Source organism: Micromonospora sp. NPDC007271, assembly GCF_040634005.1.
Taxonomy (GTDB): domain Bacteria; phylum Actinomycetota; class Actinomycetes; order Mycobacteriales; family Micromonosporaceae; genus Micromonospora.
This window is the reverse complement of the sequence record NZ_JBEYER010000050.1, coordinates 1-56580: the sequence shown is the minus strand read 5'-3', so window position 1 is coordinate 56580 and position 56580 is coordinate 1. Positions and strand designations below refer to the sequence as shown.

Below are 56580 nucleotides of genomic sequence, written 5' to 3'. Positions count from 1 at the left end.
GCACAGATGCTGGAGACGCTGTCGGAGGACTTCGTCCGCACCGCCCGGGCGAAGGTGATGATTCGCTCGCTGGCGCTCACTCATTCCGCCACCTCGCTCCGCTCGGCGTCGCCATGAGGCTCACCAGCGCTGTGCTCGCTCATGCCGCCACCTCGTTCAACGCGTCCCCGGCAAGGCTACGGAGCCGGGCCAGGGCCCGGGACTGGGCCATCCGCACGGCGGCCGGGGACATCCCGACGATCGCCCCCACCTCTTCGGCCGACAGGCCCACCGCGACCCGCAGCAGGACGATCTCCCGCTGCACGTCGGGCAGCCGGTTCAGCAACGCCGACAGCCGGCGCGCGAGGTCGGTCGCGACCGCTTGCGCCTCCGGCCCGGGGGCCCCGTCGGGCTCCTCCAGCGGGGTGTCGGTCGGGGTGACGGCGGAATCCCGGATGGCGGCGCGTTGGGCGTCGGCCACCTTGTGCGCGGCGATGCCGTACACGAACGCGGCGAACGGGACTCCCTGGTCCTGGTACCGCGGCAGGGCCCGCAGGACGGCCAGGCACACCTCCTGGGCGACGTCGTCGGCCGTGGTGTACGCCCCGCCGACCCGGCCGAGCCGCCCGCGGCAGTAGCGGACCAGGCCCGGGCGTACGTCGGTGAGCAGCTCCGCCATCGCGGCCCGGTCACCGCGGGCGGCCCGACGGACCAGCTCTGGACTGACTGCTCGAATCATGGGGTTGTGAGGCACCTTCGTTACCGACGAGTTAACGGCACGGTACTGAAGGCGGCCGGTTTCCGCACCTCCCATCGTAGGTAGGGAGTGACGCCGGACGAAGCCGAAATGTTTCTGTTGCGACCCGGGCCCGCCTCGCGATGTCTCTGTCAGGACAGGTGACGGGAGGGGTCGATGGGCGTCGAGGTGGCCGTGCGGGGACTGACGAAGTCCTTCGGTGGCCAGCCTGTCTGGTCGGACGTCACCCTGACCCTGCCGGCGGGCGAGATATCCGTCCTGCTGGGACCGTCCGGCACGGGCAAGTCGGTGTTCCTCAAGACCCTGGTCGGCCTGCTGCGGCCGGATCGGGGCGACATCTGGATCGAGGGGCGGAACCTGCCCCGGCTGTCGGAACGGGCGCTGTACGAGGTGCGCAAGCTGTTCGGCGTGCTGTTCCAGGACGGCGCCCTGTTCGGCTCGATGAACATCTACGACAACGTGGCGTTCCCGCTGCGCGAGCACACCCGCAAGACCGAGTCGCAGATCCGTGCCGTGGTCAACGAGAAGCTGGAGATGGTGGGGCTGGTCGGCGCGGAGAAGAAGCTGCCCGGCGAGATCTCCGGCGGCATGCGCAAGCGGGCCGGCCTGGCCCGGGCGCTGGTGCTCGACCCGCAGATCATCCTCTTCGACGAGCCGGACTCCGGGCTGGACCCGGTCCGCACCGCCTACCTCAACCAGCTCATCATCGACCTCAACCAGCGGACCGAGGCGACGTTCCTGATCGTCACCCACGACATCAACACCGCGCGGACGGTGCCGGACAACATCGGTCTGATCTACCACGGCCACCTGGCCATGTTCGGCCCCCGGGAGATGCTGCTGTCCAGCACCGAGCCGGTGGTCCGGCAGTTCCTCAACGCCCAGCGGATCGGCCCGATCGGCATGGCCGAGGAGAAGGACGCCGAGGAACTGGAGGCCGAGGCGCAGGCCGGGGTGGAACTGCCACCGCTGCCGCCCATTCCGCTGCAACTGCCCCCGTCCGACGGAATGCCCCGGCGGGCCGAGCGGCCACCTGGACAGTGGTGCCGCGAGCACGGTGTCACCCCACCCCCCGGATCCTTCGACGGTCGCTGGGCCGAGGCGAGACCTACCATCGACCTGGGGCTGGATCTCGCCACCGGCGACCGCCACCGGCGGGAGGTGACCGGATGAGTGCCCCCGTGACCGCCGTACGCGGCACCGGCGAGTTCTTCGCGTTCTGCCTGGACACGCTGCGGGGCCTCGGCCGCCGGCCGGTGCAGGTCCGGGAGTTCGTGCAGCAGGCCTGGTTCATCAGCTCGGTGTCGATCCTGCCCGCCGCGCTGGTGTCGATCCCGTTCGGCGCGGTCATCGCCCTCCAGCTCGGCTCACTGGTCCGCCAGCTCGGCGCGCAGTCGTTCACCGGCGCCGCGTCGGTGCTCGCCGTGGTCCGTGAGGCCGGCCCGATCGTCACCGCGCTGATCATCGCCGGCGCGGGCGGCTCGGCGATCTGCGCCGACCTGGGCGCCCGGAAGATCCGCGAGGAGCTGGACGCCATGCAGGTGCTCGGCATCGACCCGATCCACCGTCTGGTGGTGCCCCGGGTGCTCGCCTCGATGCTGGTCGCCGTCCTGCTCAACGGGCTGGTCAGCGTCGTCGGCGTGACCGGCGGTTACCTGTTCAACGTCGTCCTGCAGGGCGGCACGCCCGGGGCGTACGTGGCCAGCTTCCAGGCCCTTGGGCAACTGCCCGACCTGCTCGTCGGGGAGGTGAAGGCGCTGCTGTTCGGGGCGACCGCCGCGCTGGTCGCCTCGTACAAGGGGATGACCGCCAAGGGGGGCCCGAAGGGCGTCGGCGACGCGGTCAACCAGAGCGTCGTCATCACCTTCATGCTGCTGTTCGCGCTGAACTTCCTGGTCACGGCCGTGTACTTCCAGGTCGTACCGCAGAAGGGAAGCTGACATGGCCCTGTTGCGCCACCTGGACGACCTCGGCGGTCAGCTCGCCTTCCACCTGCGTGCCCTGGCCTGGGCGCCACGCACCCTGCGCCGCTACCGGCGCGAGGTGATCCGGCTGCTGGCCGAGGTGAGCTTCGGCACCGGCGCGCTCGCCGTGTTCGGCGGCACCGTCGGCGTCATCTGCTTCCTCACCTTCTTCACCGGCACGGAGGTGGGGCTCCAGGGCTACCAGGCGCTCGACCAGATCGGCAGCAGCGCCTTCACCGGCTTCGTCTCGGCGTACTTCAACACCCGGGAGATCTCGCCGCTGGTCGCCGCGCTGGCCCTGTCGGCCACCGTCGGTTGCGGGTTCACCGCCCAGCTCGGCGCCATGCGGATCTCCGAGGAGGTCGACGCGCTCGAGGTGATGGGCGTGCCGTCCCTGCCGTTCCTGGTCACCACCCGGATGATCGCCGGCTTCATCGCGGTCGTCCCGCTGTACGTGATCGGCCTGTTGTCCAGCTACCTGGCGACCCGTACCATCGCGGTCGGCTACTTCGGACAGTCCGCCGGCACGTACGACTACTACTTCCACCTGTTCCTGCCGCCCGGGGACGTGCTCTGGTCGTTCGGCAAGGTGCTGGTGTTCAGCGTGATCGTGGTGCTGGTGCACTGCTGGTACGGCTACACCGCCCGCGGCGGGCCGGCCGCCGTCGGCGTCGCCGTCGGGCGGGCCGTGCGGACCGCCATCGTCGCGGTCAACGTCGTCGACTTCTTCCTGTCCCTGGCCATCTGGGGCGCCACCACCACCGTCCGGATCGCGGGGTGACCATGAGACATCGGATCCTCGGCCTCGTCTTCATCGCCGTGCTGACCGCGGCGCTGACCGCCTCCGTGCTGCAGTACCGCAAGGCGTTCACCCCGGTCGACCGGGTCACCCTGCACGCCGACCGCGCCGGCCTGCAACTGTTGGAAGGGGCCGACGTCAAGGTACGCGGCGTGGTGGTCGGCGACGTCCGCTCGGTACGCAGCGCCGGCGGTGGTGCGATCATCGGCCTCGCGCTCGACCCGGCCACCACCGACCGGATCCCCGCCGACGTGACCGCCCGGCTGCTGCCCAAGACCCTCTTCGGCGAGCGGTACGTCGAACTCGTCCCGCCACCGACCAGCACGGCCGGGCCGATCCGCGACGGCGCGGTCATCGACCAGGATCGCAGCCGCACGGCCGTCGAGCTGGAACGCGTCCTCGACCAGGCGCTGCCGCTGCTGCAGTCCATCCGCCCCGACCAGCTCGCCGCCACCCTCGGCGCGATCGCCACCGCCCTGGAGGGACGCGGGGACCAGCTCGGCGCGAACCTGACCCGGCTCGACGCGTACCTGCGGCAGCTCAACCCGGAACTGCCCACCATCGCCGAGGACGTCCGCAAGCTCGCCGTCGTGCTCGACAGCTACGACGCCGCGCTGCCCGACCTGCTGGCGCTGCTGCGTGACGTCACCGTCACCGCCCGCACGGTCAGCGACCAGCGCACCCAGCTCGCCGCGTTCCTCGCCGACACCACCGACACCGCCGACACCGCCCGCGGTTTCCTCGACCGGCACGGCGACCAGCTCATCCGCCTCGGCCAGGTCAGCCGCCCGGTGCTGGAACTGCTCGCCGCCTACGCCCCCGAGTACCCGTGCCTGGTCAACGGGCTGGTCACCCTGCAACCCCGGGTCGAGGAGGTCTTCGCCGGCGGCCGGATGCACATCACCCTGGAGGTCACCCGCGACGGCGGACCGTACGAGAAGGGCCGCGACGAGCCGGCCTACGCCGCCCACGACGGCCCGAACTGCCGGCACCTGTCGGACCCGCCGGTTCCCGCCCCCGAGGTAGCGGTCGCCGACGGCTACGACTACGGCGGTAAACGGACCCGCCCGCTGCTGCCCGTCGGACTGCCCGCCGCACCCGGTGCCGCCGCCCCCGCCGGCTCCCCGACCATGGGCCAGGCCGGCACGGCCGAGGAGCGGGCCCTGGTCAAACCCCTTGTCGGCGGGCTCACCGGCACACCCCCGGCCGAGGTGCCGGACATCGCGGTGCTGCTGTGGGGGCCGCTGCTGCGTGGCGCGGTGGTGAACGCCCGATGACCAGGACGACGCCCGCGCTGATCAAGCTGGTGATCTTCGCCGTGGTGACACTGCTGGCCACCGCGATGCTCGCCCAGACCCTCGGCGCGTTCCCGCCCGACGGGGTCACCTACCGGGCTCGGTTCACCGACGTCACCGGGCTGCTGGCCGGCGACGACGTGCGTATCGCCGGGGTACGGGTCGGCAAGGTCAGCGACATCGCCGTGGTGGACGGCAGCGTCGCCGAGGTCGCCTTCACCGTCGACCGGGACGTGCCGCTGGCCACCAGCGCCCGGGCCGCCATCCGCTACCGCAACCTCGTCGGGCAGCGCTACCTGGCGCTGAGCGAGGGCCCCGGGGACGGCCGGCCGCTGCGGGCCGACGGCCTGATCCCACTCACCCAGACGAAACCGGCGCTGGACCTGACCGTGCTGTTCAACGGCTTCCGGCCGCTGTTCACCGCGCTCAACCCCGACGACGTCAACAAGCTCGCGTACGAGATCATCCAGGTGCTGCAGGGGGAGGGCGGCACCGTGGCCAGCCTGCTGCGCCGCACCGCCTCGCTGACCAACACCCTCGCCGACCGGGACGCCGTGATCGGCCGGGTCGTCAGCAACCTCAACGACGTCCTGTCCACCCTGGCCGCCCACGACCAGCAGCTCGACCAGAGCGTCACCCAGCTCCAGCAGTTCGTCTCCGGCCTGTCCGCCGACCGCGCCGCCATCGGCGAGGCGCTGGTCAACCTGGCCGACCTGACCGACACCACCGCCGGGCTGCTGCGCCAGACCCGGCCGCCGCTCGCCGCCGACGTGCGCGCTCTCGACGACCTGGCCGGCACCCTGGACCGCAACGCGGGCGTCATCGACGCCACCCTGGGCCGGCTGCCGCAGCGCTACGAGTCGCTGACCCGGGTCGCCTCCTACGGCTCCTGGTTCAACTTCTACCTCTGCGACTTCGACGGCCGGCTGGCCGTCGCCGGCCACGCGCCGCTGACCACGCCGGCTGTCAGCGCCACCGCCGCCCGCTGCGCCACCGGAGGAAGCCAGTGAAACCCTTCCGCGAACGCAACCCCGTCGTCGTCGGCACGGTCGGGCTGGCCGTCATCGTCGCCGCCCTGCTCGGCGCCTTCCAGCTCGACCGGCTCGCCGCGCTCACCGGCCGCGCCTACCAGGCGGCGTTCCACGACGCCAGCGGCCTCGCCACCGGCAACGAGGTCCGGGTGGCCGGCGTCCGGGTCGGCGTGGTCACCGCCGTGGAGCTCGCCCACGAGCCCCAGCCGTACGTGCGGGTCCGCTTCCGGGTCGACGACGACGGCGTACGCCTCGGCCGCGACACCGGCGCCACCATCCGGATCAAGACGGTGCTCGGCCAGAAGTACCTCGCCCTGTCCCCGGCCGGACCCGGCCGGCTGCCCGAGCACGCCCAGATCCCGCTCGACCGCACCGCCGCCCCGTTCGACGTCGTGCAGGCCGTCACCGGGCTCGCCGACACCCTCGACAAGGTCGACACCGACCAGCTCGCGCAGGCGTTCACCACCCTGTCGGACACCTTCGCCGACACCCCGGCCAGCGTCGGCACCTCGCTGGCCGGGCTGTCCCGGCTGTCCCGCACCGTCGCCGACCGCGACGCCGAGCTGCGCACCCTGCTGGCCCGCGCCCGGGACGTCACCGGCGTGCTCGCCCAACGCGACGAGGAGTTCCGCAAGCTGGTCACCGACGGGGAGAAGCTGCTCACCGAGGTCAAGCGCCGCCGGGATGCCATCCACCAGCTGCTCGTCGGCACGGACCAGCTCGCCACCCAGCTGTCCGGGCTGGTCGCCGACAACCGCACCCAGCTCGAACCGGCCCTGCGCAAGCTGCGCGACGTGGTCGCCGTCCTGCAACGCAACCGCGACGACCTGGAGCAGACCATCAAACGGATGGGACCGTTCGTCACCGCGTTCGCCAACGTGGTCGGCAACGGCCGCTGGTTCGACTCGTACGTGGACGGTCTGCTCCAGCCGTACCTGCCCACCACGGGAGGACGCTGATGTCCGGTCCGGTCCAGCGCTGGCGGCGCCCGCTCGCCGCGGCCACCGTCCTGCTCACCGCCCTCGCCGTCGGCGCGGTGGTGTGGCGGCACGAGACACCCCAACGGCGGGTCGTCGCCCACTTCACCCGCGCGGTCGGGGTCTATCCCGGCTCGGACGTCCGGGTGCTCGGGGTACGCGTCGGCGAGGTCGAGAAGGTCGTCCCCGAGGGGCGCAGCGTCCGGGTCGAGATGCGCTACGACCCGACGCTGCGGATCCCCGCCGCCGCCCAGGCGCTGATCGTCCCGCCCAGCGTGGTCAGTGACCGCTACGTCCAGCTCACCCCGGCGTTCACCGGTGGACCCGCGCTCGCCGACGGCGCCGACATCCCGGTCGGGCGGACCGCCGCGCCGATGGAGATCGACGACATCTACCAGGCGCTCGACGAGTTCAACCGCGCCCTCGGCCCGCAGGGCGCCAACGCCGACGGTGCCCTGTCCGACCTGGTCGCCACCGGGCGGGCCAATCTGGAGGGCAACGGCCAGAACCTGCACGACGCCCTCGACGGACTGTCCCGCGCGCTGACCACCCTCTCCGACGGGCGCGGCGACCTGTTCACGACGGTGGCCAACCTGCAACGCTTCACCACCACCCTGGCCGAGAGCGACCAGCAGGTCCGCCGCTTCAACCAGCAGCTCGCCGACGTCGCCGAGCAGCTCGCGGGGGAGAAGGAGGAACTCGCCGCCGCCCTGCGCAACCTCGCCGCCGCGCTGGCCGACGTCACCGCCTTCGTCCGGCAGAACCGGGCCGCCCTCACCAGCAACGTCACCGCGCTGGCCGACATCACCCGCGTCCTGGTCCGCCAGCAGCAGGCCGTCATCCAGATCCTGGACGTCGCGCCGCTGGCGCTGAGCAACCTCAACCTCGCCTACAATCCCCGCTCGGGCACTCTCGACACCCGCGACAACCCGCTCGGGCCGTACGACCCGGCCGCCTTCGTCTGCTCGCTGCTGGTGGACCAGCTGCCTCTCGCCGAGGTGCCGGCGAAGTGCACCGCCCTCGCGCAGACCCTGCACGCCCGCGACCTGCCCCTGACCGACCAGCTGCGCAAGCTGCTCAAGCTGCCGCCCGGCGCCCCGGCGACCGGCGGGTCCCCACCGGGCTCCATCAGCTCGCCCGGTGCGCCGATCCCCGCCGAGGCGCCGGGCGGCCTCCTGCCCGCCACGACGAGCGATCCCACGCTCGGCGGCATCCTCCGGGGGCCGGCGTGAGCGAGCGTCAGCGAGCGAATCATCAACGCAGCCCCGTGGTGCCTCAACGCCGGCGCCGAGCGAAGCCAGGTGGCGGCATGACTGCCCGGCTGCGGCTGCTGGCCGGCGCGCTCGCGGTGGCGCTGCTGCCCGCCGGCTGCGGCCTGCCCGAGGTCGCCGACCTGCCGCTGCCCGGCGGGAAACCGGCCGGCGCCGGCTATACCGTCACCGCCGAGTTCGCCGACGTGCTCGACCTGGTGCCGCGCGCCGCTGTCAAGGTCGACGACGTCACCGTCGGCACCGTCGAGAAGATCTCCCTCGCCGGCTGGCACGCCAAGGTCCGGCTGCGCATCGACCGCGCGGTGAAGCTGCCCGCCAACGCCACCGCCGCCGTACGCCAGAGCAGCCTGCTCGGCGAGAAGTACGTCGCGGTGGCCCCGCCGCCCACCGAACCGGCCCGCGGCCGGCTCGCCGACGGCGACCTCATCCCGCTGTCCCGCACCACCCGCGGCGCGGAGGTCGAGGAGGTCCTCGCCGCCCTCGGGCTGCTGCTGAACGGCGGTGGCCTGGCCCAGCTCCGGACCATCAACGTCGAACTCGGCAAGGCCCTCGCCGGCCGCGAACCCGAGCTGCGGGACACCCTGGCCCAGCTCGACACCTTCCTCGCCGGCCTCGACCGGCAGAAGGCCGACATCGTCCGCGCCATCGACGCGCTGGACCGGCTCACCGGCCGCCTCGCCCGGCAACGGCAGGTCGTGGGTGACGCACTCGACTCCCTCGCACCCGGCCTGACCGTCCTGGCCGGGCAACGCGCGCAGCTCACCAAGGCACTCACCGCCCTCGGCCAGCTCGGCACGGTCGGCACCCGGGTGATCGAGCGCAGCCGGGAGGACACCGTGGCCTCCGTACGCGCCCTGCAACCCATTCTCGAACAGCTCGCCCGGGCCGGCGACGACCTGCCGAAGTCCCTGGACTTCATGCTGTCGTACCCGTTCCCGCCCAACGTGACCGGCGCGATCGTCGGCGACTTCGTCAACCTCTCCGTCACCGCCGACCTGGACGCCGCCAGCATCCTGGCCAACCTGCTGTCCGCCGCACCCGCCCCGGCCGGCCCGCGTACCCGGCCGAACACCCCGGCCGCGCCCCGGCCGCCCACCGCCGGCGGTGCCCCGGCCCCGCCCGGCAAGCCCGGCGGCAAGCCCGGCGGCGGCCTCCTCCCCGACCTGCCGCTGACCGGGTGCCTGCCGGACCTCGCGAAGCTCCCTGCCGTGTGGACGCCACCGAAGGAGTGCGGGCTGCCGGAGGGCTGCCAGCTGCTCAAGCCGGGCTCGGCGGTGCCCCTGGGCGGGCTGCTGCTGCCCAAGGGCGTCGTGCCGCCCGGCACCGCGTTCGCCGCCGGCACCGAACTGCCGGCCGGCACCGTGCTCACCGCCGACTGCGTGCTGCCGCTGACCGGCGCCGTCACCGGTCAGCTCGGCAGCCTGACCGACATCCTGGGCGGAGGGCTGATCCAGTGATCGGACGTACCACGAAACTGCAGGTCATCGCCTTCGTGCTGGTGAGCGTCCTCGGCATCGGCTACGTCGGGATCCGCTACGTCGGCCTCGGTGACCGGCTCCTCGGCGCGGGCTATCTGGTCCACGTCGACCTCGCCCGCGCCGGTGGCCTGTTCGCCAACGCTCCGGTCACCTACCGTGGGGTGCCCGTCGGCCGGGTCACCGCCGTCGAGTTGCGCCGCGACGGGGTCCGCGCCGACCTGCGCATCGACCGGGGCGTGCGGGTGCCCGACGACCTGCGGGCGGTGGTCACCCAACGTTCCGCCGTCGGCGAGCAGTACCTCGACCTGCGGCCCGACCGCGACGGTGGGCCGTACCTCGCCGACGGCGCGGTCATCCCGGCCGACCGGACCGGGCTTCCGCTCGCCCCGGAGACCCTGCTGGCCAACCTGGACGCCCTGGTCCGCTCGGTCGGCCCGGACGACCTGACCGTGCTGATCACCGAGCTGGGCACCGCGTTCGAGGGCAACGAGCAGGCCCTCGCCCGGATCCTCGACGCCGGCGACGCCCTGCTCGCCGACGCGGACACCCACCTGCCCGAGACGCTGGCGCTGATCCGCGACGGGCGGACCGTGCTGACCACCCAGGCGGAGTCCGCCGAGGCGCTGCGCCGCTGGTCGGCCGGCCTGGCCCAGCTCGCCGCCACGGTCCGCGCCGCCGATCCGGACCTGCGACGGCTGCTGGCCGCCGGGCCCCCGGCCGGCGCCGAGCTGCGGGCGCTGCTGCGCGGCCTGGACCCGGACATCGGGGCCCTGATCGGCAACCTGGTGACCGTCAACGGCATCGCCGCCCGGCGACTGCCCGGCATCGAGCAGTTGCTGGTGACGTATCCGGTCGTGGTGGCCGGCGGGTTCACCGTCACCCCGGGCGACGGCACCGCGCATCTCGGCCTGGTGGTGAACGCGAACGACCCGCAGTCCTGCGTCTACCGGGGTGGCACCACCCGGTGCGGCGCCACCGAGCGTGCGGCGGGCGCCAGCGTACGCGGGGCGCAGAACGCGCCCCGGCCGTCCGGCCGGGACCCGGCCCCGCCCCCGTCCGACGCGGGCGCCACCGCCGGCTTCGACCCGGCGACCGGCCTGGTGCTGGGCTCCGACGGCCGGCCGTTGCAGTTCGGCGGGACCGGCGGACAGTACCGGACGGCCGGTGACCAGTCCTGGAAACAGCTGCTGCTCGCCGGGGTGACCCCGTGACCGGCGTACCGGAGGAGGTGGCGGTGCCCAGCCGCAGGAACCCCACACTGAAAGTCATCAAGGGCGCCAAGGCCGGTGTCCCGAGCGCGGCGCGACGCCGCCTGGTCAACCGGCCGGTGTCCCGAGCGGCCGAGCCGATCGAGCAGGTGCTGGAACGCCTCGACCAGGAGCCCGTGGAGGATCCCACGGAGACCGGTGACCAGACCGTGGTCGGTGACCCGGCCGAGGTCGAGGATCTGCCCGAGCCGAAGCCGGCCGGCGCGAAGGGCTCGACCGGGGCGGGTGGGAAGGACGGCCGGCCCACGGCGGCCGGGCCCGGCCCGGCCGGCCGCGGCCGCGCGCTGGCCGCCCTGCTCGTCGTGCTGCTCGCCGCCGCGCTGGCCGGTGCCGGCGTCTACGGCCACCGCTGGTACGTCGACCGGGCCACCGAGCAGGCCCGGCGGGAGGCCGTCGCCGCCGCCCGGCAGGCCGCCGTCAACTTCGTGTCGGTCAGCGCCGCCAGCGTCGACCGGGACCTGCAGCGGATCACGGCCGGCGCGACCGGCGACTTCAAGGACGAGTTCACCCGCGGCCAGGGGCAGGTACGCGCGCTCGTGGTGGAGAACAAGGTCCAGTCGCAGGGCACCGTGCTGCGCGCCGGGCTGGTCTCCGGGGACCGCCGGCACGCGGTCGTGCTGGTGGCGGTCGACGCCACGGTGAAGAACGTGAAGGCACCCGACGGGCGCCCGTCGCACTACCGGATCCAGCTCGACCTGGTTCGCGACAAGGACTCGGGCGACTGGCTGGTGTCCAAGCTCCAGTTCGTCGGCTGACCTGAAAGGAGGAGACCTCGATGCGTGTCCCGACCGTCCTGCGCCGCCCGCCGCGGCTGCGCCCGGTGCCCGCCCTGGTCGTCGCGATCGTCCTGGCCGCGGCCGTGGCCCTCGCCGGCTGGTACGCCGACCGCCGCGCCGGCCAGCGCGAGCAGGCCGTACGCCAGGCGCTGGCCACGGCGCCCGCCGCCGCCAAGGCCCTCTTCTCGTACGACTACCGCACCTTCGACGACAGCGTCGCCAACGGCCGCACCTTCGCCACCGGGGGGTTCGCCGACGAGTACGCGCAGACCACCACCGCGCTCAGGCAGACCGCCACGAAGCAGCAGGCGGTGGTGCTCGCCGAGGTCTCCGCCACCGGCGTGATCAGCGCCGACACCGACCGGGTCGAACTGCTGCTCTACCTCAACCAGTACCGGCGCAACGTGACCACGGCGGGGGAGAAGGTCGACCAGAACCGGGTCGTGCTCACCATGGTCCCCGTCGACGGGGAATGGAAGGTCGTGAAGGCCACCGCGATCTGACCGGCGGCGGGACGAGCGCGAGGCGGTGGGGCGGATCCGAGCCGGTGGTTGACGGCCGTCGGACCCGACACTAGCGTCGGGCGACCAAAGGAAAGCCCTTTTCCTCCAGCGAAGGTGGCCGATGATCGGACCCGGACTCAGGGCTGGTTCCAGCCAGCATCAGCCCGACGGAAGCCAGCCCGCCCGTCCGGTCCTCGACGACGGCGCGTCGATGACTGCGTCGGGCGATCGAGCGGAGTCCGTCGGACCGCTCCCTGGTGGGGTCGGCGTCTCCCGGCTCTGCGTTTACGACACCGTCGCCCCCGACGGCGAGGTCGGCGGCACGCCGCACCTGCACCTGTGTTGCGCAGAGGCGTATGTGGTGACGGCCGGATCGGGACGCGTGCAGACCCTGACACTCTCCGGGTATCGGGAGACCCCGCTGCGCCCCGGTGCCCTCGTCTGGTTTGCTCCCGGCACGATCCATCGGCTGGTCAACGACGGCGGGCTGGAGATCATCGTTCTCATGCAGAACAGTGGTCTGCCGGAGGCGGGCGACGCGGTGTTGACACTGCCGCCGGACCTGCTGACCGACCCGGCGACGTACGCGGCCGCCGTGGCACTGCCTGGCGGGGGCGCGCCCGGTACCGACCTGGCCGCCGCGTACGGCCGGCGTGACCTCGCCGTACGCGGCTTCGAGCTGCTACGGGCCGCAGCAGTGGCTGGCGATCTCACCCCGCTGCGCCAGTTCCACGCCGCAGCGATCGGCCTCGTTCAGCCACATCTGGAAAGCTGGCGGCAGCGATGGCGCGATGGCGCCCTACGGGCAGCCGATGAGACCCGACAGCAGCTTGACGCGCTCGCCCGCGGCGAGGCGCCGCACTTCGTCGAGGCGGAGGTCTACCAGATCGCCGAGCCGCGCGATCGTGGCCGGCGAGGCATGTGCGGTCAGCTTGACACCTATCCGGTCAGCTGACGTGGGGGCCGACCGTTACTCGTCGTGACATGCCTGCACCCGGCCACGGTGGGGCGTAGGTAGATACTCATCGTGCCCCTTGACTGTGAGGTGGACGCCTCCTAGCATCCCATCAACGTTCTTAGAAAGCGCTTTCAATCGATGTTTTTGGAAAGCGCTTTCACGAGATTTCCCAGGTGAAAGAGCCGACGACCTCAACAGGGAGGGGATCCGCATGACGTGGCGATCCCGCCACACGTTCCTGTCCACCATGCTCGCAGCCGTCTTGGCGGTGACCGCGCTGGCTGCGCCGTCGGGTGCGGCTGCGAGCCTGGACGATCGGCGACCCGAACAGGGGCGGTACTACACCGGTGACTTCAAGATCAGCCTCAATCTCTACAGCTTCAACGTCAACATGCAGGCGTGGCTGAAGAATCGGAAGACAGCCCCACCGATCGACACCCTGCAGGCGATCAGGTTCGCGAAGGAGGCCGGCTTCGACGCGGTCGACGTCACCTCCTACTACATCCCGGGCTTCGACTTCTACGAGATGCCCACCAAGCCGCGCGACGAAATCATGGACTACGCCCGGCAGATCAGGTCGCTGTGCGAGGAACTGGACATCGAGATCAGCGGCACCGGCGCGTCGAACGACTTCGCCAGCGCCGACCCGGCCAGGCGAGCCCTCGACCTTGAGCGGGTGAAGTTCTGGATCGACGTCGCCGCCGAGATGGGCGCACCTGTCATGCGCGTGTTCTCCGGCGTCGTTCCTGACGACATCGACCAGTTGGGTTGGACCGGCGTCGCACAGCAGCGCGTCGTGCCCGCGCTGCAGGAACTGGCCGACTACGGCGCCGCGCGGGGCGTCGACCTCGGCCTGCAGAACCACGGTGACATGACCGCGACCGCCGAACAGACCATCCAGATCCTGCAATGGGTGAACCGGCCGAACATCGGAATCATCGACGACACCGGCTACTTCCGTCCGTTCGGCAGCACAACGGGGCTGGGCTACAACTGGTACGGCGACATAGCCAAGGTGCTGCCGTACACCAACAACTTCCAGCTGAAGAAGAAGCCGGCCGGGGCGGAGACCGACGGGCTCATGGACCTGGAGCGGGTCTTCACCGACCTCCGGCTGAGCAGCTACCGCGGTTACATTCCGCTGGAGTTGCTGTGGGTCAGGGGCGAACCAGGCTATCCACGAGACCTCGATGAGCCGCCGTTCGCGCAGATCGAGGAGTTCCTCACCCAGGTCAAGACAGCGATGCACGCCACACAGACCCAACCGTTCGACGCTGTCCACACCGCGCTCGACGCGCTCCGGCAATCCGGAGACCTGCAGGAGCCGGCGTACGCCATGCTGACGAACACGACTCGACAGGCGGAGCATCAGTTCGGGTCGGGGCACGCCAGGCAGTCCATCAAGTCGCTGGAGGACTTCCTCCGGCGTCTCGACTCGGCAGCCTCGCTCGGTCAGGCCTCCCCGAACGCCCAGCAGGAGCTGACTCGCCGCGTGACCGCCCTGCACGATTCGTTCGTCGACGTGTTCGCCTGATCCTGCCAGCAAGGAAGACCCGCCTGACCGCGCGGCGGGTCTTCCCGCTGGTCACCGTGGCGGTGCTCGCCGTGGCTGTCGAGGGTTTCCCCGGCGCGTGCCCAGGGTAGGTCCTCACGGGACCGACCTGAACACATCCGTGGAGGCCCTTCGATGAGAGACAACTTCGGCAACGCGGTGGGCGACGCGTTCCGCTCGGTGATGCTGTTCCTGCCCAAGGCGGTCGCCTTCGTCGCGATCCTGGTGGTCGGCTGGCTGGTCGCCAAGGCCGTGCTGAGGATCGTGGACAGGGTCCTGGAGCGGGTGCACTTCGACCGGGCCGTCGAGCGCGGGGGCATCAAGACCGCCCTGGCCCGTTCGAAGTACGACGCCAGCGACCTCGTCGCCAAGCTGGCCTACTACGGCGTGCTGCTGGTGACCCTCCAGCTGGCGTTCGGCATCTGGGGCCCGAACCCGATCTCGGACCTGATCCACGGCGTGGTGGCCTGGCTGCCCCGGGCGTTCGTCGCCATCGTGATCGTGGTGGTGGCCGCGGCCATCGCCAAGGCCGTCAGGGACATCATCGCCGGCGCGCTCGGCGGCCTCTCCTACGGCCGGGTGCTGGCGAACATCGCCTCGGTGTTCATCCTGGGCCTGGGCGTCATCGCCGCGCTCAACCAGATCGGCGTGGCCACCACGGTGACCACCCCGGTGCTGATCGCCGTCCTCGCCACGATCGGCGGCATCCTGGTCGTCGGGGTCGGTGGCGGTCTGGTCCGTCCGATGCAGAGCCGCTGGGAGAACTGGCTCGCCCGCGCCGAGGAGGAGCGCCGGACCATCGCCGAGCACGCCCGCGCGTACCAGGCCGGGCGGCGGGACGCCGAGGCCCGGCTGGGCCAGCCGGTCGACCCGTACGGTGCGGCGGAGCACACTCAGCCGGTGCCGCCGTACGCCGACCCGGAGCGCACCCAGCCGACCACGCCCCGGCAGCCGACCGCCCAGCCGGCGGCGGACAACGAGGCCACGATGGTCATCCCGCAGGCGGACGTGGAGAAGTTCCGCCGCTGAGCGCCGGCGTCGCGGCCGGGGGTGGGACCCGATCGGGTCCCACCCCCGGTTCGCGTCCAGGGAACCAAGGGCATTGACTGATCCCTATATGTGGGTGCGATCATCTGGCGTAGCGGGCGGCGTCCGTCACGAGCCGCCGCCGCGACCGCAGAGGAGCCCGAATGCGTCCACGTTCCCTCCGGCTTGCCGTGCTGTCCCTGGGCCTGGCGGCAACCACCCTCATCGCCTCGACGGCGACACCCGCCCAGGCCAGCCCGGACGACGCACGGCCGGCCGCCCCGTCCGGCGTCGGTCCCGTCTTCTCGGCCACCGACCGGGTGGCCCGCGAGGTGGCCGGTGCGCTCGCCGATCCCGCCACCCGTGACCGGGTCGTCTCGGCCGTCACCGCCGGGCGGGTGGACCTGCTCGCGGCCGGACTCGACGCGCGGACCGAGCGCACCGCCCGGTCGGTCAACCGGACGGTGCTGGCGGCGAAGGGGCTGCCGGAGGCCACCGGCTCGGTGCTGCGACTCCGGCTCGGGCACGACGGCATGCTGGCCGCGTTGAACCGGGACGAGATCCCGCTCGTGGCGGCGGCGCCGACCGACGACGTGTTGACCGGCGTGGTCGCCTACGGCCCCGCCGGAGGGCGCGTTCTGCTCGATCCCGTCCGGCTGCCCACCCGTCCCGTGCTGGTGGTCGAGGTCGACGTGCGCACGGCGATGGAGTGGGGCCTGGCGCAGGTCCGGCAGGAGCTGAGCGCCCGGGGCCTGGCGCCCGCCCGGAACACCGTGACGGCACAGGCCGGCTACTGGGCCACCAAGGTCAACGCCATCCGGCTGAACGACGACAAGGAGCCGTGGGCCAAGGGCGCCGCCGAGATCTTCAACGTCGTCGGCGGCTTCGGACTCGACGGCAAGCCCACGGTCAACATCGTGGAGATGCCGTACCTCGACAACGACGGCACGGTCTACTACCCCAACCAACTGCTGGTCCACTACAACAACTACAAGTACAACCTGGCCGACGTGGTGATGTGGGAGGACGACGGCGACACCAACTACCGGGACCTGGCCAAGGCGCTGATCACCGCCCTGCTGACCGTCGTGGACCACGGCACGTACACCCCGCTGGTCAACGCGATCATCGATGCCATGCCGGCCAGTTGGTGGACCGACGACCCGGACTACGTCGACTCCTGGTACACCCTCAGCACCGGCAGCTCCGGCCGACTCAACGGTGCGGCTGCCAACGGCTGGATGGACGTGGTCCCGTACTGGGTCCAGGAGTTGTGAGCAGGGCGGCCTCCCCCGTGCACGGTCACGGGGGAGGCGACACCCCCTCGCCCCGGACGGCGGGGGCGACGCGAACGGCCGATGCCGGATAGCATCGGCGCATGACCTGGCGATGTTGATCCCGCCCTAGAGGCCGCAGCCGCGGGCCGCCGCGGACGCCGTACCTCCGGTGTCCGTTCCGTCCCCGTGGGAAGGCCTCATGATCGCCACTTCCGTCCGCGTGCCCACGACCCGCCGGCTGGCGGCCACGCTCTACGGCTACGCGTTCCTCACCGACTTCATCCTGCTCTACCCGCTGTACGTGCTGCTCTTCGCCGACACCGGGCTGTCGGTCGGGCAGATCTCCTCGCTCTTCGTGATCTGGTCGGCCACCGGCGTCGTGCTGGAGGTGCCCTCGGGAGCCTGGGCCGACGCGGTGTCCCGGCGGCTGCTGCTCACCCTGGCGCCGCTGCTGCCCGCCGCCGCCTTCGCCCTCTGGGTGCTCGTCCCGTCCTACCCGGCGTTCGCCGTCGGGTTCGTCCTCTGGGGAGCGGGCGGAACCCTGCGCTCCGGGGCGCTGGAGGCGCTGGTCTTCACCGAGCTCGAACGAGTCGGCGCCGCCGACCGGTATGCCCGACTCATGGGCCGGGCGCGCACCGCGGAGGTGTTCGCCGCGGCGACCTCCGGTGCGCTGGCCGGGCCGGTCCTCGCCGCCGGCGGATTTCCGGCGGTCGGCGCGGCCAGCGTCGCCGGGGGTCTGCTCGCCGCCGTGGTCGCGACCCGGTTCCCCGAACACCGGCCCGCGGCGGCCGCCGGACCGGGGGCGGGCGAGCAGACCCCCGGCGTGGCCGGCAGCGCCGTACCGCCGACCGTCGCGGACGGGAGCGACGAGCCCGGCTGGCTGGACAGCCTGCGCGCCGGTCTGGCCGAGGCCCGCGCCGACCGGACGGTACGCGCGGCTCTGCTGCTCGTTCCGGCGGTGGCCGCGATCTGGGGCGGCCTCGACGAGTACACCGGCCTGCTGGCCCGGGACACCGGCGCCGCCGCGGCGACCGTGCCGCTGCTGCTGTTGCTCCTGTGGGCCGGGATGACGGTGGGCGGGCTGCTCGCCCCGGCGGGGGAGCGGCTGACCACCGGCGGCTACGCCGCCCTGTTGGTGCTCGCCGCGTCGGCGCTGGCGGCGGGCGCTCTGGTCGGCCGCCCGGCGGGTTTCGTGCTGCTCGCGGTGGCGTTCGCCGCGTTCCAGCTCGCCACCGTGCTCGCCGACGTGCGGCTGCAGGCCCGGATCACCGGGCCGGCCCGGGCCACGGTGACCTCGGTGGCGGGAATGGCCACCGACCTCACCATCATCGTGTTCTACGCCGGCTACGGCGTCCTCGCCGGCGTGACCGGCAATCGGGTCGCCTTCGCGCTGGCCGCGCTGCCGTACCTGGCGCTGGCGGCCTGGTTGGCCGACGGCCGTGGGGCGGCCTGCCGCCGCCGGCCCGCGCGCAAATCGGTGGTTGCCGGAAAGTGAACGGCTTTCCTGGCTACCGTGTGTGCGGAGGCGGTCGGCGGAAGCGGCCCGGCGGGCGGCCGGAGGGGCCGGGGCGGGGTGGCGGGGCCGAGGAGGGCCGATCTCGGGAGGCGATTCCGGTGACGATGGAAGCAGAGCGCGTTCTGCGCGACGAGGAGATCACCCGGCTGGGCGAAGTCGCCGCCCAACTGCGGGTGGACGCGATCCGCTGCAGCACCAGGGCCGGCTCCGGCCACCCGACCTCGAGTCTCTCCGCCGCCGACCTGATGGCGGTGCTGATCTCCCGGCACCTGCGCTACGACTGGGTGAACCCGCCCAACCGCGCCAACGACCATCTGATCTTCTCCAAGGGTCACGCCTCCCCGCTGTTGTACGCGGTCCTCAAAGCGGTCGGCGTGGTCAGCGAACAGGAGCTGATGGAGACCTACCGCCAGCTCGGGTCGCGCCTGCAGGGGCACCCCACACCGGCGCTGCCCTGGGTCGACGTCGCCACCGGCTCGCTCGGCCAGGGACTGCCGGTCGGGGTCGGGATCGCGCTCGCCGGGCAGTATCTCGATCACCTGCCGTTCCACGTCTGGGTGCTGTGCGGCGACAGCGAGATGGCCGAGGGCTCCATCTGGGAGGCCCTGGACAAGGCCGGCCACTACGGGCTGCGGAACCTCACCGCGATCGTCGACGTGAACCGGTTGGGGCAGCGCGGGCCGACCGAGCTGGAGTGGGACCTGGACACCTACCGGCGGCGGGTCGAGGCGTTCGGCTGCCACCCGATCGTGGTGGACGGGCACGACCTGGCGGCGATCGACGACGCCTTCGGCCGGGCCCGGCAGGCGACAGGCCCGACCGTGGTGCTCGCCCGCACGATCAAGGGCAAGGGGGTGCCCGACGTCGAGAACCAGCCGGGGTGGCACGGCAAGCCGCTGAAGCACGACATGGCCGAGCGGGCCGTCCAGGCGCTCGGCGGCGTCCGGCAGATCCGCGTCGCCGGGCCGCGGCCCGAGCCGGCCCCACCCGCCGAGGCCCCCGCCGCGCAGCCGCCCGAGCTGCCCCGGTACGAGAAGGGGGCGACGGTCGCCACCCGGAACGCGTACGGTGACGCGCTGCGCGCCCTCGGCTCGCGGCCGGACGTGATCGCGCTGGACGGCGAGGTCAGCGACTCCACGCGCGCCGACAAGTTCGGCGAGGCGTACCCCGACCGGTTCTTCGAGATGTTCATCTCGGAACAGCAGTTGGTCGCCGCCGCGGTCGGGTTGCAGGTGCGTGGGTACCGGCCGTTCGCCGCGACCTTCGCGGCGTTCCTCTCCCGCGCCTACGACTTCATCCGCATGGCCGCCATCTCCCGGGCCGACATCGCCCTGTCCGGCTCGCACGCCGGGGTGGAGATCGGGGCGGACGGGCCCTCGCAGATGGGATTGGAGGACCTGGCCGCGCTGCGGGCCGTGCAGGGGTCGACGGTCCTCTATCCGAGCGATGCCGTGTCCTGCGCCGCCCTGGTCGCCGAGATGGCCGACCGAAAGGGCATCGTCTACCTGCGCACCACGCGGGGCAAGTACCCGGTGCTCTACGACAACGGGGACGACTTCCCGATCGGCGGCAGCAAACTGGTGCGCGGCGGGAAGAACGACGACGTGGCGCTCATCGGCGCCGGGGTGACCGTGCACAACTGCCTCGCCGCCGCCGACGAGCTGGCCCGCGAGGGGATCACCGCCCGGGTCATCGACCTCTACTCGGTCAAGCCGCTGGATCGGCAGCGGCTGCTCGACGCCGTGCGGGACACCGGCGGCCGACTGGTGGTGGTCGAGGACCACTACCCGGAGGGCGGGCTGGGCTCGGCCGTGCTCGAGTCCCTGGCCGACCTGGCCGAGCCCGTGCGGGTCAAGCACCTGGCGGTGCACGGGCTGCCCACCTCCGGCACGTCCGCCCAGCTCATGGACCAGGCCGGGATCGGGGTGCACGCCATCGTCTCGGCGGCACGCACCCTGGCCTGACCATTGCCCGATGCGGGCCTGCCCGGCCGGCCTGGTGATTCCGCGGCTGCCCCGGCCCGGCCGGTGTCCGCCAGCCCCGGCCCGTCGGCCCGTGGCCTGCCGGGCGATCTGCCCCGGGCGGCTGGCACCCCCTGTTGGCGCGGCCCGCGGACCTCGATCAGGCAAGCGCGGGCGAGGGGACGCAGCGGCGCGCATCCAGCAGGTCGATACGGGTCGCCATGAACAGGTCCAGGCCTGTTGCCCGCCATCCGGCGGCGAGCAGCGGGCGGACAGCCGGGTGCGGTGCCGGCAGGCACACCTGCGCCTGTCCGGCCACGCCCGCGAGCGCGGCGAGGGCCGCCAGGACGCTGCCGCCGGCCTGGTCGTCCGTGACACCGGGCGCCGAGGCCAGGTGGACCAGGCCGAAGCCGTCGCCCTCGCCGGCCGCGACGCCGGCGGCGACCGGCTGGCCGTCGAGGGCCGCGACCAGCGTCGTCCCGTTCGGCCGCCGGGCCCAGGCGTGCTGGTCGGCGCTGCGGTCGGCACCCGTCCAGCCCGCCTCGAACCTGCTGACCGCCTCCGGTGACGACGGCGCCACGGTCCAGCCGGCGGGCGAGCGTACGGCACGGAGGTCGCCGGTCAGGTACAACAGCGGCCACCAGGCGTCCAGACCGACGCTCGTGTACAGCGGCAGCGCGTGCGGGTGCTGGCTGCTGAACGTCATCCGCGGCGCAGCCCGCTCGGGCCACAGCTCGGCGAGGAGTGCCCGGCCGCAGCCGCGACCGTGCTGCGCCGGGTCGACGAACAGGTCGCACAGCATCGACGTCACGCCGCCATGGCCGGCGATGCCGCGGGTCGCCCCGAAGCCGATGATCCGGTCGTCATCGCTCGCGACGGCGACCCGCCCGTAGCGCAGCAGATGCCCCACGTAGGCGGGGTCCGCGCCGGTCCACTCGCCTCGCTGGCCCGCGGCCTCGGCGACGCGCGCGATGTTCTCGAGGTCGCCGGCCGTGGCGGCCCGAACCATCAGGCCGCGTCCGCAGGTGCGATCCGTCGTCATCCGCCCCGTCCCGTCCGTCCGATCCGCGGCACCGTGCGACTGTGCTGTAGTGCCGATCCCGTTGCGTTGTCCCCGCTCGTCCTACTGATTCGTCGTCCGCGGGGCTGCGCCGCGACGGTTAGCGTAGCCATCCAGCCCCTTGACTGCGCCTGCGGTCCTTCGTACCGTCCACGCAACGGTCCTCAGGAGGAGCTCATGACGCTTCGTACGCCCGCGGTGTCGGCGCTGATGGCCGCCGCTCTCGTCGCCGGCCCGACCCTGGCGGATCCGGCGACCGCGGCGCCGGGCTCGACGGTGGGTGCCGACTCGCTCGGCGACCCCTACTTCCCGCGACAGGGAAACGGCGGGTTCGACGTCCGGCACTACGACATCGCCTTCGCCTACGATCCCGGCAGCCGACAGATGACCGCCACCGCCACCCTCACCGCGGTGGCGACCCAGGACCTCAGCCGCTTCAGTCTCGACTTCATGGGCCCGACGGTGAGTGCGGTGACCGTCGACGCGGTTGCGGCAGCCTTCTCGCGCGACGACGACAAGCTGTTCGTCACACCGAAGAGCGTGCTCAGGAACGGCCGTACCTTCACCGTCGCGGTCTCCTACGCCGGTGAACCCGGACCGATGTACGACCCCGACGGGTCCATCGAAGGCTGGGTGCCCACGGACGACGGCGCGTTCGTCGTCGGCGAGCCGCAGGGCTCCGCGAGGTGGTTCCCGGGCAACAACCATCCGACCGACAAGGCCACCTTCACCTTCCGCGCGACCGTCCCGGACGGAACGACCGCGGTGGGCAACGGCACGCTCGTCTCCCAGTCCACCCGCAGCGGCTGGACCACGTTCGTGTGGGAGTCCCGCGAACCGATGGCCACCTATCTGGCCACCGTGACGATCGGGAAGTTCATCATCAGCGAGTCCACGACACCCGGCAACATCCCCGTCTACACCGCGGTGGACCCGCGGCTGGCGAAGCGGGCGGCGCCGATGCTCGCCGAGATCCCCGACATCGTCGACTACTTCAGCTCGGTGTTCGGCCCGTACCCGTTCTCCTCCACCGGCGCGATCATCGACTACGCCCCGCAGGTGGGCTACGCGTTGGAGACGCAGACCCGCCCGGTCTTCTGCGACGTGCCCAGCGACGCGATCGGCACCATTGCCCACGAGCTGGCCCACATGTGGTTCGGCGACAGCGTCTCGCTGACCCGCTGGTCGGACATCTGGCTCAACGAGGGCTTCGCCACCTACGCGGAGTGGCTGTGGAGCGAGCACACCGGCGGCCCGACCGCACAGAAGCTCTTCGAGCGCACGTACGCCCCGGACAAGAAGCCGTTCTGGGACGTCCTGCTGGCTGACCCGGGTGTCCTGGACATGTTCGATTACCCGCCGTACGACCGGGGCGCCATGACCCTGCACGCGCTGCGGGTCAAGGTCGGCGACGAGATCTTCTTCAAGATCCTCAAGGAGTGGACGAGGTCGTACCGGTTCGGTAACGCCACGTCCGCCGACTTCATCCGTCTCGCCGAGCGGGCGTCGCAGCAGAACCTGGGCTCGTTCTTCGACGCCTGGCTCTACCGCACCGGCAAGCCCACCAGCTGGTAGTGCCTCGTGCCGGCCTGAGCGTGGTCCCGGATCTCGCCGGCTGAGCCAGGTCGGCCCGGGTCAGCCCACCTGAACGTCGCCCGGGTCGGGCTCGGCGCTCTGCTCCCAGATCGACTTCATCTCGTCGAACGCCTGCTCCATGAGCTGCACCATCGCCTTTCGGGCGCGCTCGCCGTCGTGCCGCTGGATGGCCTGGGCCACCTCGGCGTGCAGCTGCAGCGCCTGCTCGTGTGGGTGGTGTGGCATGAGATGGTGCTTGTGTCGGCCGGTGAGCACTTCCGCGACCAGATCCTGCAACCGGACGAACATCTCGTTGCCGGAGGCGAGCAGCACCCGTCGGTGGAATTCGATGTCGAGGCGCAGGAAGCGCTCCTCGTCGCCGGCCTTGCCGGCGGCCCACATCTTCGCCGCGAGCCCGACGAGATCGCTCGCCTCCTCATGATCGGCACGGCTGGCGGCGAGCAGGGCGGCGTGTGGCTCGATGGCGGTGCGCAGCTCGGTGATCGACCGGAGCTGGGTGATCCGGCTGCCTGAGGCGAGCCGCCAGCGGATCACCTGCGGGTCGAAGACGTTCCAGTCGTGCGCGGGCCGGATCGTCACCCCGACCCGCCGGCGGGTCTCGATGAACCCGATCGACGCCAGCACCCGCAGCACCTCGCGGACCACCGAGCGGGAGACCTCGTACCGGTCGACCAGCTCGTCGATGTTGAGGACCGCCCCGGGGGCGAACTCGCCGCCGCAGATGGCGGTGCCGAGGTGCTCGAGGACACGTGCGTGCAGCCCGGCATCGGCGGGGCCGCGCTGGGCGATGGCGCCCCCGGAGGAGTACGGTTCCACGCCAAGGATCATATCAGTTGGATCTACCCCTTGAATAAGTCAGCTTTTTCGTCCTAGCATCCCGACGTTAAGCGGATGTAAACCGCGAGGTGGCGGCCCTCCCCGGGCAGCGACCGGGACCGAAGGAGAGATAAGCGTGCGACGTCGATCGATAATCGGCACTTCCCTGGCCGTCGTCGCCGCCATGGGCCTGTCCGCCTGCGGCGGCGGAGGCGACGGCGGCAGTGGGTCGAAGACCCTGCGCGTGACGCTGGTGAACCACGTCTGGACGGAGAACATCAAGAAGGCCCTGCCGGAGTTCGAGAAGCAGACGGGCCTCAAGGTCGAGGTCACCCAGCTCGGCGAGGACCAGCTCTCCGACCAGTACAACGTCAAGCTGAACGCCGGGTCCAGTGACATCGACGTGATGATGTACCGGCCGCTGCAGGAGGGGAAGCTGTTCGCCAAGAACAAGTACCTCGCCGACCTGACCGAGCGGACCAAGTCCGACAGCGCCTTCGACTTCAGTGACTTCCAGGCCGGCCCGGTGCAGGCCACCACGTACGACGACAAGGTCGTCGGTGTGCCGATCATCACCGAGTCGGAGGTCCTCTACTACCGCAAGGACCTGCTGGAGAAGTCCGGCTTCACCGCCCCGCCGAAGACCCTTGACGAGCTCAAGACGCAGGCGGCCAAGGTCGAGGCCGACAACCCCGGGGTCGCCGGCTTCGTGTCCCGCACCGGCAAGGCGGCCGCCGTCACCCAGTTCTCCAGCTTCCTGTACAGCTTCGGCGGCGACTTCGTCGACGGCAACGGGAAGGCCGCGGTCAACACCGAGCAGGCCAAGCAGGCGTACGCCTACTACGGCGGGCTGCTGCGCGAGCACGGCCCGAAGAACATCAGCACCGACATGAGCTGGTCGGAGGCGATGGCGATCTTCACGCAGGGCAAGGCGGCCTTCTACACCGAGGCCAACTCGCTCTACAAGAACGCCACCGACCCGAGCAAGTCGAAGGTCTCCGACACCGTCGGCTTCGCGGCCTTCCCAGCCGGCCCGGACGGCTCGAAGCCGTACAACATCCCGTCCTGGGCGCTCGGTGTCAACGACGCGTCGAAGAACAAGGACAACGCCTGGAAGTTCATCCAGTGGGCGGCCGGCAAGGAGCAGTCCCTGGCGCAGCAGAAGGCCGGCGTCCCCGGCGCCCGCGCGTCCGTCTGGGCCAACCCGGAGGGCATCTCGACCTACCCGAAGGACCTCGCCGAGGCCACCACGGCCGGCAACGCCAACGGCGTCGGACACGACCGTCCGCTGGTCGTGAAGGTCGCCCAGGCGCGCGAGATCGTCGGCCAGCCGATCGTCGACGCGATCACCGGCAAGGACGCGGCCGCCTCGGCGGACGCGGCCAACGAGGCGTTCCAGAAGTTCCTCGACGACGAGGCGAAGTAGTCCGACCGCGGGGTGGCGGGGGCCTGACCGGCACCGCCACCCCGCGCCGGGACCCTGGCCCTGAGCACCCGGAGACCTCATGTCAGCCGTCACCACACCAGTCACCAGATCGCCCGACGCCGGCCCGGACCCCTCGGCGGAGTCGGCCTGGTCGCGCTGGGCCAACGCGCACCGCAAGTGGCTCTTCGCGGCACCTGCCATGGCTTTCGTCGCCGTGCTGATCATCTTTCCGGTGGCCTGGACCGGATACCTCAGCCTGACCGACGCCGAGGGTTCGGTACGCGCCGAGAGCGAGTTCATCGGGTTCCAGAACTACCTCGACGTGCTCAGCGACACCGAACGGTTCTGGCCGGCGGTGTGGCGCACCGTCCTGTTCACCGGCGTCGTGCTCCTCGTCGAGGTCGTGCTCGGCATGGCGATCGCCCTGCTGCTGTGGCGACCGTTCCGCGGTGAGCGGTGGGTCCGGGTCGCCATCCTCCTGCCGCTGGTGGCCACCCCGGTCGCGGTCGGCATGATGTGGCGGCTGATCTTCGATCCCAACATCGGGATGGCGAACCAGCTGCTCGGCTGGGTCGGAATCGGTCCCCAGCCCTGGCTGGCCGGCCAGAGTTCGGCCCTGCCGACGACGATGTTCATCGACATCTGGCAGTGGACCCCGATGGTCGTGCTGATCCTACTCGCCGGTCTGACGTCGCTCTCCGACGAGCCGCAGGAGGCGGCCCTGATCGACGGCGCCAGCACCTGGCAGCGGTTCCGGCACGTCACCCTGCCGCTGCTGATGCCCACCGTGATCGTCGCGGTCCTGCTGCGCGGTATCGATGCGCTGAAGACGTTCGACATCCTCTACGCGACCAAGGGCCGCGGCGGCGGGTCGTTCCACGAGGTGGAGACCCTCAACGTCTACGCGTACGGGCTGAGCTTCGACTACAACGACTACGGCGTCTCATCGACGGTCCTCATCATCTTCTTCCTGATCATCATCGGGGTGATGTGGGCCCTGACCTACCGCAAGAAGGGGCTGCAGCGATGAACCCGAGCCGGCCGTTCAAGGTGTTCCGGGCGGTGGCGCTGGCCGTCGTGGTGCTGTCGCTGGTCGCGCCGCTGCTCTGGATGATCGCCGCGTCGTTCAAGACCAACGTCGACATCTACGACACCGACAAGGCGTTCGTCTTCTCGCCCACGCTGGACAACTACCACACCGTGCTCCAGCAGGCGAACTACGTCCAGTTCATCGGCAACAGCCTCTGGGTGGCGTTCGCCGCCACGGTGCTGTCCCTCATCCTCGGGGTGCCCGCCGCGTACTCGATGAGCCGCTTCAACATGAAGAAGTCCGCGCTCGTCGTGCTCATGGCCCGGGTCATCCCCGGTGTCTCGCTGCTGGTGCCCTGGTACTACGTCTTCTCGAACCTGCAGATGGTCGGCGGCTACACCGTGCTGATCCTCAGCCACATGTTCGTGTCGCTGCCGCTGATCGTCTACATCATGATGGGCTTCTTCGACAGCCTGCCGGAGGACCTGGAAGAGGCGGCGCTGGTCGACGGGCTGACCCACATCGGCGCGTTCCGCCGGATCACGCTGCCGCTGTCCGTGCCGGGCGTCGCGACCGCCGGGATCCTGTCCTTCATCTTCTCCTGGAACAACTTCATGTTCGCCCTGGTGCTCTCCGGCGCGGACACGAAGACGCTGCCCGTGGCGATCTTCGACTTCGTCGGCTACGCCAGCATCGACTGGGGTGGCCTGATGGCCGCGGCCGCGGTGGTCACCCTGCCGATCATGGTGATCGCCCTGTTCGTGCAGAAGTACATCGTCTCCGGCCTCACCGCCGGTGCCACGAAGGGCTGAGCGGCATGACCACCATCGCACGCATCGAGACCTTCCTCGTCGCCCCGCGCTGGCTCTTCGTGCGCGTCGAGACCACCGACGGGATCGTCGGCTGGGGCGAGGCGACCTGCGAGGGCCGGTCCGAGACCGTCCGTACCGCCGTCGAGCAGCTCAGCGAGCTGCTGATCGGCCGGGACGCGCTGCGCATCGAGGACCACTGGCAGGTCATGACCAAGGGCTCGTTCTACCGGGGCGGGCCGATCCTGGCCAGCGCCGTGGCCGGCCTCGACCAGGCGCTGTGGGACATCGCCGGCAAGCACTTCGGCGCCCCGGTGCACCAGCTGCTCGGCGGCCCGGTCCGGGACCGGATCCGGGTGTACGGCTGGGTCGGCGGCGACGAGCCCAGCGAGGTCCGCGACCAGATCAGCGCCGCCGTCGAGTCGGGCCTGACGGCGGTGAAGATGAACGCCTCGGGCCGGATGAGCCCGGTGGCCTCGGTGGCCGAGGTCGACGGCGTGGTCCAGCGGGTGGCCGCGGCCCGCGAGGTGCTCGGTGACCAGCGGGACGTCGCGGTCGACTTCCACGGCCGGTTCAGCCTCGCCACCGCCCGCCGGGTCGCCCCGCTGCTCGAGCCCTACCGGCCGTTCTTCCTGGAAGAGCCGGTCGTCCCGGAGAACTCGCACCTCATCGGCGAGCTGGTCCGCGCCACCAGCACCCCGGTGTCCACCGGCGAGCGGCTCTACAACCGGCAGGAGTTCCTGCCGGTGCTCCAGGCCGGCATCGCGGTCGCCCAGCCGGACCTCTCGCACGCGGGTGGCATCACCGAGGTTCGCAAGATCGCCGCGCTGGCCGAGGTGTACGACGTGCAGCTCGCCCCGCACTGCCCGCTCGGCCCGATCGCCCTGGCGTCCTGCCTGCAGGTCGGCTTCGCCACGTCGAACTACCTGATCCAGGAGCAGAGCATCGGCATCCACTACAACCTCGGCGCCGAGGTGCTCGACTACTGCCTCGACAAGAAGCCGCTGACCTTCGTCGACGGCTACGTCGAGCGGCTCACCGGGCCCGGCCTCGGCATCGAGATCGACGAACACGCGGTGCGGGCGGCGGACAAGCGCGGGCACGCCTGGCGCAGCCCCACCTGGCGGCACCGCGACGGCTCCTACGCGGAATGGTGATCAACATGACCGTCAACCTCACCTCCGAGCTCGCCGCCGCCCGGATCCTCGCGGTCATCCGCGGCACCGACACCGCCGGCGCGATCGCCGCCGGCACCGCCCTGCTTAAAGAGGGCGTACGCATCGTCGAGGTGGCCCTCACCACGCCGAACGCGGCGTCGGCCGTCGAGGCGCTGCGCGCGGCCGCGCCCGCCGGGTCCCTGGTCGGCGCGGGGACGGTGCTCACCGCCGCCGACGTCGCCGACGTGGCCGCCGCGGGCGCGCAGTTCGTGGTGACGCCGGCCGTGGTCGAGTCGATTCCCGAGGCGGCGCGGCGCGGCCTGCCGGTCGCCGCCGGAGCGTTCACCCCGACCGAGGCGTACACCGCGATGCGGATGGGGGCGTCGGCGATCAAGCTGTTCCCGGTGTCGGTGGGGGGCCCGGCGTACCTGAAGGCGGTGCGCGACCCGTTCCCGGACATCCCGTTCGTCGCGGTCGGCGGAGTGGGGCTGGCCGACCTGCCCGGGTACTTCGCCGCCGGGGCGATCGCCGTCGGCGTGGGCGGCCCGCTGGTCGGCGACGCGGCCTCCGGCGGCGACCTGGACGCCCTGCGGCAGCGGGCCCGCGCCTACCTCGCGGCCGTCGCATGATCGCGGCCGACCTCCCCGCCCTGCGCCGGCGGGCCTGCGCCCACCCGGCAGCCGTGTCATGACCGACGTCGACCTGCTCACCTTCGGCGAGGCGCTGGTCTCGCTGCGCTCGGCCGGGCCGCTCGCCGCCAGCGGCCCGCTCACCCCGCACCTGGCCGGGGCGGAGTGCAACGTGGCCATCGGCGTGTCCCGGCTCGGCCACCGCGCGGCCTTCGTCGGTCGGGTCAGCGACGACGAGCTGGGCGGGTTCCTGTTGCGGCAGCTGCGCGCCGAGAGCGTGGACGTCGCGCGGGTGACCCGGGACCCGGAGCGCTCGGCCGGGCTGATGTTCCTCGAGCGGCGCACCGCCGACCTGACCCGGGTCATCTACCAGCGGGCCGGCTCGGCCGGGTCCGCGCTCCGGGTCGACGACCTGCGACCGGCGCTGGCCGCAGGCCCGCGCGTGCTGCACCTGACCGGGATCACCCCGGCGCTGTCCGACACCGCCCGCGAGGCCACGGAATGGGCGGCGGAGACCGCGGCCCGGGCCGGGGCGCTGGTCTGCCTCGACGTCAACTACCGAGCAAAACTGTGGAGCCGGGAGGCGGCCCGGGGCGTGCTCGCACCGCTCACCGACCACGTCTCGGTCGTCGTCGCCTCCGCCGACGAGCTGGACCTGGTCGGGGCGCCCGGTGCCGACGAGCCGGCCGTGGTGGCCTCGCTGCTGGACCGGGGCGTGTCGACCGTGCTGGTGAAGCTCGGCGGCGACGGCGCCCGCGCGTACACCCGGGACGGCTGCCGGCACGCGGCCGCGCTGCCCGTGACGGCGGTCGACACCGTCGGCGCGGGGGACGCCTTCACCGCCGGCTACCTCTCCGGCCACCTGGACGGACTCGACCTGGCCGGGCGGCTGCGCCGCGCGGTCACCCTCGGCGCCTTCGCCGTGGCCGGCCACGGCGACTGGGAATGCCTGCCGCGCCGCGACGAGCTGTCCCTTCTGGACTCCCGGCAACCCGGCGACACCATTCGCTGATCCCACCCCGAGAAAGGCACCCCGCGTGAAGATCGTCGCAGCGGACGTCATCGTCTCCAGCCCCGACCGCAACTTCGTCACCCTCAAGATCACCACCGACGAGGGGCTGACCGGGCTGGGGGACGGCACCCTCAACGGGCGCGAGCTGTCCGTCGCGTCCTACCTGGCCGACCACGTCGTCCCCCTGCTGATAGGGCGGGACCCGCACCGCATCGAGGACACCTGGCAGTTCCTCTACCGGTCCGCGTACTGGCGGCGGGGGCCGGTCACCATGGCCGCCATCGCCGCCGTGGACGTCGCGCTCTGGGACATCAAGGCCAAGGCCGCCGGGATGCCGCTCTACCAGCTGCTCGGCGGTGCCTCCCGGACCGGGATCATGGCGTACGGGCACGCCTCCGGGCGAGACCTGCCGGAGCTGTTCGACTCCATCCGCCGCCACCTCGAGCTGGGCTTCCGGTCGATCCGGGTGCAGACCTCGGTGCCGGGCATCAACGCCGTCTACGGGGTGGCCGCGCAGCCCAGCATCGACGGCAAGCGCTACGACTACGAGCCGGCCCAGCGGACCCCGCTGCCCGCCGAGGAGGACTGGGACACCCGCGCCTACCTGCGCCACCTGCCCGGCGTCTTCGAGGCGGTGCGCAACGAGTTCGGCCCGGAGCTGCCGTTGCTGCACGACGGGCACCATCGGATGACTCCCATCCAGGCCGCGAAGCTCGGCAAGGCGCTCGAACCGTACGACCTGTTCTGGCTGGAGGACTGCACCCCGGCGGAGAACCAGGAGGCGCTGCGGCTGGTCCGCCAGCACACCACCACCCCGCTGGCCATCGGCGAGGTCTTCAACACCGTCTGGGACTACCAGACGCTGATCCGGGAACAGCTCATCGACTACGTGCGGTCCGCCGTCACCCACACCGGCGGCATCACCGCCATGCGCAAGCTGCTCGACTTCGCCGCCCAGTACCAGATCAAGTCCGGCATCCACGGACCCACCGACATCTCGCCGGTCGGCATGGCCGCCGCGCTGCACCTGGACCTGGCCATCCACAACTTCGGCATCCAGGAGTACATGCAGCACGGCCCGCTCACCAATGAGGTGTTCCGCCAGTCGTTCAGCTTCACCGACGGCTACCTGCACCCCGGCGAGCAGCCCGGTCTCGGCGTGGAACTCGACGAGAAGGCCGCCGCCCGGTTCCCGTACCAGCCGGCGTACCTGCCGTTCAACCGGCTCAAGGACGGCACCGTCCATGACTGGTGAGCGGCGGCTCGCCCGCCACATCGTGGTGATGGGCGTGTCCGGGGCGGGCAAGACGACGGTGGCCCGGGGGATCAGCGAGCTGACGGGCCTGCGGTTCGCCGAGGCGGACGAGTTCCACACCGAGGCCCACGTCGCCCAGATGCGCGCCGGCATCCCGCTGGACGATGCGGCCCGCTGGCCCTGGCTGCGCGCCCTGGCCGCCTGGATGGCCCAGCGGCACGCCGAGGGGGTGTCGACGATCCTGGCCTGCTCGGCCCTCAAGCGCTCCTATCGCGACGTGCTGCGGCAGGGGCCGCCGGACGTGGAGTTCCTGCACCTGGACGGGGCGGCGGAGCTGATCCGGGATCGGCTGGGCCGCCGGGTCGGGCACTACATGCCGGCGAGCCTGTTCGACTCCCAGCGGGCGATCCTCGAGCGCCTGGAGCCGGACGAGTCCGGGGTGGTGCTGGAGGTGGCGGCGTCACCGGACGACCTGGTCAGGGCGGCGATCGACCGGCTCGGCCTGCCGCTGCGCGAGCCGGCCGCCGGCCGCTGAGGGTCGCCGGCGGCCGGGGCCGGGCGGTTCCGGCCGGCCGGGCACCAGGCCGGGCGGGCCGCGCGCCGGCGATCAGTCGGGCGCGGCATCCAGGTAGACCCAACGGCCGTCCTCCCGGCCGAAGCGGCTGTGTTCCTCCAGCCTGCCGGGGCGGCCCGCCTCGCGGTAGTGAGCGCGGAACCGGACCGTGCCCGCGGTGTCGAAGAGGCCGCCCCGGTCGGTGCCGAGGATCTCCAGCCGGGTCCACCGCAGCGCCGGGTCCAGCCGTAGCCGGGCCGGCCGGGTCGAGGAGTGCCAGCTGCGTAGCAGGTGGTCCGCGTCGCCGACGGCGAAGGCACTGAACCGGGAGCGCATCAACGCCTCGGCGGTCGCCGCCGTCGACACACCCCGGTGGACCGGGCCGCAGCAGTCCGCGTACGGCCGGCCCGTCCCGCAGGGGCAGGCCCCGCCCGCCCGTTCGGCCGCGCCCCGGCCGGCGTCACGTCTCGCCACGACCGTCATCCTGCCGCAGCGGCGACCGCCCGGGGCCGCCGGGTGTGACCTTGCGCGGCTGCGCTGCAATGGCGGCGTGGACGGGGATGTGATGCGACGGCTCGCGGACGCGGCCGAGCGGGTACGGGAGCACGAGACCATCGGCCGGCAGGTCGAGCTGTTGCTCCGTCGCGTCGAGGAGGCGGAACGGCACCTCGACCGGCTGTGCCACACGCACGAGCGGGAGCAGCAGGACGTGGAACGCCTCGAAGGCCGCTCGATCACCCGGGTGCTCGCCTCCCTGCGCGGCAGCCGGGACGACGACCTGGCCCGGGAACGCGCCGAGGCCGAACTGGCCGCCCGACGCGAGGCGGACGCGCGGGCGCACCTCGCCGAGTTGCGCCGCGAGCACCGGGCCGCCCAGGCGCGGCGTGCCGAGCTGGCCGACTCGCCCGCGGCGTATGCGGCCCTGCTCGACGAGCGGGAACGGCAGCTGATCGCGGGCCAGGGCCCGCGGGCTGCCCGCCTCGCCGGGCTCGCCGGTGAACGGGACCGGCTCACCACTCGGGCCCGACAGGTCGACGAGGCGGCCCGGGCCGCGGCCGCCGCGCGCACCGCCCTCGCCGCCGTACGCGACCACCTCGCCAAGGCGGACGGGTGGTCCACCTACGACACCTTCTTCGGTGGCGGGATGGTGAGCAGCGTGATCAAGCACAACCGGATGGACGACGCCGCCGCGGCGGCCCGGGCCGCCGACCGGCGGCTGGCGGTGCTGCGTACCGAGCTGGCCGATCTGCCCGGGGTGTGGCTCACGCCCGAGCTGGAGCTGGGCGAGCTGACCCGCTTCGCCGACATCTTCCTCGACAACATCTTCACCGACCTCGCCGTGCGCGGCCGGATCCGGCGGGCACAGGCGGCGGTCGAGCGGGCCGGCACGGCCGTCGCCCGGCTGCGGGGCCGGCTGGCCACCGAGGCCGGCGAGGTACGCCGGAGCCTGGCCGACCTCGCCGGCGAACGGATCGCCCTGCTCACCGCCCCCTGACCAGAGCGTTGCGCGACTGAGTGGCGGCGGTTCGGCCCACCCGCAGCAAGTCGCCCAGCAGGCCCCGTCGCTCGCCCGGCAGGTCGTCACCGTGTGTCACATCCCTCACCCGCCCTGGCACCGCGCAGAGGCGCCTTTGCTCTGCAGCCCTGTACGCAACAGCCACGTACGGTCCTGTGCTGCGTATGTGGCTGCAGAGCAAAGGCGGGTAAAGGAAGGGTTCGGCGTCGGCCCCGATCCACGGTTCTCCGCTGGTCAGAGCGGCTCAGGCGGCAGGGGCTTCAGGGTGCGGACGCCTGGCGCGCCATCACGCACGGTGACAGGGTGTCTCCGAGAATGGCGCTTACTGACAGTCACGACCTCAGCCAGAAGGCGCCACCCGGCCGGCCGGCCTCAGCGGGCGCTCGTCCGGGCCGTACGCCGGTTGCCGAACGACTCCATGGTCGTCGCCTTCCTCGCCGGCGTGCGGGTTTCCGCGATCCGGCGGGAGCGGGCCTCGGCCGCGACCTTCCTCGCCGTCGCCTTGCGGGCCGTACCCTTCTTGGCGGGCGCCACCTTCGCGGTGGCCCGAGTGGCGGGTGCCTTCTTCGCCGCCGCCCTGGCGGCCGGGGTCGCCTTCTTCGCGGTTGTCGTCTTCTTCGGGGTGGTCGTCTTCTTCGCGGCCGTGGCCTTGGCGGTCGGCCGTCGGGTGGGTGTGGCGGTGGTGGCCGCGGTGGCCTTCTTCTTCGCGGCCCGGGCGGTCGTCGGGGTGGGCTTGCCACCCGGCGTCTTGGCCGCGGTCGTTCCGGTCGCCCGCCGGCTGGCGGTCGCGGCCTTCTTCGCCGCGGCCTTGTTCGGCATCGGCGCCTTCCGCGCCCCGGTCGCCTTCCGAGCGCTGCTGGGTCTGGTGGCCGCCTGGGCCATCGTTCCTCCCTCGCTCCTCCGCCGCGGCCCGGACGGGCACGCCGCCCGGCGGCGTCGGGCCGACCGGCCCACGCGGCGCGCGTGTCTTCCCGCCGCGCCGGTGGTCAAACGCCGTGGACCCGTCCCCGCGTCGGCCCGGCGAGCTACGGGCGGTCGGCAATTGGTCCAATGATCGGTGCGTCGATCGGCTCTGCTGTTGGGCCGCTTCCGAACCTAGCGTCAACTGTGTGGCCGAGACCGGACAGGGGACCGAGACGATGACGACGACCGCCGACATGTGGTTCGACCCGCGCTGCCCGTGGGCGTGGAACGCCTCCCGCTGGCTGCTGGAGGTGGAGCAGGTCCGCGACGTGCGGGTCCGCTTCCACGTGATGAGCCTGTCCGTGCTCAACGAAGGGCGCGACGGGCTGGAGGAGTGGTACCGGGAGTGGCTCAGGCCCGGCATGGGGCCGGTCCGGGTGGTCGTGGCGGCCGAGCAGAAGTTCGGCGGCGACGTGCTGCGCGACCTCTACACCGCGCTGGGCAACCGGATCCACCACGAGCGGGCGCCGATCGGCCGGGAACTGTACGTGGCGGCGCTGACCGAGGTCGGCCTGCCCGCCGAGCTGGCCGACGCGGCCGAGTCCGCCGACCACGACCCGGCCCTGCTGGCCAGCCACCACGCCGGGCTGGAGCCGGTCGGCGAGGACCTGGGCACCCCCACGATCCACGTCACCGGCCCCGACGGCCGGGTGAACGCGTTCTTCGGGCCGGTGGTGGCGCCGATCCCGCGCGGTGCGGCGGCCGGGCGGCTCTGGGACGGGGTGCTGCTGGTCTCCGGCACCGACGGCTTCTTCGAGCTGAAGCGGGCGCGCACCCGCCGGCCGATCGAGCGCTGAGCCGTGCCCGGCCGTCTGCTGCCCGCGCCGGGCCCGGCGCGTACGCTCGCCCTGGCCCAGTTGAGCAACTCGATCGGTGACGGGGCTTTTCTCGTCACCTCCGCGCTGTACTTCACCCAGGTGGTCGGCCTGTCACCCGGACAGGTCGGGCTCGGGCTGTCCGCCGGCTGGGCGGTCGGTCTGCTGGCCGGCGTACCGGCGGGGCACGCCGCCGACCGGCGCGACGCCCGGCGGGTCGCCGTCCTGCTGGCCGCCGCCACCGGGCTGGCCGTCGCGGTCTTCCTGCTGGTCCGCCAGCCGGCCGCCTTCGTCCTGGTGGCCGCCCTGTACGGCAGCTGCCAGACCGGCCTGGCCGCGGTACGCCAGGCGCTCCTGGCCCGGCTGGTCGAGCCGGCCCGGCGCACCGAGGTACGGGCGCGGCTGCAGTCGGTGGTCAACGCCGGGCTGGGCCTGGGGGCGGCCCTCGGCGGCCTGGCGCTCTGGGCGCACACCGCCGGGGCGTACCGGTCGGTGCTCCTGCTGGACGCGGTGGCCTTCCTCGGCGCGGCGGTCCTGCTGTGGCGGCTTCCGGCCCGCCGGCCCCCGGCGGTGCCGGCCGGGCCGGGCGGCGGCGGTCGCCTCGCGGTGCTCCGGGACCGGCCGTACGCGTTGCTCACCGCGCTGAACGCGGTGATGATGCTGTACCTGCCGCTGCTCAGCCTGGTGCTGCCGCTCTGGGTGGCGCGGCGCACCGCGGCCCCGTCCTGGCTGGCGGCGGCGCTGCTGGTGGTCAACACGGCGGCGGTGATGCTCGCCCAGGTGCGGGTGGCCCGGCGGGTGGTGGACCCGGCCGGCGCGGTGCGGTCACTGCGGCGGGCGGGCGTGGCCATGGCCGTCGCCTGTGGACTCTTCGCGCTGTCGGCCGCCGCCACCTCGCCCGGGCTGGCGGCAGCGGTCCTGCTGCTCGGCGCCGGCGCCCAGGTGTACGCCGAGATGACGCACGGCGCCGGGGCCTGGCAGCTCAGCTTCGACCTGGCGCCGGCCGACCGGCACGGCCTGTACCAGGGCTTCTTCGGCAGCGGGGTGCCGCTGGCCCGGATGCTCGGTCCGGTGCTGCTGACCTGGCTGATCGTCGACGGCGGGTCGGTGGGCTGGCTGGCCTTCGCCGGGCTCTACGCCGCCGCGGCGTTCGGGTGCGGCCTGGTGGTACGGGCCCCGGCGCGGCCGGCCCCGCCCGTCCTGTTGGCCCGCGGCTGAGGCCACGCCGCGCCGGCGCCGCCCCGTGCGGGGACATCGCCGGGCGGCGGGAACGGTTAGCCTGTGCGGGACATGGGCTTGATGACGACGAGCACCGTCGGCGCCCCGGGGCGCGCTGGATGAGCCCCACCCAACGCTGTTGCACGGCGCTCGCCGCGCTGCACGGCGTCACCGGCGACCGGTACGGCTACGGCTGGGCGGGCAATGTGCTGGCGGTGGACGGACCGGACGGCGTGCCCCGGCTCAGTGGCCTGGTCGACGGCGAGCGGCACCTCTGGGGCGACCCTCGACCGAGGGTGACTCGGGGCTACAGCCAGCCCGAGCGGCGGAACAGCCGGTGCAGGGTGAACCCGGCGACCGCCATCACCAGCAGCGCCGCCGGGTAGCCGTACCGCCAGGCCAGTTCCGGCATGTGGGTGAAGTTCATGCCGTAGACGCCGGCCACCGCGGTCTGCGTGGCGGCGATCGCCGCCCATGCCGCGATCTTGCGCATGTCGTTGTTCTGATCGACGGCGAGCTGCGCCAGTCGGGCCTGCAGTATCGAGTTGAGCAGCTCGTCGTAGGAGCTGACCCGGTCCACCGCACGGGTGAGCCGGCCGTCGACGTCGGCGAACCAGCGGTGCAGCGCCGGCGGCGGGCCGCCGGTTCGCTGTTCCCGCACGGCCCGCAGCGGCGCGGGCAGCGGCAGCACCGCCCGCTTGAACTCCACCACCTCGCGCTTGAGCTGGTAGATGTGCTGGATGTCGGCGCGGCGGTCGCGGGCGAAGACGCTCTCCTCCACTCGTTCGAGGTCGCTCTCCAGGTGCCCGGCGACCTCCAGGTAGCGGTCGACCATCCGGTCGCAGACCGCGTACGCGACGGCCCACGGTCCCTGGGCCAGCACGTCCGGGCGGCGTTCGAGGCCTGCCCGGACCGGCGTGAGCGCGCCCGCCGCGCCGTGCCGCACGGTGATGGCGAACCGGTCGCCCAGGAACACCATCACGTCCCCGGTGTCGATCACCTCGGAGGTGTCGGTCAGCTCGGCGTGTTCCACGTAGTCCGCGGTGCGCAGCACCAGCAGCGTCACCTCGCCGTGCCGCTGCACGGTGGGGCGGTGCCCCTCGGCGAGGGCCTGCGCGACGGCCAGCTCGTCCAGGCCGAAGGTGCGCCCGACCGCCGCCATCACCGCCGCGCCCGGCTCGTGCAACCCCAGCCAGACGAACGACCGCCGGGTGCGCCGGCTGCGCGCGTACGCGTCGGCGTAGTGCGGCCGGCCCGGTTCCCGCCGGCCCGCCAGGTAGACCGCGCAGTCCACCACGGCGTCCGGATTGGATCGTCGTGGGGTGGAGTCGGTGCCCTCGGCGTGCCGCCCGAGCAGGCGGGTGATCAGGGTGGACAGCGGACGCCCGCCCCACCGTGCCCGTGCCGCCGGCCGGTCCACCGCCGCACCTCCTTCGGCAACTCCAGCTCGGCTGGCGGCCATGATTCGGCCTCCGCGCCGCTAGGCGGCGCTCCGGACCGAATGAAGGCCGGTCCGGTGCCGCGCCGCGACCTGGAGCCGCCGCCCGCCGAAGAACTGACGGCCTACCGTACGGCGTGCCCGTCGCCCGGTGTGTCCGGCGTCCGTCAGCGGGTGGCGGTCGCGAAGACCACGATGTTGTCCGGGTAGCTGCCGGTACGCGGGTTGAACCGCCCACCGCAGGTGATCAGGCGGAGCCGGGCGTCCGCGCCGCCGCCGTACACCCGGGCGGTGGGGAAGTGGTCCTTCGGGTACGCCCCGACGCCGTCCACGGTGAACGTGGCGACCCGGCCGTCGGCCCGGGTGACCCGCACCGTGTCGCCGGGGCGCAGCCGACCGAGGTCGAAGAAGACCGCCGGCCCGTTCTGCGAGTCCACATGCCCGACGAGGACCGCGTTGCCGGCCTCGCCCGGCGTGGGACCCGGCCGGTACCAGCCGGCGATCTCCGGGTGCTCCAGCGGCGGCACCTCCAGCGCGCCGTCGTCGTCGGTGGCGACCGGGACGACGGCGGCGTCGACGCCGATGCGGGGGATGGTGACGCGGACCGGTTCGGAGCGGGGCAGCACCGGCCCGGGTTGACCGGAGCGTTCGGCGGTCGGGGCGGCGGAGGCGCCCGGCTGCGGCGGACGCGGCGACGTGGTGCCGAGACCGGCGGCGACCAGGCCGGCCCCGGCCGCTGCGGCGATGGTGACTGCGGCGACGGCCGCGGCGGTGCGGGCCTGCGACGGCCCCTCCCCGGTGCTGCGCTTCGGCGACAGGTTTCCACCTCCGTCCGACGTGGCCGAGGTGCCCGCACCGGTACGTCCGGTGCGGGCACCTCCGCTCAGGGATGGTGTGGCGAAGGCCGTCAGGCGGCGGCGGTCGCGCCCCGTCGGCGGCGGCGCACCAGCACGTACGACCCGCCGGCGACCGCCACGGCGGCGAGCGCGCCGCCCGCGACGAGCACGCCCGTGTCGCCGTCCCGGCCGCCGGCACCGGCCGGGGCCCCGCCGATCGGGGTGACGGTGAACGTGGCGCTGCCGCCGCTGCTGCCGTTGCCGCAGGTGGTGGTCACCGTGTACGTGCCGAGGGTGAACCCGGCGGTGAACAGCTCGGCGCTCAGCCCGCCTCCGGCCGCGGCCGTGGTGGAGCGGACGTTCTCGTCCCGGTTGGGTCCGGTGATCCGGAAGATCGCGTCCCCGTCCTTCGGGTTGCATTCCGTCGTGGTGAGCACGACCGTCCCGCCGACCGGAGTGGTGGCGGGGGAGACGGTGGTGTCCGCGAGCGCGGCCGCCGGGAGCAGGAGTGTGCCGAGGCCCACGCCGACCGCCGTCGATCCGAGAATTCTCCGTGCCTTCATCCGTGTCTTCCCCTCACTTTTCGTCCGCTGACTGCGTGGGACGCCGTTCGGGTGGCCAACTCCGTGACTAGCACCGGTGTGGCCAACACTAGGAGGGTTGCGACGGTCACTCGGCGTAAATGAGAAATCTTCGTTGCCGTCACGTGTCCTCCCTCCCGCCGGGGAGCGCCGGACATGCCCGCCCACGCGGCCGGAGCCCGCAGATCGAGCATTTCGCCCCACCGCGCGGGTTCGGCCGCCGGGCCGGGCCGCCGCCAAACGCCGGTTTCCGCCGGACCACCTGGGCGGCGACCCACGGTCGGCCCGCGCGTGGCCATGACCGGTTCCGGTCACCCGGGTCGACTCAGGATGTACGGGGCATATCGGACCAGCGCGGACGCGTTGGCGGGTGGCATCATCTGGTAGGTGACCAGCAGATCCGCCGCCGACCAGCACCTGCACGACCTCGCGCGGCTGCGCCGCGTACGGGACCGGATCGACCGGGAGTACGCGCAGCCGCTGGACGTCGAGGCGCTCGCCCGCGGCGTGAACATGTCGGCCGGGCACCTCAGCCGTGAGTTCCGGCTCGCCTACGGCGAGTCGCCGTACGCCTATCTGATGACCCGGCGCATCGAGCGCGCGATGGCGCTGCTGCGTCGTGGCGACCTCAGCGTCACCGAAGTCTGTTTCGCGGTCGGCTGCGGGTCGCTGGGCACCTTCAGCACCCGCTTCACCGAGTTGGTCGGTGTGTCGCCCAGCACCTACCGGCGCGAGGCGGCGCGCAGCACGGCGGGGATGCCGTCGTGCGTGGCGAAACAGGTGACCAGACCGATCAGGAATCGAGAAGCGCGGGCCCCGCAGCCGCCCGTAGCGTGATCGGCATGGACCTCACCATTCACGCGACCTTCCTCCCGCAGAACGACCCGGACGCCGCCCTGGCCTTCTACCGTGACGTCCTCGGTTTCGAGGTGCGCAACGACGTCGGGTACAGCGGGATGCGGTGGATCACCGTCGGCCCACCCGGGCAGCCCGGCACGTCGATCGTCCTGTACCCGCCGGGCGCCGACCCGGGCATCACGGACGACGAGCGCCGTATCATCGCGGAGATGATGGCCAAGGGCACCTACACCATGATCACCCTGGCCACCAAGGACCTCGATGGCGTCTTCGACCGGCTGCAGGCCCGCGGCGCCGAGGTGGTCCAGGAGCCGATCGACCAGCCGTACGGGATCCGCGACTGCGCCTTCCGCGATCCCGCCGGCAACCTGATCCGCATCAACCAGGCATGACGAGCAAGGCCACAGGGAGGGAACCGTTGTCGCCCGTGTCGCACGTCGCCGACAGCCACGACCTGATCCGCGTGCACGGCGCGCGCGAGAACAACCTCAAGAACGTCAGCATCGAGCTCCCGAAGCGCCGGCTGACCGTCTTCACCGGGGTCTCCGGCTCGGGCAAGAGCTCGCTGGTGTTCAGCACGATCGCCGCGGAGTCGCAGCGGCTGATCAACGAGACCTACAGCGCCTTCGTGCAGGGCTTCATGCCGACGCTGGCGCGGCCCGAGGTCGACGTGCTCGAAGGGCTGACGACGGCGATCATCATCGACCAGCAGCGGATGGGGGTCGACCCCCGCTCCACCGTCGGCACCGCCACCGACGCCAACGCGATGTTGCGCATCCTCTTCAGCCGGCTCGGGAAGCCGCACATCGGCTCGCCCCAGGCGTTCTCCTTCAACGTCGCCTCGATCAGCGGAGCCGGCGCGGTCACCGTGGAGCGCGCCGGACAGACCGTGAAGGAGCGGCGCAGCTTCAGCATCACCGGCGGCATGTGCCCGCGTTGCGAGGGCCGGGGCTCGGTCACCGACATCGACCTGTCCCAGCTGTACGACGACAGCAAGTCGCTCAACGAGGGCGCGCTCACCATCCCCGGCTACAAGGCGGGCGGCTGGAACTACCGGCTCTACACCGCGTCGGGCTTCGTCGACCCGGACAAGCCGATCGGCAAGTACACCAAGAGGGAGCTGCACGACTTCCTTTACCGCGAGCCGACCCGGATGAAGATCGAGGGCATCAACATGACCTACGAAGGTCTGATCCCTCGGGTCCAGAAGTCGATGCTGTCCAAGGACAAGGAGGCGATGCAGCCGCACATCCGGGCGTTCGTCGAGCGCGCCGTCACCTTCACCACGTGCCCGGACTGCGGCGGCACCCGGCTCAGCGAGGCGGCGCGGTCGTCGAAGATCAAGGGGATCAGCATCGCCGACGCCTGCGCGATGCAGATCAGCGACCTGGCCGAGTGGGTGCGGGGGCTGGCCGAGCCGTCGGTCGCGCCGCTGCTGGCGGCGCTGCGGCACACGCTCGACTCGTTCGTGGAGATCGGGCTGGGCTACCTCTCGCTCGACCGCCCGTCGGGCACGCTGTCCGGCGGCGAGGCACAGCGCACCAAGATGATCCGCCAGCTCGGCTCGTCCCTGACCGACGTCACGTACGTCTTCGACGAGCCGACCGTCGGGCTGCACCCGCACGACATCCAGCGGATGAACGAGTTGCTGCTCCGGCTGCGGGACAAGGGCAACACCGTGCTGGTCGTGGAGCACAAGCCGGAGACGATCGCGATCGCCGACCACGTCGTCGACCTCGGCCCCGGCGCCGGCACGGCGGGCGGCACCATCTGTTTCGAGGGCACGGTCGAGAAGCTGCGGGCCAGCGGCACCATCACCGGCCGCCACCTCGACGACCGGGCCGCCCTCAAGGAGAAGGTGCGGACGCCCACCGGCAAGCTGGAGATCCGCGGGGCGCGCACCCACAACCTGCGGGACGTCGACGTCGACATCCCGCTCGGGGTGCTGGTCGTGGTCACCGGCGTCGCCGGGTCCGGGAAGAGTTCCCTCATCCACGGATCCGTCTCCGGCCGCGACGGGGTGGTGTCGATCGACCAGGGCGCGATCCGCGGCTCGCGACGGAGCAACCCGGCGACGTACACCGGACTGCTCGACCCGATCCGCGCGGCGTTCGCGAAGGCCAACGGCGTGAAGCCGGCGCTGTTCAGCGCCAACTCCGAGGGCGCCTGCCCCACCTGCAACGGCGCCGGCGTCGTCTACACCGACCTGGCGATGATGGCGGGCGTCGCCACCGTGTGCGAGGAGTGCGAGGGGAAGCGGTTCCAGGCCTCGGTGCTGGAGTACCACCTCGGCGGCCGCGACATCAGCGAGGTGCTCGCGATGCCGGTGACCGAGGCCGAGGAGTTCTTCGGCGCCGGCGAGGCGCGCACCCCGGCCGCGCACGCCATCCTCGGCCGGCTCGCCGACGTCGGCCTCGGCTACCTCAAGCTCGGCCAGCCGCTCACCACCCTCTCCGGCGGCGAGCGACAGCGGCTCAAGCTGGCCACCCACCTGGCCGAGAAGGGCGGCGTCTACGTCCTCGACGAGCCGACCACGGGCCTGCACCTCGCCGACGTCCAGCACCTGCTCGGCCTGCTCGACCGGCTCGTCGACTCCGGCCGGTCGGTCATCGTCATCGAGCACCACCAGGCGGTCATGGCGCACGCCGACTGGATCATCGACCTCGGCCCCGGCGCCGGCCACGACGGCGGCCGGGTCGTGTTCGAGGGCACGCCCGCCGACCTCGTCGCCGCCCGCTCCACCCTCACCGGCGAGCACCTCGCGGCCTACGTCGGCACGAGCGACTGAGGGCAGGGGAGCGAGAGTTCGCTCTCGCTCCCCAACCAGTGCATCGTCGTCGGGAGTCCCGCCGCCAGCTAGCCTCCTAGGATGCCTGAGAGGTGGTGGCGTGGCTCTCGTTGACGTGGGCGGATGCCGTACGGCTACAGGTGTCCCGTGTCGTTGAAGCTGACCAAGGTCGGCGGTCGGTCGGAATCCCACTGCACGATGGTGATCGCGCAGTTGTCCTGGCCTCCGTCCGGGGCGTGATCGGACGTCGGATCCTGTTCGCCGTGCCGGACGAGGTACAGCCGTGTGCGAGCCAATGCGGGTCACCCTCCCGGTCCTTGCGCGACGGGAGCACGATAGACCACCGAGGTGCGGACGACCCGGCGGAGAGCACGGCCACGTTCTGCCAGCGCGATGCGCGCGGCTCCACGTGGTCAGCCGGCTGGGATCGGCTCGGGCAGCGGCTCGCCGGTCTCCAGCAGGCTCTTCAGGCTTGCCAGCAGTTCCGGCCAGCCGCCGCTGCCCTCTAGTTGGCCGCTGATCGCCCGGTACATCTCGCTGTCGGGGGAGAAGTCGTCGTGGGTCACGGTCAGCCGGACGGCCTCGCCGTGCGGTTCGAGATCGAAGGTGACCGTCGATCGCCGTTCCCGAAGCCGTGCGGTCAACTCCTCGTCCGACCAGCCGAAGTGGGCCGCGTGTTCGGGCTGGAAGCCGTGCCAGCTGTAGGAGAGCCGGTGGTACGGCTCGGCCACCAGCACCCGCTGGCCGAGGTCCTTCGGCTCGGTGTCCGGCGCGTCCTGCCAGAGCACCGGCGAACCGACCCGCCAGTCGGAGACCAGGGCCGCCCCGCCCCAGTAGCGGCGGGTGAACTCCGGCTCGATCAGCGCCCGCCAGAGCTTCTCCGGTGTGGTCCGGATGTAGGTCGTGTAGACGAACGTGGGGTTCTCCATGGACTCCCGCTCCAATGCTGTCTGCAGGTCGGCGAGGGCACGCGCCCGCTCCCGGTGGTAACGGCCGATCCAGCGGTCGGCGACGGCGTTGATCGGGGCAGCGTTGAGGTGGTGCAGCTTCTCCCGCCCCCGTCGCGTCGTGGTCACCAGCCCGGCCGTCTCCAGCACCGCGAGGTGCTTGCTCACCGACTGCCGGGTCATGTCGAGCCCGGCGCACAGTTCGCGCAGGCTCTGTCCGTTGCGGACGTTCAGGCTGTCGAGCAGCCGGCGGCGGCTCGGATCCGCCAGCGCCCGGAACACCTCGTCCACCGCTCACCCGCTCTCAGGAAAAGGCAGCCAGACGGTTGCCTTCCCTTACCTTAGGCAACCGAATGGCTGCCCGTCCAGCATCCGCCGATGTCGCCACTGATCCGCTAGCCTCCTAGGACGCTGTAGCCGATGTGACGACCGGCCACGCAGGCAAGATCCGCAACCACCCGAATGCGATGGCGGCTGCTGGCTGACGGCCTGCTACCAGGCCACCGGCCGATGGGGCACTGGAGTCAGCGCTCCGGGACCGGGGTGCCGAGCAGACCGTCGCGTACCTCGCGGCCGGCGAGGGGCCGGTCCAGCCGGATCCGGACGGACCGGGTTTCGGCGAGGTCACGGCCCGACCACCAGCGTGAGGGCGGACGCATCGCGACGTGCAGGACGATCCTGCCAGCGTTCTCCTGCGCCGTCGCCCGGTGCAGCACGAAGTCGGGGTGGGTCTCCACGAGCGCCACGATCACGTGGGGATCGTCGGCGCGGTCGTACGCGTCGACGGAGACCTCCTCGATCCTCGGCCGGAGCAGATCCCGGGCCACCGGCACCGCCCCGATCGCGAGCACCGCGAGGAGCACGAGGGCACCAGCCCGGGGTCGCCGCCACCGCTTCATCGCCGCCTCCTGAGGGGAGCAGTTCGGCCCCGCGGGCCGCGATCACGACTTTCCCACCGGATTCGCGCCCAGCTTGCGGGCATGCCCGAGCGGAAGCCCCTTCTTAGCGCTCGTCGGCCGTCCGCGCAAGAGGCGGCGCCGTTTCTGGTGCCTGCTCAGATGCCGCCTCGGCGACCCGCCAGAACTGGCGGGGGGCGTACCCCTCGCGGCGCAGCCAGTGTTCGGTGTAGACGATCCGCTCCGCCGGCACCACGATCAGCGGGCCGATCGGCGGCTCGTCCAGCGGCCGGCACCGTTCCACATGGTCGGACTGCCAGCGGTACGCCGGCCAGTGGTGGTCGAAGTCCGAGTCACCGGGGTGCAGCACCCGGGCCCGGCCGAAGACCTGCGCTCCGCGGCTGCTGGCCTGCCCGACCAGGGGTGCGAAGATCCCGATGGAGACGCGCGGATCGGCGGCGATGTTGCGCATCTTCGGGGAGATCGCCACGGCGGTGAACATCAGGGTGAAGTCGAGGTGGAAGTACCGCACCGGGGTGGCGAGGGGGCCGTCCGGGCCGGCCGTCGCCAGTACGCACATGTTCTGCGACGACAGCAGATTGAGAATGCGCTCCTCAAGGCGGTCGCGGTCGAGGCGGGCGGTGGGGGAGGAGCCGGCGAGCCAGGGATTCGTGACGGGCATACGCGATCTTCCCATCCGCCGTAACCGGGTCGGCGGAGGCCGCGACCGCTGGTAGGTTCGCTGGCCGTGACGGGGACTGCGGAGGAACCGCTGGGCGGGCGCTTCGCCCGGCTCTGGGCGGCCAGCACCATGTCGGCGTTGGGCAGCGGGATGGCGACGGTGGCCGCGCCGCTGTACGTCGCGTCGCGGACCGACGATCCGCTGATCGTGTCGGCGGGCGCCGCGGTGGCGTGGCTGCCGTGGCTGCTGTTCTCGCTGCCCGGCGGGGTGCTCGTGGATCGGGTGGACCGGCGCCGGCTGATGGTGGTCATCGACTGGGTACGGGTGGCCGCCCTGGTGGTGCTGGCCGCCGCGATGGTCACCGGCCGGGCCGGGGTGGCGCTGCTGTACGCGGTGCTCTTCGTGGTCAACGCCGGTGAGGTGGTGTTCCGGACGGCAGCCCAGGCCGTCGTGCCGGCGGTGGTGCCCCGGTCCCGGTTGGAACGGGCCAACGGCTGGCTCAACGGCGGCACCCAGGTGATGCAGAACATGGTCGCCGGCCCGCTCGGCGGGCTTCTCTTCGTGGTGGCCGCCGCCATTCCGTTCGGCGTCAACGCCGGCACGTACGCGCTCAGCGCGGTGCTGGTCGGTCTGGTCGCCGGGTCGTACCGCGGTTCGTCGGTGCCGGGCGTCCGCCGCTCGGTCCGCGCGGAGGTCGCCGAGGGGTTCCGCTGGCTGCTCTCGCAGCGTCTGCTGCGCACCATGGCCCTGCTGATCGGGCTGCTCAACGTCACCCTCACCGCCGCCATCGCGGTGCTGGTGCTGCTGGCCACCGACCGACTGGGTCTCGGCTCGGTCGGCTACGGCGCGTTGTTCACCTGCATGGCGGTCGGCGGGCTGCTCGGTTCGGTGATCGGGGACCGGTTGATCGCCGCGGTCACCGCGACCTGGACCATCCGGATCGGCCTGCTGATCGAGGCGGGCCTGCACCTGGCCCTGGCCGCTTCCCGCAGCGCGGTGGTGGTCGGGGTGGCGCTGTTCGTGTTCGGGGTGCACAGCGCGCTGTGGAACATCGTGGCGAACTCGCTGCGCCAACGGCTCACCCCACCCGCGCTGCTGGGCCGGGTGGGCAGCACCACCCTGTTCCTCGCCGCCGGCGGCAACTGCGTCGGCGCGCTCCTCGGTGGGGTGGTCGCCGGCCGGTTCGGGATCACCGCCCCGTACTGGGTGGGCTTCGTGGCCGCCCTGGCGGTGATCGCGGCGACCTGGCGGGTCTTCGACCGGGCCACGGTCGCCGCCGCGTACGCCGATCCGGCCGCCCCGGCGCCGGAGTCCCCGGCGAGAGTCGCCTGAGGAGGCCGGGTGCCGTCGCTGTCCGTGCCACCGTTGTTCGCCGCGCTGGAGTCCGCCCGTACGGTGCTGATCGCGGGTGCCGGCGGCGGCTTCGACGTGTACGCCGGCATCCCGCTCGCCGTCGCGTTGCGCGACGCCGGGCGGGAGGTGCGGCTGGCCAACCTCTCCTTCACCCAACTCGAACTGCTCGACCTGGATGCCTGGGCGGCGGAGAACGTCGCGGCGGTCACCCCGGACACCACGGGCCCGGACGACTACTTCCCGGAGCGTGCGCTGTCCCGCTGGCTCGCCGGCCGTGGCCTGACGTCCACTGTGTACGCCTTTTCCAGGGTCGGTGTGCAGCCGTTGCGGTACGCGTACCGGCATCTGGTCGACGCGCTCGGCGTCGACGCCGTGGTGCTGGTCGACGGCGGCACCGACATCCTGATGCGCGGCGACGAGTCCGGCCTGGGCACGCCGGTGGAGGACATGACCAGCCTCGCCGCGGTGGCCGGGCTCGACGTGCCGGTGAAGCTCGTGGTCTGTCTCGGGTTCGGCATCGACGCGTACCACGGGGTCAACCACACCCAGGTGCTGGAGAACATCGCCGCGCTGGACCGGGACGGCGCGTACCTGGGCGCGCTGTCCATCCCGGGGGCCAGCCGGGAGGCCGAGCTGTACCGGGACGCGGTCGCGTACGGGCAGGCGGCCACCCCGTCGCGGCCCAGCATCGTGCACGGGCAGATCGCCGCCGCCACTCGCGGCGCCGACGGGGATGTGCACGCTACCCGGCGTACCCGGGGCAGCATGCTGTTCGTCAATCCGCTGATGGCCATCTACTTCAGCTTCCATCTCGACGGGCTGGCCCGCCGCTCGCTCTACCTCGACCGACTGGAGCAGACCGTCGGCATGCGGCAGGTCGCGTCGCGGATCGACGCGTTCCGCGAGGAGGTGCGGCGGCGCACCCCGCGGGTCTTCCCGCACTGACCCGGCCCGTGGGCGGGCTCGACCGGCGTCAACCTGCGCGCACCGGGGGCGGCGGGGTGCGGGGTGGCGGAGCCGCGGGGTGTGGCAGCGTGGGCGGGTGGACGCATCCTCGGTCGACGTCGACCTCGCGCTGGTGGGCGGCGGTGGTGCCGCCTCCCTGGTGCTGGCCGCCCTGGACCGGCATGACCTGACCGGCCTGCGGATCGCCGTGGTCGACCCGCTGCACAAGCGGGGCCAGGACCGCACCTGGGCGTTCTGGGGCACCCCCGGCAGTGACCTCGACCCGTTGCTGAGCGCCAGCTGGTCGCAGGTCGAGGTGGTCACGGCCGCCGGCCGCCGCGTCCTGTCGCTCGACCCGCTGCGGTACGCCATGCTCCGCTCCGGCCCGGTCTACGACCGGGCTGCCGCGGCCGAACGCCGTCTCGGCGTCGTGCGGATCGGCGCGCCGGCCGGGGCGTTGCGCGACGACGGCCACCGGGTGACCGTCCGCGACCCGCACGGGCGGGTGCTGGTCCGGGCCGGCTGGGTGCTGGACTCGCGTCCCCGGCCGCCGGAGCGGCCCGGCCGGACGAGCTGGTTGCAGCACTTCCGCGGTTGGTGGCTGGCCGCTGACCGGCCCACGTTCGACCCGGACCGGGCGGTGCTGATGGATTTTCGCACCCCGCAGCCGGCCCGGGGCGTCTCGTTCGGCTACGTGCTCCCGGTCGACGACCGGTACGCGCTGGTCGAGTACACCGAGTTCGCACCCGCCCTGCTCACCGACGCCCGCTACGACGCGGCGCTGCGCGGGTACGCCGCCCGGCTCGGCCTGGACCTAGCCGCGCTGCGGCTGCGGGAGGTGGAGAACGGGGTCATTCCGATGACCGACGGCCCGTTCGCGCCCCACCCGTCGCCCCGGGTGGTGCGGCTCGGCACCGCCGGCGGCGCCACCCGCCCGTCGACCGGGTTCACCTTCGCCGCGATGCACCGGCAGGCCGACCAGGTGGCCCGGGCCCTGGCCGCCGGCCGGCCACCGGTGCCGGCGCCCGCGTACCCGCGGCGGCACCGGTGGTTGGACGCGGTGGCGCTGCGTGCCCTGGACCGGGGTCACGTCGGCGGGGTGGAGTTCTTCGCCCGGCTGTTCGACCGCAACCCGGCGGAGCGGGTGCTGCGTTTCCTCGACGGCGCCACCTCACCGGCCGAGGAGTTGGCGGTGATGCGGTCCAGCCCGCTGCTGCCGATGGCCGGCGCGGTGCTCGGTGACGCCGTCGACCGGCTGCGTGCCCGGCTGCGTCGCGGCCCGACCCCTGCCGCCGTGGCGGAGGCCGGGCCCGGCGGGTCGGTCGGTCCGGCCGGTGGGCGTACCGGGTAGGTTGCCGGCATGGCGGAGGCGGCGACCGGCCGGGTCGTGGAGATCTGGACCGACGGGGCGTGCAGCGGCAATCCCGGCCCGGGCGGCTGGGGTGTGGTGCTGCGGTGGGGTGATCACGAGCGCGAGCTGTGTGGCGGCGAGGCGACACCGACGACGAACAACCGGATGGAGCTGACCGCCGCGATCCGCGCGTTGGAGAGCCTGACCCGGCCGGTCACCGTGCGCCTGCACACCGACAGCACGTACGTGCGCAACGGCATCACCGGCTGGCTGGCGTCGTGGAAGCGCAACGGGTGGCTGACCGCGGCGAAGCAGCCGGTCAAGAACGCCGATTTGTGGCAGCGGTTGGAGGCGGCCTGCGCCCGGCACGACGTGACCTGGCTCTGGGTGAAGGGCCACAACGGGCACCCGGAGAACGAGCGGGCCGACGCGTTGGCCAACCGGGGCATGGCGGAGGCCCGGGCGGAGGCGGTCGCCGCCCGCTGACGCCGACGGGTTGTGTCGAACCCGGTCGATGAGTAACGTAGCGGATCGGTGCCGTCACGGACAGTCGCCCTCGGAGGTGTCCGGGTGACCGTTGCGCCGCTCACCGACCTGCCCCTCTGGCCGCCGATCAACCTCGACCGCGACCCGCTCGTCCCGCTGGACGTGGCGGAGCGGCACCGCTTCTCCGGGCCGGTCACCCGGGTGCGGCTCCCCACCGACGCGGCGGCCTGGCTGGTCACCCGGTACGCCGACGTCCGGCAACTGCTGCGCCATCCCGACTTCAGCGCCGACCTCAGCCGCCCGGGCTTCCCCCTCCTGCGAGCACGACGAGGACGGCCTTGTCGTGCTCCGCCTCGCCGAGCCCGGGCCGGACGCGGCCGGCCCGCCGCACCTGGCCGTCGACCTGTGCCCGGCCGGGGCGATCAGCCTCGACCCGCCGCCCCGGCCGGATCACTCCACGTTCGGCAGCTCGCCGGTGCCCGAGACCTGGTCGACGTCGTAGCCGGCCCGGCTGGTCTCCCGGGCGGAGCGCCGATCCTCGGCCGGCAGGTCGGCGAAGTCGTCGCCGGTGTCGTCGGTGCTGTGCAGGGACTCGCCCGGCGGTCGCAGCGACGCCTCGTACGCGGTGGCGCCGTCCGGCTCGTCGGTCGGTGCGCGGCCGAACGACTGTTCACTCGTCATGTCAAACTTCTGCCCGCGTCGCTCGTGGATAAACGCCGGGTCAGCGCGCCGCGTCCGGGTGCGTCGGCATCGACGAGCCGCCGGCGCTGGTGCCCGACGAGCCGCCGGCCACCCCGGAACCGTCGTCCTCGGTGACCACGTCCGGCTTCGGTGTGCCCGGCTCCGGCGCCGGTACGTCCGTGTCCGCGTCGACCTGGACCAGCCGGGCCTGACCGGCCTCGTCCTCGGCATGCGCCGGATCGACCGGCTGCTCGCCCTGGCGTACCCGATACTTCACCCGTCCGCCTCCTGTCGATGCCGCGCCGCCCGAGGTGACGCCGACCCCGGCTACCCGGCTCCGGCGCCCCAAAACGTGCGGCCCCGCCCGGAGGTGCCCTCGGCTCAGGACGCGGGGTCCCGCCGTGAGACGGCCTGGTGGCCGTGCCGGGGAGCAGGACTGGCCGGACGTCCCGGGTGATCCACTCGGTGTGCGGCAGGGCGCGGTGTCCGCGCGGTGGGACAGCCCGGGATGCCGCATCCGGAGTCGATCAACGCCGGCGGTCAGCGCCGGCGGCGTGCGGGGGCGGGCCGCCCACGCGAGGGCTGGACCGGGGTGACCGACAGCGACCAGTGCGCGGGCCGGCGCAGGCGGGGCGGCAGGACGGTCCGGTGGTCGCCGCGGGCGGCCTCCAGCTGCGACTGGTGCACGAAGAGGCAGCGCCCGAGGTCGGCGCCGCGCAGGTCGGCGCCGCGCAGGTCCGCCCCGGTCAGGTCGGCCGCGCCGAGGTCGACTCCGCGCAGGTCCGCGCCGATCAGGCAGGCGCCGCGCAGGTTCGCCCCGGACAGTCCGGCGCGGCGCAGGTCCGCCCCGATCAGCACCGCCCCGCGCCGGTCCGGGCCCTCCCGGCCGGCCCGGGCCTGCCCGCCGGCCTGGGACAGCAACTGGTTGACCCGGTCCCGCTCTGCGTCGACGTCCACGGCGAGCAGTTCGTCCGGGGTTCCGTCGGTGAGCCGCCCGGTCTCCGCCAGGGCGGCGGCCAGGTCGTCCCGCAGCGGCCCGGCCGGGGTCAGCGCGAGGGCCTCGGTGAGGTACCAGAGCAACTCGTGCAGCGGCCGCATCACCGCGAACGTGTCGACCATCAGCCGGGCGGTCACCGGGCTCTCCCGCCAGTCCCGGCCGCCGAAGGTCCCCTGCGCGACGTGCTGCCCAGCCCCGAAGCAGTCGAAGACCGTACAGCCGGGGAAGCCCCGCTGCCGTAGGTCGCGGTGGATGCCGCAGCGGGAGTCGGGGCGCAGGTTCGGGCAGGGCTGCCCGGCGGGCTTGTCGATGGCGAAGTCGGCGGAGGCGGCGAACGCCGGCGCGACGCAGCAGATCCCGAAGCAGCGGGCGCAGTCGGCCCGCAGCTCACGTCCGCCGCTCGCCGCCGCTTGCCGTTCCACCGTCTCGGACACCCTGCCCGGCCTCCCATCGTCTCGCCGCCGCGCCGGCCGCGGCGCCGCATCCGGATGCCATTCTCCCGCCCCGGCCGCGGCTGGACGGCGGGTGGGGCGACGCTCTGCCCGTTCTGCCCCGGTATGCGGTATTTCTTCGTATCGTGGGGTGACGAAGGAGGCGGCGGGATGGACGAGCAGGCGCGGGAGCAGGCCCTGCTCACCGCCGTCACCACCGAGCACTTCGTGCTCCAGACCTCGCGCAGCGCCACGATCGCCGAGTCGGTGGGACGGTCGACGATCTTCATGTCGATGCTCTCCGCCGCGCTGATCGGGCTGGGCTTCGTCTCCAGCAGCGGGCACCTGCTGCGGCCGTACCTCGGCGCCGTACTGCCGACCCTGGTGATCACCGGGCTGCTGACCTTCGCCCGGCTGGTGCAGAGCATGGTGGAGAACGAGGTGGACCTGCAGCGGATCCAACGCATCCGCGCCTGGTACCACCGACGGTTCGCCTCCGACCACGAGTTCTTCGCCGACGCCCTGAAGCAGGGTGGCGGCATGCGGGCGGAGTGGGCGGCGGTGGGCAGTCTGCCCGGCCGCCGGCACATGCTGCTGACCGCGGCCGCGTTGGTCGGCGCGGTCAACGCGCTGTTGATCGGGCTCTGCGCCACCCTGCTGAGCGGGCTGGTCGGTGCCGCACCCGGCCTGGCGATCGCGGTCGGTGTGATCGTGGCGCTGGCGGCCTTCGCCGTCCAGGTCGCGTACATCAACCGGGCCTCCATCTCGCTCGGTAGGTGAGCCGGGGCGCGGCGCCGGTGCCGAGCGGGCGGGAATGCCCGAACGGCTGACAACCAGAATCCGGGCCCGCCGCAGCGTATTCAGGAAATGCTGCGGCGATGGCCGAAAGGATGACAACCAAACCGGCCCGTTATTGCACCGAGTCATTGCGTAAACCAGATCGTTGTCAATGCGTGACAACCGATCCGGTCGTTACCGTACCGATTCAATTCGACGTTCCGTAGCGCTTTACCGTCGGTGGAAGGACGTTTTCCCCGCCGTCGGGAGGGCTTGGAATGAGCGACATGTCCCACCCACCGTCGTTGGCCGCCGCCGAGCCGGCCGGGCCGGACCTCGCCGTCGAGACCGGATCCCCGGCCCCGGCCGGTCGGCGGGAGATCGTCGGCCGGTCGCCGAACCAGCTTGCCTGGCTGCGCCTCAAGCGGGACCGGACCGCCCGGGTCAGCGCGCTGACGCTGGTCGTCGCCGCGGTCGTCGCGATCAGCGCGCCGCTGCTCGGCTGGCTCACCGGCATCGACCCGACGGACAAGTTCGTCGATCGGCTCAACGATTTCGGAATGCCGACCGGATACGCCGGCGGCATCAACTCCGACCACTGGCTCGGCCTCGAGCCCGGCAGCGGTCGCGACATCCTCCTCCAGCTCGTGTACGGCCTGCGGACGTCCCTGTTCATCGCCTTCGCCTCGGCCCTGCTGGCCTCGCTCATCGGGGTGGTGGTGGGCGTGCTGGCCGGTTGGGCGCGCGGCTGGCTGGACAGCGTCGTGAACTGGCTGATCGACCTCACCCTGGCGTTCCCGTTCCTCATCTTCGCCCTCGCGGTGATCCCGATCCTCGAGGACCGGTTCTACACCGACCGGGAGGCGCCGTCGCCCGCCTTCCGGGTCGCGCTGATCATCGCCACCTTCGGCCTGTTCAGCTGGACGTACACGGCCCGGCTGGTCCGCGGCCAGGTGATCTCGCTGCGCGAGCGGGAGTACGTCGAGGCCGCCCGGGCCGCCGGCGCGGGCACCGGGCACATCCTGTTCCGGCAGCTGCTGCCGAACATCTGGGCGCCGATCCTGGTCACGGTCTCGCTGAACGTGCCGCAGTTCATCGCCATCGAGGCGGCCCTGGCCTTCGTCAACATCGGCGTCACCGAACCCACGCCCGACCTCGGCCGAATGATCTACAACAGCATCGGCTACGTCGCGAGCGACCCCTGGTACACCCTGTTCCCCGGATTGACGATCTTCCTGCTGGTCCTGGCGTTCAACCTTCTCGGAGACTCGCTGCGCGACTCGCTGGATCCCCGGTCGACCCGGTAACCCCCGGCCATCAAGACGCCCGGCCGGCGGGGGCCGCCGGGCGGGAAGGGAGCAAATTGTGCGAGCAAGAACCCGGACACTGACCACCGGTGTCCTCGCCGCGGCGCTGGTCGCCGCCGGCTGCAGCCCGACCACCGACTCCGGTGGCGGTGGCGGCGACGACAAGGCGAAGACCCAGACGGGCTCGATCTCCTACGAGGCCGCCGACAACAAGGGCCCGGCCAAGGCGGTCGACGGGGCCGCCAAGGGCGGAACGCTCACCATCATGCAGAACTCCGACTTCGAGCACCTCGACCCGGCCCGCAACTACGTCAACGTGCAGCAGGTCGCCGGCGGGCTCCTCTACCGCGCGCTCAACGGCTACAAGGAGGACGGCAGCGGCAAGATGCTGCTCGTCGGCGACCTCGCCACCGACCCCGGCAAGGACGTCAACAAGGACTGCAAGGTGTGGGAGTTCACCCTGCGGGCGGGGGTGAAGTACGAGGACGGCTCCCCGGTGACCAGCAAGGACGTCGCGTACGGCATCGCCCGCTCGTTCGCGTCGAACCTCAACGAGGGGCCGCACTACATCCAGCAGTGGCTCTACCCGGGCGGCGCGTACAACGCGAAGTACCAGGGGCCGTACGACGGCGGCAAGCCGGTGCCGGACGGCATCGAGACGCCCGACGACCGGACCATCCGGTTCACCTTCCCGGAGGCGCACTGCGACATGCCGTACGCGGCGGCGCTGCCCACCAGCGCCCCCGTCCCCGCCGCCAAGGACACTCGGGCCAACTACGACCTGCGGCCCTTCTCGTCCGGACCGTACAAGGTCAAGTCGTACCAGCGGGACGTGGCGCTGGAGCTGGAGCGCAACCCGAACTGGGACCCGAACACCGACCCGCTGCGCAACGCGTACCCGGACGCGATCCGGTTCACCTTCGGGCTGGAGCAGGCGCAGATCGCCGAGCGTCTCGTCGCCGACGCCCCGGCCGACCAGACCGCGATGAGCTGGACCGACGTACCGCCGGCCGTGCTGCCCCGGACCACCACCGCCGGAGTCGTCGAGCGGGTGGTGAAGGGCCCGACGCAGTACGTCTGGGTGCTGAACATCAACACCCAGCGGGTCACCGACCTGAACGTCCGTAAGGCGCTGAACTACGCCGCGGACAAGGACGCCGCGCTCAAGGCGATCGGCGGGCAGGCGGCCGGTTCCCCGGCCACCACGCTGATGTCGCCGACCACCGCCGGCTGGAAGAAGTACGACGTGTTCAACGCCCCGGTTACCGGTGACAAGGCGAAGGTGACCGAACTGCTCGGCGGCAAGCGCCCGAAGCTGGTGCTGGCCCACTCCAACACCGAGCTGCGGACCCAGCAGGCTGAGGCGATCCGGAAGAACCTCACCGACATGGGCTTCGACATCGTGATGAAGCCCATCGAGAGCAGCAGCTACTACGACGAGGTCGGCCGCAAGAACAACCCGTACGACCTCTACATCGGCGGCTGGGGCTCGGACTGGCCGACCGGTTCCACCATCATCCCGCCGCTGTACGACGGGCGGGAGATCGTCGCCGAGGGGAACAACAACCTCTCGTACCTGAACGAGCCGTCGATCAGCGCTGAGGTCGACCGGGTCCGTAGCCTGCCCGCCGCGGAGCAGGACGTCGGCTGGATGGCTCTGGACGAGAAGATCATGCGGGAGTACGTCCCGGTCGTGCCCCTCTACTACGACGCCACCTACGAGCTGCACGGATCGAAGGTCGGCAACCCCTTCCTCAGCGACGCCTTTGGCATCATCTCGCTGAACGGCATCTACCTGAAGCAGTGACCGTCCGTGGGGGCGGCCCGGACCGGGCCGCCCCCACCGTCCACCCGGGGAGGTGCTCCCGTGTTCCGTTTCGTCGTGCGGCGGTTACTCGTCGCCGGGGTGACCCTCGCGGTCATCAGCCTGATCACCTTCGGTCTCTTCTTCGCGGTGCCGAGCAGCCCGGCCAAGGTGATGTGCGGCAAGAACTGCACCGCCGAGGACATCGCCCAGGTCGAGCAGCGGCTCGGCATCGACCAGCCGCTGCCGCGCCAGTACGCCGACTTCGTCAAGGGCATCTTCGTCGGCCGTACCTACGGGTCGGGGGACTTCCAGCAGGACTGCCCGGCACCCTGCCTGGGCTACTCGTTCCGCAACAACCAGCCGGTGACGGAGATCGTCGCCCAGCGCCTTCCGGTGACCTTCAGCATCGTCTTCGGCGGCGCGGTGCTCTGGCTCGCCCTGGGTGTCTCGCTGGGCATGCTGTCGGCGCTGCGCCGTGGGACGGCCTTCGACCGGGCCGCGATCGGCGTCACCCTGGCCGGGGCCTCGATGCAGGTCTACTTCTTCGGGCTGATCCTGCTCTACCTGCTGGTGTACGCCACCGGGCTGCTGCCCTTCCCCAGCTACACCCCGCTGACCGAGAACCCGGCCCGCTGGGCGGTGGGCCTGCTGCTGCCCTGGATGACGCTCGGCTTCCTCAACTCCGCGCTGTACGCCCGGCTGTCCCGGGCGCAGATGCTGGAGACCCTGTCGGAGGACTTCGTGCGTACGGCCCGGGCGAAGGGACTGTCGTCCCGGCAGGTGCACCTGCGCCACGCCCTGCGGGCCGCGATCACCCCCATCGTGACGATCGCCGGGCTGGACATCGGGAGCAGTCTCGGCGGCACCTTCATCACCGAGACGATCTTCGGCCTCCAGGGCCTGGGCAAGGCCACCGTGGAGGCGGTGCAGTTCCTCAACCTGCCGGTGGTCATGGCGACCGTGCTGCTGGCGGCGGTGTTCATCGTGGTCGCCAACATCGTGGTCGACGTGCTCTACGCGGTCATCGACCCGCGGGTCCGGCTGAGCTGACGGAGGTGATCGACATGGTGGAGCTTCCGGTGCCCCGCTCCGGTGAGGGCCCCTATCTGCGGGTGAAGGATCTGCGGGTGCGGTTTGACACCGAGGACGGTGTGGTCCGGGCGGTGGACGGGGTGT

Annotated in this window: 55 protein-coding genes and 1 pseudogene; 42 read left to right on the top strand and 14 right to left on the bottom strand. The window is 72.2% G+C overall.

The genetic code is table 11. The features are described 5' to 3' along the window. Positions 1-139: 139 nt before the first annotated feature. Positions 140-718 carry an RNA polymerase sigma factor ShbA gene (gene shbA / locus ABZ570_RS19215; RefSeq protein WP_358064965.1) on the bottom strand — a complete coding sequence of 193 codons (579 nt, stop codon included), beginning with the start codon at positions 716-718 and terminating at the stop codon, positions 140-142. Between the two features lie 174 nt (positions 719-892). Here shbA and ABZ570_RS19210 point away from each other — a divergent pair, with 174 nt between their 5' ends. The 17 genes from ABZ570_RS19210 to ABZ570_RS19130 all read left to right on the top strand — a co-directional run bounded on the left by ABZ570_RS19210 (position 893) and on the right by ABZ570_RS19130 (position 20391). Further along, positions 893-1909, top strand: coding sequence for an ABC transporter ATP-binding protein (locus ABZ570_RS19210; RefSeq protein WP_358064962.1), 1017 nt, complete (start codon positions 893-895; stop codon positions 1907-1909). Continuing rightward, positions 1906-2676 (top strand): ABC transporter permease, encoded by a 771-nt coding sequence (locus ABZ570_RS19205; protein WP_358064959.1) that lies wholly within the window; start codon positions 1906-1908, stop codon positions 2674-2676. Before ABZ570_RS19210 ends, ABZ570_RS19205 begins: the two co-directional genes overlap by 4 nt. 1 nt (position 2677) lies before the next feature. Further along, positions 2678-3481, top strand: coding sequence for an ABC transporter permease (locus ABZ570_RS19200; RefSeq protein WP_358064956.1), 804 nt, complete (start codon positions 2678-2680; stop codon positions 3479-3481). Positions 3482-3483: 2 nt separating this feature from the next. Beyond that, complete coding sequence (locus ABZ570_RS19195; RefSeq protein WP_358064953.1) at positions 3484-4776, top strand: MCE family protein; 1293 nt, start codon at positions 3484-3486, stop codon at positions 4774-4776. Then, positions 4773-5804 (top strand): MCE family protein, encoded by a 1032-nt coding sequence (locus ABZ570_RS19190; protein ID WP_358064950.1) that lies wholly within the window; start codon positions 4773-4775, stop codon positions 5802-5804. The genes ABZ570_RS19195 and ABZ570_RS19190 overlap by 4 nt, the downstream gene beginning before the upstream one ends. Beyond that, complete coding sequence (locus ABZ570_RS19185) at positions 5801-6784, top strand: MCE family protein (protein ID WP_358064947.1); 984 nt, start codon at positions 5801-5803, stop codon at positions 6782-6784. The genes ABZ570_RS19190 and ABZ570_RS19185 overlap by 4 nt, the downstream gene beginning before the upstream one ends. Next, complete coding sequence (locus tag ABZ570_RS19180) at positions 6784-8034, top strand: MCE family protein (RefSeq protein ID WP_358064944.1); 1251 nt, start codon at positions 6784-6786, stop codon at positions 8032-8034. Before ABZ570_RS19185 ends, ABZ570_RS19180 begins: the two co-directional genes overlap by 1 nt. 77 nt (positions 8035-8111) lie before the next feature. Further along, a complete protein-coding gene (locus ABZ570_RS19175) occupies positions 8112-9530 on the top strand; it encodes an MCE family protein (protein ID WP_358064941.1) in 1419 nt (472 codons plus the stop codon). Further along, positions 9527-10762, top strand: coding sequence for an MlaD family protein (locus ABZ570_RS19170; protein ID WP_358064938.1), 1236 nt, complete (start codon positions 9527-9529; stop codon positions 10760-10762). Before ABZ570_RS19175 ends, ABZ570_RS19170 begins: the two co-directional genes overlap by 4 nt. Then, positions 10759-11574 carry a hypothetical protein gene (locus ABZ570_RS19165; RefSeq protein WP_358064935.1) on the top strand — a complete coding sequence of 272 codons (816 nt, stop codon included), beginning with the start codon at positions 10759-10761 and terminating at the stop codon, positions 11572-11574. Before ABZ570_RS19170 ends, ABZ570_RS19165 begins: the two co-directional genes overlap by 4 nt. Before the next feature lie 20 nt (positions 11575-11594). Beyond that, entirely contained in the window at positions 11595-12098 is a 504-nt protein-coding gene (locus ABZ570_RS19160; protein WP_358064932.1) for a hypothetical protein, read from the top strand. 382 nt (positions 12099-12480) lie between these two features. Then, entirely contained in the window at positions 12481-13053 is a 573-nt protein-coding gene (locus ABZ570_RS19155; RefSeq protein ID WP_358064929.1) for a cupin domain-containing protein, read from the top strand. A 214-nt stretch (positions 13054-13267) separates the two neighbouring features. After that, positions 13268-14590, top strand: coding sequence for a sugar phosphate isomerase/epimerase family protein (locus ABZ570_RS19150; protein ID WP_358064926.1), 1323 nt, complete (start codon positions 13268-13270; stop codon positions 14588-14590). A 153-nt stretch (positions 14591-14743) separates the two neighbouring features. Then, positions 14744-15637, top strand: a complete 894-nt coding sequence (locus ABZ570_RS19145) for a hypothetical protein (RefSeq protein WP_358064923.1) — start codon at positions 14744-14746, stop codon at positions 15635-15637. A 161-nt stretch (positions 15638-15798) separates the two neighbouring features. Next, the gene (locus tag ABZ570_RS19140) at positions 15799-16911 is read left to right on the top strand and encodes a DUF3103 family protein (protein ID WP_358064920.1); all 1113 of its coding nucleotides are present in this window, start codon (positions 15799-15801) and stop codon (positions 16909-16911) included. Positions 16912-17110: 199 nt separating this feature from the next. Beyond that, positions 17111-18406 carry an MFS transporter gene (locus tag ABZ570_RS19135; protein ID WP_358064917.1) on the top strand — a complete coding sequence of 432 codons (1296 nt, stop codon included), beginning with the start codon at positions 17111-17113 and terminating at the stop codon, positions 18404-18406. 125 nt (positions 18407-18531) lie between these two features. After that, positions 18532-20391, top strand: coding sequence for a transketolase (locus ABZ570_RS19130; protein ID WP_358064971.1), 1860 nt, complete (start codon positions 18532-18534; stop codon positions 20389-20391). Between the two features lie 157 nt (positions 20392-20548). Here the strand turns inward: ABZ570_RS19130 and ABZ570_RS19125 are convergent, their stop codons facing one another. Further along, positions 20549-21430 carry a GNAT family N-acetyltransferase gene (locus ABZ570_RS19125; RefSeq protein WP_358064914.1) on the bottom strand — a complete coding sequence of 294 codons (882 nt, stop codon included), beginning with the start codon at positions 21428-21430 and terminating at the stop codon, positions 20549-20551. Positions 21431-21625: 195 nt separating this feature from the next. Between ABZ570_RS19125 and ABZ570_RS19120 the strand changes: the two genes are divergently transcribed. Continuing rightward, complete coding sequence (locus ABZ570_RS19120; RefSeq protein ID WP_358064911.1) at positions 21626-23023, top strand: M1 family metallopeptidase; 1398 nt, start codon at positions 21626-21628, stop codon at positions 23021-23023. Between the two features lie 60 nt (positions 23024-23083). Here ABZ570_RS19120 and ABZ570_RS19115 read toward each other — a convergent pair whose 3' ends face one another. After that, positions 23084-23860 (bottom strand): FadR/GntR family transcriptional regulator, encoded by a 777-nt coding sequence (locus tag ABZ570_RS19115; RefSeq protein WP_358064908.1) that lies wholly within the window; start codon positions 23858-23860, stop codon positions 23084-23086. Positions 23861-23996: 136 nt separating this feature from the next. Here ABZ570_RS19115 and ABZ570_RS19110 point away from each other — a divergent pair, with 136 nt between their 5' ends. The 8 genes from ABZ570_RS19110 (at position 23997) to ABZ570_RS19075 (ending at position 31713) form a co-directional block, all read left to right on the top strand. Then, positions 23997-25286, top strand: coding sequence for a sugar ABC transporter substrate-binding protein (locus ABZ570_RS19110; protein ID WP_358064905.1), 1290 nt, complete (start codon positions 23997-23999; stop codon positions 25284-25286). A gap of 79 nt (positions 25287-25365) precedes the next feature. Beyond that, positions 25366-26316 (top strand): sugar ABC transporter permease, encoded by a 951-nt coding sequence (locus ABZ570_RS19105; protein WP_358064902.1) that lies wholly within the window; start codon positions 25366-25368, stop codon positions 26314-26316. Continuing rightward, positions 26313-27128, top strand: coding sequence for a carbohydrate ABC transporter permease (locus ABZ570_RS19100; RefSeq protein ID WP_358064899.1), 816 nt, complete (start codon positions 26313-26315; stop codon positions 27126-27128). The genes ABZ570_RS19105 and ABZ570_RS19100 overlap by 4 nt, the downstream gene beginning before the upstream one ends. A gap of 5 nt (positions 27129-27133) precedes the next feature. Continuing rightward, positions 27134-28282: a galactonate dehydratase gene (gene dgoD, locus ABZ570_RS19095; RefSeq protein ID WP_358064896.1), complete on the top strand. Its 1149-nt coding sequence runs from the start codon at positions 27134-27136 to the stop codon at positions 28280-28282. A gap of 5 nt (positions 28283-28287) precedes the next feature. Beyond that, on the top strand, positions 28288-28911 hold the full coding sequence (locus tag ABZ570_RS19090; protein WP_358064893.1) for a bifunctional 4-hydroxy-2-oxoglutarate aldolase/2-dehydro-3-deoxy-phosphogluconate aldolase: 624 nt from the start codon (positions 28288-28290) through the stop codon (positions 28909-28911). A gap of 58 nt (positions 28912-28969) precedes the next feature. Next, entirely contained in the window at positions 28970-29923 is a 954-nt protein-coding gene (locus tag ABZ570_RS19085) for a sugar kinase (protein WP_358064890.1), read from the top strand. 25 nt (positions 29924-29948) lie between these two features. Beyond that, positions 29949-31178 (top strand): D-mannonate dehydratase ManD, encoded by a 1230-nt coding sequence (gene manD, locus ABZ570_RS19080; RefSeq protein ID WP_358064888.1) that lies wholly within the window; start codon positions 29949-29951, stop codon positions 31176-31178. Then, positions 31168-31713 carry a gluconokinase gene (locus tag ABZ570_RS19075; RefSeq protein WP_358064885.1) on the top strand — a complete coding sequence of 182 codons (546 nt, stop codon included), beginning with the start codon at positions 31168-31170 and terminating at the stop codon, positions 31711-31713. The genes manD and ABZ570_RS19075 overlap by 11 nt, the downstream gene beginning before the upstream one ends. A 72-nt stretch (positions 31714-31785) precedes the next feature. Here ABZ570_RS19075 and ABZ570_RS19070 read toward each other — a convergent pair whose 3' ends face one another. Beyond that, complete coding sequence (locus ABZ570_RS19070) at positions 31786-32214, bottom strand: YchJ family metal-binding protein (RefSeq protein ID WP_358064882.1); 429 nt, start codon at positions 32212-32214, stop codon at positions 31786-31788. A 67-nt stretch (positions 32215-32281) separates the two neighbouring features. Between ABZ570_RS19070 and ABZ570_RS19065 the strand changes: the two genes are divergently transcribed. From ABZ570_RS19065 to ABZ570_RS19050, 4 genes are all read left to right on the top strand, one after another. Further along, on the top strand, positions 32282-33226 hold the full coding sequence (locus ABZ570_RS19065; protein ID WP_358064879.1) for a hypothetical protein: 945 nt from the start codon (positions 32282-32284) through the stop codon (positions 33224-33226). 424 nt (positions 33227-33650) lie between these two features. Further along, complete coding sequence (locus ABZ570_RS19060) at positions 33651-34301, top strand: hypothetical protein (RefSeq protein WP_358064876.1); 651 nt, start codon at positions 33651-33653, stop codon at positions 34299-34301. A gap of 85 nt (positions 34302-34386) precedes the next feature. Further along, a complete protein-coding gene (locus ABZ570_RS19055; RefSeq protein WP_358064968.1) occupies positions 34387-35007 on the top strand; it encodes a DsbA family protein in 621 nt (206 codons plus the stop codon). A 3-nt stretch (positions 35008-35010) separates the two neighbouring features. Then, positions 35011-36243 carry an MFS transporter gene (locus ABZ570_RS19050; protein WP_358064873.1) on the top strand — a complete coding sequence of 411 codons (1233 nt, stop codon included), beginning with the start codon at positions 35011-35013 and terminating at the stop codon, positions 36241-36243. Between the two features lie 307 nt (positions 36244-36550). Here ABZ570_RS19050 and ABZ570_RS19045 read toward each other — a convergent pair whose 3' ends face one another. The 3 genes from ABZ570_RS19045 to ABZ570_RS19035 all read right to left on the bottom strand — a co-directional run bounded on the left by ABZ570_RS19045 (position 36551) and on the right by ABZ570_RS19035 (position 39080). Continuing rightward, positions 36551-37663 carry a magnesium and cobalt transport protein CorA gene (locus ABZ570_RS19045; protein ID WP_358064870.1) on the bottom strand — a complete coding sequence of 371 codons (1113 nt, stop codon included), beginning with the start codon at positions 37661-37663 and terminating at the stop codon, positions 36551-36553. A 185-nt stretch (positions 37664-37848) separates the two neighbouring features. Next, positions 37849-38307: a class F sortase gene (locus ABZ570_RS19040; protein ID WP_358064867.1), complete on the bottom strand. Its 459-nt coding sequence runs from the start codon at positions 38305-38307 to the stop codon at positions 37849-37851. A gap of 281 nt (positions 38308-38588) precedes the next feature. Next, entirely contained in the window at positions 38589-39080 is a 492-nt protein-coding gene (locus tag ABZ570_RS19035) for a hypothetical protein (protein ID WP_358064864.1), read from the bottom strand. 405 nt (positions 39081-39485) lie between these two features. On the opposite strand from ABZ570_RS19035, the gene ABZ570_RS19030 reads away from it, so the two are divergent. Genes ABZ570_RS19030 through ABZ570_RS19020 form a run of 3 tightly spaced genes read left to right on the top strand, consistent with a single transcriptional unit; the run spans position 39486 to position 42744 of the window. Continuing rightward, on the top strand, positions 39486-39935 hold the full coding sequence (locus ABZ570_RS19030; RefSeq protein ID WP_358064861.1) for a helix-turn-helix transcriptional regulator: 450 nt from the start codon (positions 39486-39488) through the stop codon (positions 39933-39935). 5 nt (positions 39936-39940) lie between these two features. Next, entirely contained in the window at positions 39941-40348 is a 408-nt protein-coding gene (locus tag ABZ570_RS19025) for a VOC family protein (protein ID WP_358064858.1), read from the top strand. Beyond that, positions 40345-42744, top strand: coding sequence for an excinuclease ABC subunit UvrA (locus ABZ570_RS19020; protein WP_358064855.1), 2400 nt, complete (start codon positions 40345-40347; stop codon positions 42742-42744). The genes ABZ570_RS19025 and ABZ570_RS19020 overlap by 4 nt, the downstream gene beginning before the upstream one ends. 413 nt (positions 42745-43157) lie before the next feature. Here the strand turns inward: ABZ570_RS19020 and ABZ570_RS19015 are convergent, their stop codons facing one another. From ABZ570_RS19015 to ABZ570_RS19005, 3 genes are all read right to left on the bottom strand, one after another. After that, positions 43158-43982, bottom strand: coding sequence for a metalloregulator ArsR/SmtB family transcription factor (locus ABZ570_RS19015; protein ID WP_358064852.1), 825 nt, complete (start codon positions 43980-43982; stop codon positions 43158-43160). Between the two features lie 233 nt (positions 43983-44215). Further along, complete coding sequence (locus ABZ570_RS19010) at positions 44216-44590, bottom strand: hypothetical protein (RefSeq protein WP_358064849.1); 375 nt, start codon at positions 44588-44590, stop codon at positions 44216-44218. Between the two features lie 103 nt (positions 44591-44693). Next, the gene (locus tag ABZ570_RS19005) at positions 44694-45269 is read right to left on the bottom strand and encodes a pyridoxamine 5'-phosphate oxidase family protein (protein ID WP_358064846.1); all 576 of its coding nucleotides are present in this window, start codon (positions 45267-45269) and stop codon (positions 44694-44696) included. A 66-nt stretch (positions 45270-45335) separates the two neighbouring features. Here ABZ570_RS19005 and ABZ570_RS19000 point away from each other — a divergent pair, with 66 nt between their 5' ends. From ABZ570_RS19000 to rnhA, 4 genes are all read left to right on the top strand, one after another. Further along, positions 45336-46601: an MFS transporter gene (locus tag ABZ570_RS19000; protein ID WP_358064843.1), complete on the top strand. Its 1266-nt coding sequence runs from the start codon at positions 45336-45338 to the stop codon at positions 46599-46601. Between the two features lie 9 nt (positions 46602-46610). Continuing rightward, positions 46611-47567 carry a DUF1152 domain-containing protein gene (locus tag ABZ570_RS18995; protein WP_358064840.1) on the top strand — a complete coding sequence of 319 codons (957 nt, stop codon included), beginning with the start codon at positions 46611-46613 and terminating at the stop codon, positions 47565-47567. Between the two features lie 79 nt (positions 47568-47646). After that, positions 47647-48918, top strand: coding sequence for a lycopene cyclase family protein (locus tag ABZ570_RS18990; RefSeq protein ID WP_358064837.1), 1272 nt, complete (start codon positions 47647-47649; stop codon positions 48916-48918). 9 nt (positions 48919-48927) lie between these two features. Continuing rightward, positions 48928-49404 (top strand): ribonuclease HI, encoded by a 477-nt coding sequence (rnhA, locus tag ABZ570_RS18985; RefSeq protein ID WP_358064833.1) that lies wholly within the window; start codon positions 48928-48930, stop codon positions 49402-49404. 54 nt (positions 49405-49458) lie between these two features. On the opposite strand, the gene ABZ570_RS18980 is transcribed toward rnhA, so the two are convergent. The 4 genes from ABZ570_RS18980 to ABZ570_RS18965 form a co-directional block, all read right to left on the bottom strand. Beyond that, the gene (locus tag ABZ570_RS18980; RefSeq protein WP_358064830.1) at positions 49459-49677 is read right to left on the bottom strand and encodes a hypothetical protein; all 219 of its coding nucleotides are present in this window, start codon (positions 49675-49677) and stop codon (positions 49459-49461) included. A 177-nt stretch (positions 49678-49854) separates the two neighbouring features. Further along, on the bottom strand, positions 49855-50085 hold the full coding sequence (locus ABZ570_RS18975) for a hypothetical protein (protein ID WP_358064827.1): 231 nt from the start codon (positions 50083-50085) through the stop codon (positions 49855-49857). A 40-nt stretch (positions 50086-50125) separates the two neighbouring features. Further along, positions 50126-50362 (bottom strand): preprotein translocase YidC, encoded by a 237-nt coding sequence (locus tag ABZ570_RS18970; protein WP_358064824.1) that lies wholly within the window; start codon positions 50360-50362, stop codon positions 50126-50128. Between the two features lie 263 nt (positions 50363-50625). Continuing rightward, positions 50626-51516 (bottom strand): pentapeptide repeat-containing protein, encoded by an 891-nt coding sequence (locus ABZ570_RS18965; RefSeq protein WP_358064821.1) that lies wholly within the window; start codon positions 51514-51516, stop codon positions 50626-50628. Between the two features lie 168 nt (positions 51517-51684). Between ABZ570_RS18965 and ABZ570_RS18960 the strand changes: the two genes are divergently transcribed. The 5 genes and pseudogenes from ABZ570_RS18960 to ABZ570_RS18940 all read left to right on the top strand — a co-directional run. Continuing rightward, positions 51685-52293, top strand: coding sequence for a hypothetical protein (locus ABZ570_RS18960; protein ID WP_358064818.1), 609 nt, complete (start codon positions 51685-51687; stop codon positions 52291-52293). Between the two features lie 275 nt (positions 52294-52568). After that, positions 52569-53597 carry an ABC transporter permease gene (locus tag ABZ570_RS18955; RefSeq protein ID WP_358064815.1) on the top strand — a complete coding sequence of 343 codons (1029 nt, stop codon included), beginning with the start codon at positions 52569-52571 and terminating at the stop codon, positions 53595-53597. A 58-nt stretch (positions 53598-53655) separates the two neighbouring features. Continuing rightward, on the top strand, positions 53656-55404 hold the full coding sequence (locus ABZ570_RS18950) for an ABC transporter substrate-binding protein (protein WP_358064812.1): 1749 nt from the start codon (positions 53656-53658) through the stop codon (positions 55402-55404). Between the two features lie 60 nt (positions 55405-55464). Next, on the top strand, positions 55465-56454 hold the full coding sequence (locus ABZ570_RS18945) for an ABC transporter permease (protein WP_358064809.1): 990 nt from the start codon (positions 55465-55467) through the stop codon (positions 56452-56454). A gap of 14 nt (positions 56455-56468) precedes the next feature. After that, positions 56469-56580: pseudogene (locus ABZ570_RS18940) on the top strand (ABC transporter ATP-binding protein); the annotation flags it as partial.

Excerpts from the sequence above, each read along its gene's own strand:
- ABZ570_RS19125 (WP_358064914.1), bottom strand. The coding sequence starts at position 21,430 with ATGACGACGGATCGCACCTGCGGACGCGGCCTGATGGTTCGGGCCGCC.
- ABZ570_RS19075 (WP_358064885.1), top strand. The coding sequence starts at position 31,168 with ATGACTGGTGAGCGGCGGCTCGCCCGCCACATCGTGGTGATGGGCGTG.
- ABZ570_RS19120 (WP_358064911.1), top strand. The coding sequence starts at position 21,626 with ATGACGCTTCGTACGCCCGCGGTGTCGGCGCTGATGGCCGCCGCTCTC.
- ABZ570_RS19150 (WP_358064926.1), top strand. The coding sequence starts at position 13,268 with ATGACGTGGCGATCCCGCCACACGTTCCTGTCCACCATGCTCGCAGCC.
- ABZ570_RS19005 (WP_358064846.1), bottom strand. The coding sequence starts at position 45,269 with ATGCCCGTCACGAATCCCTGGCTCGCCGGCTCCTCCCCCACCGCCCGC.
- ABZ570_RS19070 (WP_358064882.1), bottom strand. The coding sequence starts at position 32,214 with ATGACGGTCGTGGCGAGACGTGACGCCGGCCGGGGCGCGGCCGAACGG.
- ABZ570_RS19205 (WP_358064959.1), top strand. The coding sequence starts at position 1,906 with ATGAGTGCCCCCGTGACCGCCGTACGCGGCACCGGCGAGTTCTTCGCG.
- ABZ570_RS19100 (WP_358064899.1), top strand. The coding sequence starts at position 26,313 with ATGAACCCGAGCCGGCCGTTCAAGGTGTTCCGGGCGGTGGCGCTGGCC.
- ABZ570_RS19010 (WP_358064849.1), bottom strand. The coding sequence starts at position 44,590 with ATGAAGCGGTGGCGGCGACCCCGGGCTGGTGCCCTCGTGCTCCTCGCG.
- ABZ570_RS19130 (WP_358064971.1), top strand. The coding sequence starts at position 18,532 with ATGGAAGCAGAGCGCGTTCTGCGCGACGAGGAGATCACCCGGCTGGGC.
- ABZ570_RS19105 (WP_358064902.1), top strand. The coding sequence starts at position 25,366 with ATGTCAGCCGTCACCACACCAGTCACCAGATCGCCCGACGCCGGCCCG.
- ABZ570_RS19145 (WP_358064923.1), top strand. The coding sequence starts at position 14,744 with ATGAGAGACAACTTCGGCAACGCGGTGGGCGACGCGTTCCGCTCGGTG.
- ABZ570_RS19200 (WP_358064956.1), top strand. The coding sequence starts at position 2,678 with ATGGCCCTGTTGCGCCACCTGGACGACCTCGGCGGTCAGCTCGCCTTC.
- ABZ570_RS18955 (WP_358064815.1), top strand. The coding sequence starts at position 52,569 with ATGAGCGACATGTCCCACCCACCGTCGTTGGCCGCCGCCGAGCCGGCC.
- ABZ570_RS18980 (WP_358064830.1), bottom strand. The coding sequence starts at position 49,677 with ATGGCGCAGCAGTTGCCGGACGTCGGCGTACCGGGTGACCAGCCAGGC.
- ABZ570_RS19135 (WP_358064917.1), top strand. The coding sequence starts at position 17,111 with ATGATCGCCACTTCCGTCCGCGTGCCCACGACCCGCCGGCTGGCGGCC.
- ABZ570_RS19085 (WP_358064890.1), top strand. The coding sequence starts at position 28,970 with ATGACCGACGTCGACCTGCTCACCTTCGGCGAGGCGCTGGTCTCGCTG.
- ABZ570_RS19160 (WP_358064932.1), top strand. The coding sequence starts at position 11,595 with ATGCGTGTCCCGACCGTCCTGCGCCGCCCGCCGCGGCTGCGCCCGGTG.
- ABZ570_RS19035 (WP_358064864.1), bottom strand. The coding sequence starts at position 39,080 with ATGAAGGCACGGAGAATTCTCGGATCGACGGCGGTCGGCGTGGGCCTC.
- ABZ570_RS19090 (WP_358064893.1), top strand. The coding sequence starts at position 28,288 with ATGACCGTCAACCTCACCTCCGAGCTCGCCGCCGCCCGGATCCTCGCG.
- shbA (WP_358064965.1), bottom strand. The coding sequence starts at position 718 with ATGATTCGAGCAGTCAGTCCAGAGCTGGTCCGTCGGGCCGCCCGCGGT.
- ABZ570_RS18975 (WP_358064827.1), bottom strand. The coding sequence starts at position 50,085 with ATGACGAGTGAACAGTCGTTCGGCCGCGCACCGACCGACGAGCCGGAC.
- ABZ570_RS19210 (WP_358064962.1), top strand. The coding sequence starts at position 893 with ATGGGCGTCGAGGTGGCCGTGCGGGGACTGACGAAGTCCTTCGGTGGC.
- ABZ570_RS19025 (WP_358064858.1), top strand. The coding sequence starts at position 39,941 with ATGGACCTCACCATTCACGCGACCTTCCTCCCGCAGAACGACCCGGAC.
- ABZ570_RS19055 (WP_358064968.1), top strand. The coding sequence starts at position 34,387 with ATGACGACGACCGCCGACATGTGGTTCGACCCGCGCTGCCCGTGGGCG.
- ABZ570_RS19190 (WP_358064950.1), top strand. The coding sequence starts at position 4,773 with ATGACCAGGACGACGCCCGCGCTGATCAAGCTGGTGATCTTCGCCGTG.
- ABZ570_RS19020 (WP_358064855.1), top strand. The coding sequence starts at position 40,345 with ATGACGAGCAAGGCCACAGGGAGGGAACCGTTGTCGCCCGTGTCGCAC.
- ABZ570_RS19195 (WP_358064953.1), top strand. The coding sequence starts at position 3,484 with ATGAGACATCGGATCCTCGGCCTCGTCTTCATCGCCGTGCTGACCGCG.
- ABZ570_RS18960 (WP_358064818.1), top strand. The coding sequence starts at position 51,685 with ATGGACGAGCAGGCGCGGGAGCAGGCCCTGCTCACCGCCGTCACCACC.
- ABZ570_RS19175 (WP_358064941.1), top strand. The coding sequence starts at position 8,112 with ATGACTGCCCGGCTGCGGCTGCTGGCCGGCGCGCTCGCGGTGGCGCTG.
- dgoD (WP_358064896.1), top strand. The coding sequence starts at position 27,134 with ATGACCACCATCGCACGCATCGAGACCTTCCTCGTCGCCCCGCGCTGG.
- ABZ570_RS19140 (WP_358064920.1), top strand. The coding sequence starts at position 15,799 with ATGCGTCCACGTTCCCTCCGGCTTGCCGTGCTGTCCCTGGGCCTGGCG.
- rnhA (WP_358064833.1), top strand. The coding sequence starts at position 48,928 with ATGGCGGAGGCGGCGACCGGCCGGGTCGTGGAGATCTGGACCGACGGG.
- ABZ570_RS19180 (WP_358064944.1), top strand. The coding sequence starts at position 6,784 with ATGTCCGGTCCGGTCCAGCGCTGGCGGCGCCCGCTCGCCGCGGCCACC.